Below are 57671 nucleotides of genomic sequence, written 5' to 3' on the forward strand. Positions count from 1 at the left end.
AATTTCGTCTTAAACTGATCGTCAATTTTACTTCTTAAATAACGAATATACACATCGACGATTTTTGTCTCTCCAAAATAATCATAGCCCCAAACTTTATCGAGTATTTGCTCTCTGGAAAGGGCTATATTTCTATTTTCAGCAAGATAATGCAACAAATCAAACTCCGTTTTTGTAAGTTCGATGGTTTTTTCGCTGTATGAAGCGGTATATTGATTATAATCGATTTTAAGATTACCTGAGACAAAAGTATTCGGTGGAACAGCGTTCAAAGCAGGTGCTTTTCTAAAAATTCTTCTGATGCGGGCAAGCAGTTCTTCTATTGCAAAAGGTTTGGTCATATAATCGTCAGCTCCAAAATCAAGCCCCATCACCTTATCCATTGTGTCATCTTTGGCGGTGAGCATGATAATGGGAATTTCAGAGTTGAGTCTAATGCGTCTACAGACTTCCATGCCATTGAGCCCCGGTAACATAATGTCGAGCACAATGAGGTCAAATGAATCCTCAAGCGCACGTTCTAATCCAGTTCGGCCATCATGAACCGTTTGAACTTCAAAGCCTTCATGTTGCAATTCTAATTCTATAAATCTTGCGATTTTAACATCGTCTTCAACAACGAGTATTTTTTGCATATTTTTTCCTCCCTAATTTATGTAAAGCAGAGTCACTTTGTTTTAATATAGCATTATTCAGACTAGATTAAAAGGGGGAGGGCTTTGAATCTTGCTGTTTATAATCATATTTGAGCCATCTTCGATGTCTCAAATCGATTTTCGCTGACACCTTTCGGCTCAAATCTTATGATCTACAATAAAATCCCAGTTCATAAGAGTGTCAACTCATAAGAACTGGGATCAACGCTTCATTATAAAGAGAGTGTGTTTTTAAGAACGTCTGTCCTCAGGCTCTTTTTCCACAACAGTTTCTTCATCGAATTTGAAAGCATCTTCAACTTTAACCTTGCTGCCTTTTGGGTCGAGAATGACGATTTTGTAGCCAAATACGTAAGGTAAAACCAAGAGAATGAGTGAGATTGGTAAAGTCAACAGAATGATAATAGCGGCAACTGTTAATGGAATATCTAATACTTTTTTACCTTTTTTACCGATTACAAAACTTGTTTTGTGCATTTTATCAAAGAACTTTTTCATATCCTCGAAAAAATCATTTTGAGGTCTCTGATGACATTGCTGTCTATGATGTCTATACTCTTGTCTTAGATCTCTATTGCCATTTGAATTTTTTGGACCTGTTTTATGGGCATCTTCTAGGTGAATCAGGGCTTCAACCATATCTCCATCAAATTTTTCAAGTGCCTCTTTAGCTTCTTTATAGCTTATGTTTGCTCTTTCCATGAGCATATCAATTTTTTCTAAACTTACTGACATAATAACGCCTCCTTAGGTGTTTTCGTATGAGTTACATTATAGTGCTTAATCCTTAATGATGTACCAAATTTCGGTTAGAATTTGGATAGAATTCTCATGGGTCTCAAAAGGGTTTTATTCATTTTCCTCAAATTGAGATTTGATAATTTTACCGATATTTTTATCTTTCTTACCACTGGTTTTTAGCAGAACATTAAAACCGAGAAAGAATGGCAAAGCCAATGCGAGTAATGAAAATGGTAAAGTGAACCAAGCCACTAAAATCACAATGATGAGCGGTAATTCTAAATAAATTTTAGAATCCTTCTGCCATGCAATTTTCATGTTAAGCAATTTTTTAAAGATCTTTTTAGCGGTTGCACCCAAAAAACGCATTTGTGTTTTAAAAGCTTCGGATTTCCATTCAAGTTTAATTTCAGCTTCTTTATCGGATTTGGACTTTGAATTTGGAGTCTCGGCATTCGAGTTTTTGGCAGTTTCGGATTTGGAGTTCTGAGCTTCAATTAGGATAATGGCTTCTATCACATCGCCGTTTGAGGCTTGTAGTGCATCACTTGCTTCTTTGTAAGAGCAATGTGTGCGGTTGATAATTTGATCAATTTGATCTAAAGTGTTTGACATTTGAGGACCTCCTTTGTCAACTTTCTAACTTAATTATAGGAAACTTGTATTAATATAAAACCAAGAGAAGGTTAGAAAATAGGAAGAATTCCATGAAATTTTTCACACCAGAGGTTTACAAGATCCAATAAATATTGTATTATAAACATATGCTTATAAAACAAACTATAGTTTACACAAGGAGGTATTGTGACAGATCGTGAACAAGAAATTCTTGAAATTATAAAAGAAAATCCAATGATATCACAGGAATCACTCGCTCAAATTCTCAGTATTCAGCGTTCTTCTGTGGCGGTTCATATTTCTAATCTCATCAAAAAGGGCAAGATCAAAGGAAAAGGTTATATTGTATCTGAAGAACCCTATGTGGTGGTGGTGGGCGGTTGTAACATGGATATTTCAGGTCGCCCAACGCATAAGATGATTCTCCATGACTCCAATATCGGACAAGTTCAAACTTCCACAGGGGGCGTTGGTAGAAATATTGCAGAGAATTTATCACGGCTAGGCGTATCGGTTAAAATGATATCTGCTGTCGGCAATGATGAATTTGGTTCTGTAATCTTATCCGAGCTGAACACACTAAAAGTGGATACCAATGGTATTATGGTACATCAAAGTCAACCGACATCGACCTATTTAGCGGTTTCAGATGAAACGGGTGATATGCATGTGGCGATTTCTCAAATGAACATTGTAGATGAAATCTCGGTGGCCTATATTAATGAATTTCACCATGTGATTGAAAATGCAGGGTGCCTTGTGATGGACACCAACTTAAAAGAAGATGTTCTACAATTTATACTCAATAAATATGCTCATAAAAAAATATTTGTGGACACCGTGTCCACGGCTAAAGCGATTAAAGTAAAAGGATTGCTCGATAAGATTTATTTTTTAAAGCCCAACTTGCTAGAAGCTGAATTGCTTTCAGGTTATCCGTTAGAACAGTCAGACCTCTCGTTATTCTTAAAGACATTGCCTGTAAAAAAAGTAGCCATAAGTCTTGGCGAACAAGGTGTTTTGGGAAGGGATGAGGTTGAAATTGTGAAGATAGCCACCCCGAAGACAAAGATCGTCAATACAACAGGTGCAGGAGATGCGTTCATGGCAGGGATGGTTTTCTCTGAAATTAAGCAGCTCCCCTTTCAAGAAGCGCTTAGATTTGCCATGAGTTGTGCGACACATAATATAGAGCAAACAGAAACCGTTTCAAAATCACTTAATGAATCTATTATAATGAACCTTATTAAAGAAAGGATGTAAAAACATGTTTGATAACAAAATAGATATTCACCCAGAGGTTGCTAGAGCACTTTCAGAAGGAAAACCAGTGGTCGCACTGGAATCTACGATTATATCCCATGGCATGCCATATCCTCAAAATGTGGAAACCGCACGTGAAGTGGAAAACATCATTCGCGCAAAAGGGGTGGTTCCCGCAACCATCGCGATCCTCAAAGGGCGTATTAAAGTAGGGCTAACGGATGAAGAACTTGAATACTTAGGGCATACAAAAGGGGTTGCAAAAGTTTCCAGAAGAGACATGCCCTTTATAGTTGCTATGGGAAGAGATGGTGCGACAACAGTTGCTGCAACTATGATCTGTGCAGATTTAGCCGGTATCAAAATATTTGTAACAGGGGGCATCGGTGGTGTGCATCGTAATGCACAAGAAACCTTTGATATTTCAGCAGATTTAACAGAACTGGGTCAAACCAGTGTCGCTGTTATTTGTGCTGGGGCCAAATCAATCTTAGATATTGGGTTGACATTAGAGCATCTTGAAACATTAGGGGTACCTGTTATAGGCTATCAAACAGAAGAATTGCCTGCATTTTATACCCGAAAAAGCGGTTTTAATGTGGATTATAGAATTGATGATGCGAAAACAATTGCAGAATCCCTTCACGCAAAATGGACGATGGGTTTAAAAGGTGGCGTAGTGATTGCAAATCCGATTCCAGAAGTCTATCAAATGGATTTTGATGTCATTACAAATGCCATTGAAACGGCGTTAAGAGAAGCAGATGCAAATGGCGTTAAAGGTAAGGAAACAACCCCTTTCTTACTGGCGAAGGTGAAAGAATTGACTGGAGGGGATTCCCTCGACGCCAACATTCAACTGGTCTACAATAACGCAAGAATAGGTGCTGAAATTGCATTTGAATATTCAAAATTACATGGTTAATTATAGTTGATAAGCCTAAAAAGCGCTTTTCAGATTTGATCTGAAAGGCGCTTTTTTTAAGATAAATCATTAGTTCTCGTCCAGCAAAGAGCAGGAGTGTTCAACCTGCGCTTTGCGGTTAGACGAGAACGTGTCGGGTAAAACGAAGTTTTAGCAGACAATGATTATTCATTAGTTCTTGTCCAGCAAAGAGCAGGAGTGTTTAACCTGACAATGATTAAACCGTATGATTGTCAACTTGAAATTCAAATAGGTTGACAAACGTGCGATTATCCTTTACAATCATTTTAGCATTAGAATCCCTTTCAGTGCCACTCTATAAGCACATCGACTAGATTCGCGCTTATAAATAGCTGAAAGCATTTAAGTGGATGAGTTGCGTAAAGTCAATTTAATCTCCATGGATTGTCAACTAAATTAAGGTGAGGGATAATATGAAAACGAGAGATATGATTTTAATTTCTTTATTTGCAGCTTTAACTGCAATTGGTGCTTTTTTAAAAATTAATATTGGTGCAGTACCGTTTACCTTTCAATTTTTCTTCTGTGCCTATGCGGGTGTTTTTTTAGGCTCAAAAAAGGGCGGGTTATCACAGATCATCTATATCGTCATGGGGTTGATTGGAATTCCAATCTTTGCAAATGGGGGTGGCATTACTTATATTTTCAATCCGACATTTGGGTACTTGATTGGTTACTTTGTCTGTACTTTCACGATTGGCTATATAACTGAACGGATGACAAAGATTACCTTTCCAAAGATATTAGGGGCTGTTCTTTTGGGGCTATTCTTTACTTATCTCATTGGAGTGCCTTATCTTTACATGATTATCAAGCTTTATCTTGGGAAGGGTGATTATACAGTTTACAGTGCGCTTGCAGCAGGATTTTTACCTTTTATCATACCCGATGTGATCAAGTCTGTGATCATAGCATCTTCTTCTTTATTGGTATTGCCAAGACTTAGACAGGCAGGTTACACAGCGCATGTCGAAAAGGCATAAAAAATGATAAAAAAAATAGAACGTAGAATTTTACAGGGGGATTCCATTGACCGAAGCGAAGCTGTGTCACTTCTGGATGATGCAGTTTCACTGAGTGCTCTTATGGCATCGGCCAATAGAATAAGAATTGAACGTGCAGGCAATAAGCTGGCATTGTGCTCGATAATCAATGGCAAAAGTGGTCAGTGTTCAGAAGATTGTAAGTTCTGTGCGCAATCTGTTCACTATGAGACAGGTGTTGATACTTATGAGAAAATGTCGATTGAAAGCATTGTTGAAACTGCAAAAACACTAGAGCATGAAGGCGTGCATCGCTTTTCTATCGTAACGAGCGGCAGGGCACTGCATGAACGCGATTTGAATTGGCTCTTAGAAGCTTATCGAATCCTTAGACAAGTAACGGCTTTAGAGCTCTGTGCTTCGCATGGCATGTTAACACCCCAGCAAGCTGAAAAACTAAAGCAAGCCGGCGTTAGCACATATCATCATAATCTTGAGACTTCAAGAGCACATTATAAAGCGGTATGTACGACACATTCATACGAAGAGCGTATTGAGACCATTAAAAGCTGTCAAAACGTGGGGTTAAAAGTGTGCTCAGGCGGTATATTTGGTATTGATGAAACCGATGAGGATCGTATTGAAATGGCTTTTGAACTCAAGAAACTGGAGATCAAGTCAGTACCCGTTAATTTCTTGATGCCAATCCCTGGAACGCCAATGGCATTAAATCAGTTGCCTTCACCAGAGTGCATTTTGAGAATGCTGGCGATTTACAGAATGATTTTACCAGAGGCTGAGATTAGATTTGCAGGCGGGAGAGCTTATTTAGGTGAACTTGCGAAAAACGGTTTTCAAGGTGGGGTCAATGGAGCGTTATCTGGAAACTATTTGACCACCGTTGGCAACACCATAGCGCAAGATATTGAACTGGTTAAATCGCTTGGCTTCTATTTATAGAAGACAAGTGATACATAATGATTTAACTGCTTGTATAAAGGATGATAGCTTATGGGGTGCAATCTTTCTAGAATCTCTGAGTAGTACCACTTTTGAGCTTCAAATCCAGCATTAAAGCGATCCCAAAGGTCATCTCCTAAAACATCAAGATTACGAAAAATACTCATGATATTGGTGAGTTTATCAACACATACAATGAACAGCACATCAAGCGGCGCCTCTTGGATCTGAGCGAGATATTGCACTTTGCGCTCATGCCAAGTAAGACTCTTGTCATTTTCAGAACAAAAACCAACATAAGTTCTGACAAGCTTTCCAAATTTAGCTTCGATCATATCAAGTGTCATATCCGTATCTTCCACGGTATCATGTAAAATCCCTGCACAAATGACCTCATCGGACATCCCGTATTTTGCCAAGATCATACCCACTTCAAGAGGATGTGCCACATAGATGTCCAAATCCAACTTTCTAATTTGATTTTCATGCGCTAAGATAGCGGTGTGAATTGCATCGTATATTGTCATAAAAACCTCCTAACGGTGATTTGTTGCCAAGTGTTCTATTCTGATTAAATAGATCATAAGATTTGAGCCGAAAGACTTGAAGCGGAATGTGTGGCCGCTGAAAGGTATCAGCGAAAATCGGTTTGAGACATCGAAGATGTCTCAAATATGATTTTAGCATAGTTTTAGCAGAATGACTATTCCCAAAATACGTGATAAGTCAAGTAAAATATAAAAAATCCATCTAAAGTCTCATTTTTAAAAAAACATCAAAAAAACGTTAATTTCACCTATATATTGTGTATAATAGAGTGAGTGGACACAGCATATAGTTTTGTAAATGTGCTCAAAACCTTAGTATTGCTTGTTAAGGGGGCGATTTTTTGTATTCGATGATTGAAAAGAGAAATGGGGCGTTAAAGTCGTTTGATCGACATAAAATAGAAGCGGCAATTTTTAAATCTTTAGTGGTGACGAAGCCCTCAAGATTGAGAAAAGATTTGCTAAAACTCTCAGAAGTGGTGACGGATTATGTTTTGCTCTATTTAGAAGAAAAACAAATAAAAACATATCCTAAAGTAGAAATAATTCAAGATGCGGTTGAAAATATCTTGATGAAGATGGGCGAATATGAAACGGCAAAAAGTTATATTAAATACCGTTTTGAACATAAAAAGCAACGTGAAAACAAGAAAACGGCAATGGATATATTAGCGCTATTTGGGGATTATATAGGCCAAAATGACTGGCTTGTCAGAGAAAATTCAAACATGAGTTATTCGTTACAAGGCCTTAACAATCATATCATTTCCAAGGCATCGAAAGCGTTTTGGCTACACAATGTCTACTCGGAAACGGTCAAAATATCCCATGAAGAGGGTGCCATTCACATTCATGATTTGGGTCTTTTGTCGACTTATTGTTGTGGTTGGAGTCTTGAAGATTTATTGCTCAAAGGTTTTGGTGGTGTTCCTGGGAAAGTAGAATCTGCTGCAGCAAAGCATTTTGACACCGCTTTACTTCAACTGGTGAATTTTATCTATACAGTTCAGGGCGAAGCGGCAGGTGCACAAGCGGTGTCTAATTTTGACACGCTTTTAGCGCCATTTGTCAGAGTGGATCAGTTATCCTATAACGCTGTTAAACATGCTATGAAAACTTTTGTATTCAATATGAACATCGCAACGAGAGTGGGGTTTCAAACGCCGTTCTTCAATATTACGATGGATAAAGAAGTGCCCTCAACACATAGAGAAATGCCTATTATCATTGGTGGAAAACATCTATATGAGCAAGTATACGGAGATTATCAACACGAAATGGATTTGATCAACAAAGCATTTTGCGAAGTGATGATGGAAGGTGATGCGAAAGGTAGAATCTTTACCTTCCCGATTCCAACCTATAACATTACAGATGACTGGGAATGGAACAATGACGTAACAGATAAGATTATGGAGATGACTGCTAAGTATGGAACCCCTTACTTTAGTAATTTTGTTAACTCAGATTTAAATCCAGAAGATGTACGCAGCATGTGCTGTCGCCTTAGACTGGATAACAAAGCCCTTATTAAACGCGGTGGAGGGCTATTTGGAGCCAATCCTAAAACAGGGTCCATAGGTGTTGTCACAGTAAATATGGGACGGATCGGATATCTTTCAAAGACCTATGAAGAACTTTTAAATCGTGTGGAACGCTTGATGGAGATTGCAAAGGATTCACTTGAAGCAAAAAGGAAAGTTCTGGAAGAGAATATGCTTAGAGGGCTCTATCCCTATTCAAGATATTATTTAGAAGAAGTCTATCAAAATTATGGCGAATATTGGCATAATCATTTTGCGACTATTGGACCAAACGGCATGAATGAATGCATACAAAATTTCACTGATGGCAGAGATAATATTGTGACCACTCAAGGTCGAGAAATGGCAAAAGCGATTTTAGATCATATGAATGAGGTACTTATAAGGTTCCAACAGGAAACAGGCCATCTTTATAATCTTGAAGCGAGTCCTGCTGAAGGTGCTGCTTATCGCTTTGCAAAAGCAGATAAAGCATTGTATCCCAACATTATAACGGCTGGGGGCGATGTGCCCTATTATACGAATTCGACTCAACTCCCCGTTGGGTTTTCGACGGATTTATTTGAAGCCCTTGACTATCAAGATGATTTGCAAACCAAGTACACTGGTGGTACAGTTTTTCATGGTTTTATTCCAGAGAAGATTCACTCGATAGAAACGGTAAAATGTATTCTTCAAAAGGTCACTCGAAATTATAAACTTCCTTATTTCACCATTACACCGACCTTCAGCATATGTGAAGATCATAAGTATATCGCAGGTGAAGAACACACTTGCCCAACTTGTGGAAAACCAACAGAGGTTTGGTCTCGTGTAGTGGGATATCACCGCCCAATTAGTTCTTGGAACGATGGGAAACAATCCGAATTCGATGAACGCGTCGCTTTTTCAAATTTTTAGAGAAAATATGGAATTTTATGTGGCAACTCATAGAAAAATATTATCTATAAATCAAAGCGTATACTCAGTCCGCTTCGCTACCTTCGTAACACTTGCACAATCCTATCGGATTGCATTCAGTGGGCGTTTGGACTCCCACTGAATTAGGCATATGAACCCCCACTTTGAGAAGTGGGGGACATCTCCTCAAGGGTTATAATAAGACATATGATTTAGACTGAACATCGATTAGAAGGAGTCGTTATGGCATTAAAACACATAAAATTCGAAAGCTTTTTAAAAACTTCATTTATTGATTATCCAGATTTGATTTCTAGCGTTGCCTATTTTGGCAAGTGCAACTTCAAATGTCCCTATTGTCATAACGGGGACTTAGTTATGAGATCCAGTGAAAGGGTCAATTCCGAAGACTGGCTTTTACATTTGCAAAAAAGAAAAGGTTTAATTGACGGAGTCGTTATATCCGGTGGTGAACCTTCAATGAATAATGACATTTTACCTTTGTTAGAAGCACTCAGAAAGCTGTCCATGAAGATTAAGATCGATACAAATGGCAGTAATCCAGAATGGCTTGAAAATATCATTGAACATCAGTTGGTGGATTATATTGCCATGGACCTTAAGAATACACCTTCTAAATATGAGGCGACTGCAGGCATAGCACATTTTGACAATCAAGGACTCTTTAAAAGCATTCACACGATCATCCAAAGTGGTGTAAATCATGAATTTAGAACAACACTTATGAAGGAATTCCACGAATTAAGTGATTTAATAGAAATGGCAACACTTATAAACGGGAGTGAGCGCTACACTTTACAACAATACGAGTATAATGAGAAACAAATTATAGATCACCCCTTTACTGCGTATTCAGCAGATGAGATGAATCATATGAAAGCTCAAATTCAACCTTTGCTTAAAGGGACACACATAAATGTCATCAGTAAATATTGATTTTATAGTCAGCACTTTGTGGGTAAACTTTAAACCGCCAACTGCTGATTTTTTATTTTAGAGATATTGACGGCTAAAAGTGAAAAGCGTATAATGATACATTGTTAGAAAACTAGGAATGAGTGTGGAACATGATAATTAAGGGTAACGGTGTAGACATCGTTGAAATTGAAAGATTCAAAAAAATTATAGAAGAGAAACCAAAGTTTTTGAAACGTTTCTTTACGGCTTCCGAAAATGAGTTTTTTGAGAAAAAACAGATGAAAGCAGAGACGATTTCTGGAAATTTTGCAGCTAAGGAAGCTGTTTCAAAGGCGTTTGGTACAGGTGTAAGGGGATTTAATCTTGTGGATATTGAAGTGCTTAGGGATGAATTGGGTCAGCCTTATGTGAATTTATACAATGGTGCCAAGGCGATTGCGCATCAAAAAGGGATTGAGACATTGATGGTTTCAATTTCACATTCAAATGAAAATGCGATTGCATTTGTCATCGCTGTTGGGGAGGCGTGAAGTCATGAAAATCGCAACGGAAAAGGACATTAGAGCCATTGATTTGAAAGCGGTAGAAAAGTATCAAATACCGCAAATGGTTTTAATGGAAAATGCAGGTATTGCACTTGCGGAAGAAGTAAAAAAACATGTCAATAAGCATAGTAAAATCATTATTGTGGTAGGCATGGGAAACAATGGTGGTGATGGCTTGGTCTGTGCGAGGCATTTACACAACGAATCGTATGGGGTTAAAATATTCATGATTGGCAATCTTAAAAAGTTGTCAGAGCACGCCAATCGCAATTTTGAAATAATTAAACATTTAAGCATAACCGTGGAAATGATCAATGACATCGGAGGCGTTAAAAAACTGGGTAAAACGATCGCCTATGATGATGTTGTGGTAGATTGCATATTTGGAATTGGCATCACGAAAGATGTGGAAGGGGTTTATGAACTTGCGATAGATGAAATAAATGAATCCAAGGGCTATATCATTTCGTGTGATATTCCAAGTGGTATACATGCCAGTGAAGGGCTCGTCATGAAAACTGCAGTTCGTGCGCATAAAACAGTTGCACTTTGCCTTCCAAAAGTAGGAAATATAATGTACCCAGCTGCGGAATACAATGGCGAACTGGTTGTAAAAAAAATAGCGATTCCAAAAGAACTCATTGCGGAGATGATTATACCGCTTGAAACCATATCGCATGAAATGGTCAAACAGATGATTCCAAAGAGACCTAAAAATTCTCATAAGGGCCTTTATGGCAAGGCAAGCATAATTGCTGGATCTTTTGGAATGACAGGGGCTGCAATCTTGTGTGGTAAGAGTGCGCTTAGATCAGGCGTAGGTTTATTAAAACTGATCATCCCTGAATCGCTTCATGCGATCATCACTACAAGTGTTCCAGAAGCAGTGACAGTACCGCTTGCGGAGACGCGTAAGGGTGTTTTTGGGATAAATCAAGTGGAAAAATTAGTTCAAACCTGCGATACGGCAGATGTAATCGCGATTGGACCGGGTTGTGGTCAAAATGCTGAACTGAATGAAATATTGAGGCACTTGGTTACTTTAGTAGATAAACCTGTTATTATTGATGCAGATGGCTTGAATACGCTTGCCAGAAATGTCGATGTGCTCGGTCATAAGAAAAATGAAGTTGTGTTGACGCCGCATCCAGGTGAAATGAGTCGATTGACAAATTTACCACTTGAGGTGATTAATCTACACCCTATTACAACAGCGAGAGATTTTGCTAAAAAATGGAAAGTTATTGTGGTGTTAAAAGGCGCAAGGACTGTGATTGCGTTGCCATCTGGGCAGACTTATATCAACATCAATGGAAATCCAGGGATGGCAACTGCAGGGAGTGGTGATGTTTTAACAGGCATTATAACGAGTCTAGTGGCTCAAGGACTTAGTCCAGAAAAAGCTGCAGTTGCAGGGGTTTATATTCACGGCTATTCAGGTGATCTCATGGTGAGTCAAAAAGGTGAATATGGGTTGATCGCTGGAGATTTGATCGAAGGGATTACTCAAGCTTTCAAACATCTCGAACTGGATGTTTAGCACACAAAAAATCGTTAAAATTCAATAGTCAAGTTAAAAAAAATGGATTAAAATAGTCTTGGGACTGTTTTAGTCTATTTTTTTAACTTGATATTAGGGGGGCATATGAGTCAAAATACTTTAACGAGACCTGTTTGGGCAGAGATAAACTTAGATGCATTGGCATATAATATGAGAGCGGTCAGAAAGTGTATAAAACCTTCAACTTTGGCAAGTGCAGTCATCAAGGCAGATGGATATGGTCATGGGGCGGTACAAATTGCAGGCGTATTGCTAGATAATGGGGCAGACCGTTTGGCTGTAGCGACACTTTCAGAGGCTGTTCAACTCAGACGCGTTTATGGGGATACAGAAATTATGATATTGGGTTATACACCTAATGAAAATGCTGAAGAAGTCATTGGAAATGGATTGATTCAAACTGTATACCATATCGAACAAGCCGTTTTTTTGAATCAAAAGGCAATGGAAATGAATCGAAAATTAAAAGTACATGTAAAATTAGATACGGGCATGAGACGTATTGGCATGGCGATTACAGAAGAAACTGTGGCTCAAATTATAGAGATGACTACTTTTTCACATCTTATTATAGAAGGCTTATTTACGCATTTTGCAGTGGCTGATGAAACGGATAAAGCTTTTACACATACACAAGTTGAGCGGTTTAAGTGGGTGGCGGATAGGCTTGAAGCGCAGGGCGTAAGCATTCCTATAAAACATGTAGCCAACAGTGCAACCATCATTGACTGTCCAGAGTATCAATTTGATATGGTGAGAGCGGGTATTATGCTATATGGTTTATACCCGTCAAAGGATGTGAATCATAAGGCCGTTTCTTTAAAAGAAGTGATGTCGCTTAGAGCACAAATCTCACATGTGAAATATGTAGAAGCGGGAGAGGGCATCAGCTATGGTTTGATTTATAAAACGTGTGAAAAAGAGCAGATCGCAACTTTGCCGTTGGGCTATGCAGATGGATTTGCTAGAGGTTACACGGGCCTCGCAAAGGCAATTGTCAAAGGTAAAATCAAGCCAGTCATTGGGCGTATTTGCATGGATCAATGTATGTTGAGTGTCACTGGGATCGATGTAAATGTGGGCGATGTTGTGACTTTATTTGGAACTGAAGGGACTCAAGTGATTTCCATTGATGAATACGCGGATATGATTGGTACGATCAATTATGAGGTGGTTTGTATGATCTCTAAACGTGTTTTGAGGGTTTATAAAAAAGAGGACAAAATTGTAGCTGTTATAGATTATTTAAGATAATAAGGTGATTTTTATGGCGATTTCTTAGATTTTATGATAAAATGTTCAGTAGATAGAGACATATAAATGTAAAATGGGTTACGGGAAGCTAAAAAAAAAATATTTTGGGCAATTTTTTTGGGAGAAGAAGGGCTAAATTATACAATGTTTATGGATTCTTAAGACATTAAATTGTTTTATTTAATGTCACAAGTGTAACATAAGCTGAGAGAAATTGTTTAGATACAAAGGGTATCGTTAACAATGGGGGTTTTGTGATGAAAAAAAATGCTCAGTACAATTGTGAATCCTTTGGTGCGTACACCTTTTTTTTGAAAAATGTAGCATTAAAAGCACACAAGAAGAATGCTCTGAAAAATTGTAAAGCCTACGAGGCAATGCGTGTTGGCTACGAAATAATGGCTCAGATTAATTTAGAATTTTGTGAATCTGGGTTGATAGATTACTTATCTGCGTTATCTATCTTTGAATCAAAGTTGAATGGAGATGATAATTAAGGTGAATATTAAAAGAGGCGACGTATTTTTTGCAGATTTATCACCTGTGCGTGGTTCCGAACAAGGTGGGCAGAGACCCGTTTTGATCATTCAAAACGATATCGGTAATAAGTACAGCCCCACAGTGATCATAGCAGCGATTACAGCAAAAATAGCAAAAGCAAAATTACCGACACATGTTGAAGTGCAAGCTTCTCAAGTAGGCTTGTTAAAAGATTCTGTAGTTTTATTAGAACAAGTGAGAACGATTGATAAAACGCGATTGATTCAAAAACTTGGACATCTTGAAGAAGGTGTCATGGTGGATGTTGATAAGGCCTTGGTCATCAGCCTTGGTCTATATGAGGAAGATGCTTAAAATGCCTGTATATTTTTTATATACAGGTTTTTTCCTGTTGTATACATTGTATGGACATTTTGTATACCTTTTTTCTTGTTTTTTGAGGAACATGTTTTGAAATATAGCATGATCCATTCTCGTATGTTAAAATGATTGGTGATAGTGAATAAAATAAAGCGCTCAGGAGGCAGCAATGACATTTAATAAAAATCTGGTTATAGGTTTAACGCTTGGCATTTTTATTGGTATGCTAGGAATCGCCCAAGCAGATGGTACCGCGGGAACCACAACAGATCCTCTTGTTACTGTAAGTTATATGGAAATGAAACTTAAGGCGTTAGACGACAAATACTTAACAGAAGTAAATGCTTTAAAAACTCAAATAGAGCAAATGAATCAAGGTGGTAGTTCTACCACTGGATCGCAAGTGTTTGAAATCATCAGTATTCCAAAAGGCAATGCCGTTTACTTTGCAGATAGTGCTGAGTTTATAGTGCGGGTTGGCAATGCCAATGTGATTGATCCCAACGCAGTGGGCATCCCAGATTTAACAGAAGGTAGCAAAGTGTTAAATGGTAAAAGGGTCCCAATTGACCATCATATGCTTGTACCCAGCAATGATGGTAGAGGTATTTTGACAACTGAGGACTGCTGGATGATGATTAAGGGCAATTATACTATGATTTCAAATAATTAACGTGGAGGCATCATGAACTTAAAAAAGAAAATATACCTTATCTTATTTGTGATAAGTTTAATAGCAACGGGGACTATGCTTTTGAGTCGTATAAATGTTGAGAATCAGGCGAAAACTGTGGATATCGTTGCAGATTATTATGAATTTTCGCTCTTTGCAGATCAATTAGAAATATCTGATGAAGAAATGTTTAAGACGCTTTCTGAATCGGGTATATCCAGTGTTGCGCTTTCAGAAGACTCGCTTTACAGTTTAGTGAATGAACAAAAACCAATAGAGTACGATTTGCTTTCTAACGTGAAAAAAGATTTAGAATGGAAAACGCTTTATGACGGTCGAGCAGCTACTTTTCTCGAAGCCGATGAGAACAAGTATGATGTCGTTGTCAGAACTTATGATCAAGCGCTCTTTGAACGATTATCAGAAGCCATAGAAGCACGTTATGATATTGGCTTTTATGAATTTTTTGATGAAGAAGTGAATACGATTGTATTGAAAGGGACTATAGAGGATCTATACTATACAGAAGACAGCCGATATAAAGACATACTTGCAAAAGGTGTAAAACTCCCAAGAGTTGAAGTTTCATCTGCACTTGAGGACATTGGATTGGGATTCGATCCAGAAAAGATCGAAATTATAAAAGCGAGTGGATTGCCCATTAATTTGAGACCTATAAACTTTGGGAGATCAAATACAAATATCGCTAAAGCTTATTTTGATGATGTTGAAAAATATGGGGAAGAACCCATGGAAATCATATTTGGCGGTAAGTCGGTTTTGGGTTTTGAAGAAGATGTTAAAAATTACGATCCACTTTTATACGAAACACTCGTTGCTAAAAATGTGCCAATTGCTTTAATTGAGTCCTCGCTCCAAAGAGGTCATTCTGAACAATATGGGTTAACTCAACTGGCACAAGATCTCAATTACAATGTGGTGCGCGTTTTTCCTGTGATTGAGTATATTCAGCAGAGATATGATTATTTAGGCTATTACAAGGGTTCAATTGAGATTGAGAATACCCTTTATAGAGCCATTACAGAACGTAATATTAGAGCGGTCTATTTTAGACCTCATAAAGAGACTAATTTTACTTATTACGAAGTGTTAGACGATTACAAAACGATGTTTGCTCAATTGGAGGCGCGTCTTGAACCCCATGGTATAACACTTGGCAAACCCAGCGTCATGCCTTATCATACGGTTTCGCCATTTTTATTGATGTTGTCAGCTTTTGGCCTTTTAATTCTAGGATTGATTGCGCTTAAATTGATCTTTGATATCAATGAACGATTTGAATGGGTCTTGTTTGTTTTGGGAATGCTTTTTATTCCTGCCAGTGTATTCGTCATTCCAAATCTCAGTGTGGAGCTTTATGCTTTTGCAGCGGCCAATATATACCCAACAATAGCCATTATTTTCTTTATAGAGTATATCAAAGATATTTTGCTGAGTACAAAATATTATACTTTTAAAGGTATTATCGTGAAGGCAACCGTTGGCTTGACAGCAATTGTAATGCTGTGTTTGATTGGGGGGCTCACAGTAGGCGCAATTATGTCTAGATCAGACTACTTGGTGGAAATGAGTTTTTACAGAGGCGTTAAAGCGAGTCTGCTTCTACCGATGTTCCTTTTTGTAGCGGTGTACATCATTAAATTGGGTTATAGACGCAATGTGCATGATCTAGAGGAAAATACTTTCTTTATACAAGATCTCAAAGGCTTTTTACTTGAAAATGTGAAAGTGTATTACCTTGCAATTGCAGCGCTACTTGGCATTATTGTCTACATCTACATTGCGAGATCAGGCCATGAAACTAATGTTGAAGCCTTAAACATAGAAATTATTTTTAGAAACTTTTTAGAAAATGTTATGTTGGCAAGACCGAGGACGAAAGAAATTTTAATGGCATTTCCAGCATTTACAGCAACTGTATATTTAGCGTGTAGAGGCTATCAGCGCATTTTATTTCCGTTTGCCTTGACCGCTATGATTGGCTTTACCTCCGTGGTAAATACGTTCTGTCACTCAAGAGCGCCAATTTATTTATCCACAGTAAGGGAACTCTTATCTTTAACAATGGGTATTGGTATTGGTATAATTGTACTTGTGGTATTAGAAATTATCAATCGCATCTATGTTGCGTATTTTGGGAGCAAAAATTATGAATAAAGTCGTGATCTCGGGCTTTTATGGATTTCACAATATTGGTGATGAAGCTATTTTATTAACCTTGACAAAAAAGTTGAAAGAGATAAATCCTAATGTTCAAATCACTGTATTATCTAACAATCCAGTAGAGACCATGCAGAAATTTGATGTTAAAGCTATTAATAGAAGTGATGCTTTAAAAGTGGCAAAGGTCATTATGCAATGTGATGTGCTTTTAAGTGGTGGCGGAAGTCTTTTACAAGATGTAACCAGTGCAAGGAGTATCCATTATTATCTCAGTATCATTAGAATGGGTTTGATTTTCAGAAAGAAAGTTTTTCTCATAAGTCATGGGGTTGGTCCTCTAATCAGAGCATCCAATAAAAGACGTGTAAAACGTGTGCTCAATAAAGTGTATTGTATTACCGTAAGAGATATCAAATCCTATGAACTCTTGATGTCCATAGGGGTAAAACCTGAAAAAGCAAAAGTGACAACAGACCCTGTTATGGCATTAGATTGCCAGACCCTTGATGAAGGCAAGCACATCATCGATAATCTCAATCTAAAGGACCCCAGTCGTAAAAAATTGGCGATTGCCATTAGACAAAAGGATTTTAGAGATGATGCACATCGTGATTTGCTCGTTCAAATGGCAAATCGCCTCGCCAAGAGATATAATGTGATCTTTGTGCCATTCTACTATAAAAATGATACAAAGATTTTTCAAGACATCCATGATAAAACCGATGAACATGTTTATTTTATCATTGATAAGTATAATTCTTTGGCTTTCTTGAGTCTTATTCAAAATATGGATATACTCGTGGGTTCAAGATTACATTCGCTTATATTTTCGCTTGTTGCAGAAGTTCCCTTTGTGGGCATCAGTTATGATCCGAAAATTGAGAACTTCCTTGAAACCATTCAAATGGCACCAATATGCAGTATACATGATTTTAGGCCTGATGCCATAGAATCGGAAATTACAAGATACGAGCAAAATTACGAAACGGTTAAAGCACAGGTTATTCGTTCAAAAGCAAGCTTGATTAAGCTACTTGAGGTAAACGATGAAATATTAAAAACATTGATATAACCCTTGGGGAGATGAAACCCCACTTTAAAAAGTGGGGTTTCATCTCCCTAATTCAGTGGGAGTCCAAACTCCCACTGAATGCAATCCGATAGGATTGCGCAAGGGTTACGAAGGCAGCGAAGCGGACTGAGTATATATTAGGATTGCAAGGGTTACGAAGGCAGCGAAGCGGACAGAGTATACATTAGGATTGCAAGGGTTACGAAGGCAGCGAAGCGGACAGAGTATACATTAGGATTGCAAGGGTTACGAAGGCAGCGAAGCGGACAGAGTATGAACTTGTGAACCCGTAAGAATTGAAGGCGCAAGGGTTACGAAGGCAGCGAAGCGGACTGAGTATACATTAGGATTGCGCAAGGGTTACGAAGGCAGCGAAGCGGACAGAGTATACGCTTTGATTGGGGGATTAATGGAAATTTTTAAAGGCACAAACTATGTGAAAATATTCGGGGTTAGGATAGACAAGGTAACGATGGAAGAAGCGAATAAACGCCTTGTGAGCTATATGCAAGGTGAGGAGCTTAAAATGATCTTTACACCTAATCCAGAGTTTATTATGAAGGCACAAGATGATCCTGAATTCAAGACGATTTTATGTGAAGGGGATCTCGTGGTGCCAGATGGTATCGGCATTATTAAAGCTTCTAAAATACATCATTTAGAACTTCCGGAACGCGTTCCGGGTATAGAACTTATGGAAAAGGCGCTGGAGTATTGTAATCGGTCGAAAAAGAGTATATTTTTATTCGGCGGGAAACCTGGTGTTGCTGAGACCGCTGCAAAAAAAATACTGGAAAAATACCCTAATTTAATTGTCAAAGGAACTCAAGATGGTTACTTCGATGAAAAGGATGAACTGCGAATTCTAGATAAAATCAATGAACTAAAACCCGATATTCTATTCATCGGTCTTGGCGCTCCGAAGCAAGAAAAATGGATATACAAGCACCGAAAAATTATCAATTCAAAAGTAGCGATGGGCATAGGTGGCGCGATAGATGTGTGGGCAGGGGTTTCGAAACGAGCGCCCAAAATTTTTATTAAATTAGGCGTTGAATGGTTATATCGTTTGCTTAAAGAACCCACACGTATTGGTAGAATGATGATACTACCTCAATTTATGATTAAAGTTATTTTTTCTAAAACAATAGACAGTTAGCGTGTTCATGCGAAACTGGTTTTGGACACTCTAACCGTAAGATCACTAAAACAATTTTAATTTTGGAGGGATAAACATGAGCGATTCAATGTCAATGGCCGATTTAATGGCACAATATGAAACCAATAACGATCTTAAAAAGGGTGACGTTATTGAGGGCACAATACTTTCTGTAAATACAGAAGAAGTTATTGTGAATATCAATTACAGTTCAGATGGTGTGTTGCCTAAAGAAGAAATCACAGGAAGTACAACAGAAGGCTTAGAGGTCAACCAAAAAATTTCAGTTTTTGTTTTAAAAGCAGATAATGGCGATGGCAATGTGCTTTTATCTCAAAAAAAAGCAGACCAAATATTGGTATGGGACGAATTTGAAAAAATAATGAACAGTAAACGCCCTTTTAAAGTAAAGGTAAAAGAAGTGGTTACTGGTGGCTTAGTGGCTGACTACAAAGGGGCTCGTGTTTTTATACCCGCATCTCATGTGGCTTTAGCCTATGTAGAAGATCTCAAACCTTATTTACATCAAACCCTTGAAATTGTACTTATTGATTATAAAAAAGAAGATCAAAAAGTGGTTGGCTCTAGAAAAGTGATAGAACAGGAAGCGCAAGAGCGCTCAAAAGCAGATCGCTTATCAAGAATTTCACCAGATGATCGCATCACTGGAAAAGTGGTGAGAATAGCAGATTATGGTGCTTTCGTTGATTTAGGAGGCGTAGATGGTCTCGTTCACATTTCTCAAATGTCGAATAAGCGCATTAAGCATCCAAGTGAAGTCGTTCAAGAGGGTGCCTTAGTGGAAGTTATCGTGCTTGAAGTCAACAGAGAGAAAGAGCGTATCAGTCTTAAGTTAGCCGATATAAAAGAAAGTCCATGGGAAACCGTTGACGTACATTATCATGTAGACGATGTTGTTGCAGGCAAGGTCACAAGAATTATGAACTTCGGTGCATTTGTTGAAATTGAGGATGGCCTTGAAGGTTTAATTCATATTTCTGAACTTTCAGAACAACATGTTTCTAGAGTTCAAGAAGTGGTTAATGTCGGCGATGAAATTGAAGTGATGATCATTCAAATTGACAGCGAAAACCAAAAGATGGGATTGAGTTTAAAAGCGGCAAAAGAAGCTGAACTATCAGATTTTGAACCCTATGCAGAAGAAGAGCAAACCACAACATTAAGCGATCTCTTTGGGGATAAACTTAAAAATTTAAAATTCTAAATCAATATCAAATACAGCCATGGGGGAAAGTAGAAGTAATTTTTGAAATAACCCTTGAGAATAGGCCTCTTCGCTTTTTAAAGCGGAGAGGCCTATTCTCAAATCAGTGGGCGCCTTTCCGCCCACTGATTGCAAGCCGTGAGGATTGTAAGGGTTACGAAGGAAGCGCAGCGGCCTGAGTATGGGCGCCTTTCCGCCCACTGATTGCAAGCCGTGAGGATTGCATAAGGGTTACGAAGGAAGCGCAGCGGCCTGAGTATGGGCGCCTTTCTGCCCACTGATTGCAATCCGTGAGGATTGTAAGGGTTACGAAGGAAGCGCAGCGGCCTGAGTATGGGCGCCTTTCCGCCCACTGATTGCAATCCGTGAGGATTGCATAAGGGTTACGAAGGAAGCGCAGCGGCCTGAGTATGGGCGCCTTGCGGCCTGAGTATGGCATAAATGATTTTGACACAAAAAAAAGGGTATTAAGGGTTTGTGTAGAAATCTATAAATATAGGGGACAATTAAAATGAACCTTTCTAATCCGAACTCAAATAAACTTACAACATGGAGGCGATTATGGAATATTTAAAGCTAAAACCGGAACAACTCAATAATAAGTGTGAATCCAAAAGGTTTGAGTTTAAAACGACAGAAGATTTACCACCCATTAGAGGTATTATAGGTCAAGAACGTGCTAAAAAAGCACTGCAGTTTGGATTGAACGTCACCAAAAAAGGCTATAACATCTATGTTTCGGGTCAATGGGGCACAGGGCGTAATAGCTTCGTCAATATGCTCACAGAGGAACAGGCTGTTAAGCAACCTGCACCTTCTGATTGGCTCTATGTCAACAATTTTAAAGATCAGTATCATCCAATTGCGATTAAAATAGATAATGGTGAAGGCAAAAACTTTATCAAATATGTAGAGAGATCTATTCGATTTTTGAGAAAGGGCATGGAAGAAATTTTCTCAAGCAGAGATTATGAAAATGCACGTCAAAAACTTGTGGAAGAATATAATGTTCATTCTGCAAATGTCATCGAAAAATTAAATTTTGTAGGCGAAAAATATGGCTTTTTATTCTCTCTAAGCGAAAAGGGCATTGTGAGTATTCCGCTAAAAGATGGCAAACCCATGAATGAAGAAGAATATAAGACCATCACACAAGAAGAATATGATAAAATGATGGGAAATTCTCAAAAGCTAAATCTGGAGACGATCGATTTATTTAATCGGTTGCGATTAGAAGAAGAAAATTTGAGAAATAAACTGAAGAGTTTAGATGAACAAATGGGAAGGCATCTTGTGAAATTCCATTTGGACACGATTAAAGAAAAATTTAAAAACAATGATGATATCAAAAAGTATTTAGAATTTTTAGAAGAGGACATCATTGAAAATTTAGATGAGTTTAAGCAAGAAGAAGCAGAATCAGATGAGCAAAATCCACTTGCTATGTTTGCGATGGGTCAACAAAATCCAGAAGCTTTTTTTGAGCGTTATCGCATTAATCTATTCGTAGATAATTCTGAAACGCAAAGTGCACCCGTGGTATTTGAGTCAAATCCTACTTATTTCAATTTAGCAGGGAGTATTGAATATTTAAATGAAATGGGTGTTATGAAGACAGATTTCACTATGATCAAACCGGGAGCGCTTCACAGAGCTAATGGAGGGTATCTCATCTTGCTGGCAAAAGATATTTTAGCCAATCCATTTGCATGGAAAAGTTTAAAACGATCTCTGCTAGATGAGTCTGTTTCCATTGACAGCCGTATATCATCATCGGGTGCCTTAGTTTCACATACCATTAAACCTCAACCTATTCCAATAGATGTTAAAGTTATCGTCATAGGGGATTACTATACGTATTCGTTGTTGAATGCATATGATGAAGAATTTCAAAAACTGTTTAAGGTGATGGCAGATTTTGATGAGGACATGGAGCGTAACGATGAAAATATCACAAAGTTTGCAAGATTTATTTCAACTAAATGTGAAACGGATCACCTCAATCATTTTATGCCTGATGCAGTGGCTATGCTTGTGGATCATGCCACAAGACTCGCAGATGATCAAACGAAATTAACAGCGCATTTAAAGACTTTGGGTGATATTGTTATTGAAGCAGATGCTTGGGCGAATTATTATAAAGAAGACTTTGTAAAAGTAGAACACGTTAGAAAAGCGTTAGATGAAAGAAAATATAGGGCGAACAAATATGAAGAACAAACCATGTCACTTTTTGAAGAAGGCACGTATCTCATGGATGTGACTGGGTACAAAGTGGGCGAAATCAATGGACTCGCGGTAGTTGGAACGGGCATGTACAGTTTCGGGAAGCCTTCCAAAATAACAGTTTCGACGTATCAGGGGCGTTCTGGCATTATCAATATTGAACGCGAAGCGCGGACAAGTGGTAAAATTCATGACAAAGGGGTTATGATATTAACAGGGTATCTTGGCCGAATGTTTGCACAAGATAGACCGCTTGCACTTACTGCAAGTATCGTATTTGAACAGCTTTATTCAGGGATAGATGGTGACAGTGCGTCTAGTACGGAACTCTATGCGCTGCTATCGGATCTATCTGGGGTGCCTATTAATCAATCCATTGCGGTTACAGGCTCTGTAAATCAAAGAGGTATGATTCAACCCATCGGCGGCGTCAATGAGAAGATCGAAGGCTACTTCAAGGTTTGTAAAATGAAGGGCTTAAATGGTGAACAAGGGGTGATCATTCCGAAACAGAATGTTAAAAACCTCATGCTGGATCAAGAGATCGTCACAGCTGTAAGCAATGGTGAATTTAGCGTATGGGCGATAAATCATGTGGATGAAGGCATTGAAATTTTAACGGGAAAGCCAGCTGGAAAACGCAATATAAATGGTGTCTTCGATAAAAATTCAATCCACGATTTAGTAGATAAAAGATTGAAACATTTGGCGACACCACCAAAATCTCAGACCAAAACAGCAACTCAAACGGCGACAATTGAAGTGGCTCAGCCTAAAGCTGAAAAGAAAGAGCCTGCAATTGAGAATCCGCCAGTATCGAATAAAAAATCTGTGAAGAGAGCACCAAAAAAAGAAAATATGGAATAAATTAAGGCGCTTGGAACAATAAAAAAGTTCCAAGCGTCTTTTTTAGACGATGAGCATCCGTTTGCGGCTATCCTAGAACCAATGAATGCCCTTTTCAGTGATGAGTGCTGTCAAGGGTAAGTCGTGTGATTCTACGGGTATGACATCGAGTTGTTGAAGTGAGAAAGCAACGCCAATTCTAGGGACATCAGGGCTGATTTTTTCAAAAAAACGATCATAAAAACCACCGCCATAACCGAGACGAAACCCTTTCATATCAAACGCAACGCCTGGTGTTAAAACGAGATCGATCGACTTCAAATCAATTTGTGTGTGCCTTTTGGGATCGGGTTCAAGAATGCCGTATGGGCTCAACTTGAGATCAGATATGGCATTGACAGCATGAAAAGTCATGATTTTGTTTTTCATATCAATATAGGGCAGGCATAGCGATTTTTGTGTTTTAAGTATATAATCATTAATAGGCGACATGCAAACCTCATCTCTGAAATCCAGAAAGGATGCCACTTGAGACGCTTTTGTAAATATTTCTGAATGGACCAGATAGGACATAATGAGATCACTGTAAGTTGTGCGTTCTTGTTCTGATAGTGAAGAACGCGCCTTGAGCATTTTTTGACGAATTTGCTTTTTATCCATGGCGTTCACCTCTGTGTAATATTTATTTAATAATTATACACTTAAAATGCGCTCTAAGTATAGGTATAATATAAAGGTAATGGTTTATTATAGCTGAAAAATTAAGTATAATAAGAGAGATAGGTGGTTGGATTTGGACACTCTAACCATAGATGTTGAATTAATAAAGTGTTTACAGGAAAAATGAGAAGGGTTAGGACATTTATGATAGAGTTTAGCAATGTTTCCAAACGTTATGACAACGGCGTAATGGCACTTAATAATGTCAATATAAAAATTGAAAAGGGCGAATTTGTCTTTATAGTAGGTCAAAGTGGCGCTGGTAAATCTACTTTTATCAAAGCTATTTTAAAAGAAGTAGATGCGACAACAGGGAAAATATGGGTAGACGATGTGAATGTTACGAGATTACACCGTAGGCGAGTACCCTATTTAAGGCGCAAGGTGGGGGTTGTATTTCAAGATTTTAGACTGCTTCCCAACAAGACCGTATATGAAAATATTGCGTATGCAATGGAAATATTAGGGACCCCCCAGAGGACGATTCGAAAGCAAGTGCCGATGATCTTATCGTTGGTTGGACTCTCTGGAAAGGGAAATGTTTATCCCAATCAGCTGTCTGGTGGAGAACAACAGAGGGTGTCAATAGCACGTGCGATGATCAACAACCCGCCTATTTTGATTGCGGATGAGCCCACGGGTAACCTAGATCCAGAAACTTCATGGGAAATTATGAAGATACTTCGAACCATTAACAGAAGAGGTACAACCATACTGATGGCAACACATGATAAAGATATCGTGGACATTATGAAAAAACGTGTTATTGCACTTGAACATGGGAGTGTTGCAAGAGACGATAAAATAGGAGTTTATGGCTATGACGATTAAACCAATTTTCACATTGAGAGAAGCCTTAAAGAGTCTGTGGCGAAATAGATTGATGAGTATTGCCTCTGTTTCCTCGGTTTCAGCAACTTTGATTATATTAGGCATTATATTTGCGTTGATTGTCAATGTTAATGCATCGACTCAGGCAGCAAAAGATCAGATTGACAGCATAAAAGTCTACTTATTGGATGAGTTGACTTCAGAAGAGAGTGAAGCGTTGCAAAATGAAATTGAAGCCATAGCAGGTGTAGAAACTGTTTCTTATGAAAATAAGGTCGATGCTTTGGCGAAGATGCAAGCGTCGTGGAAAGAAAATGCATATATGCTAGAAGGCTTAGAAAAAAATCCGTTGCCCAATTCTTTTATTGTCTATTTGACCGATATTTACTATTCAGAGAGCGTACTTGCGTCTTTGGAAAAATTAGAGGGAATAGAGCAAATTAAATCCAATCAAGATACCGTTGCGAAACTGTTATTGTTTACAGATTTGATTAGAAAAGCTGGATTGACGATTATATTTGTTTTAATTGCAATTTCGACTTTTATCATACACAATACGATTAAGCTGGCGGTTAATGCACGACATAGGGAAATTAATATCATGAAGTATGTGGGTGCCACAAACTGGTTTATCAGATGGCCTTTTTTAACAGAAGGGACGATCTTGGGACTTGTAGGCGCAGGGGTTTCAGCTATGATCATGAAGATCGGCTATGAGTATATTTTTAATGTGTTGCATTCTGATTTTTTTGTATTGATTGCAGCTTATATTGTCAAACCAGAAGTGCTCATGAAAGACTTGATATTTTTATTTGTAGTTATTGGTGCTGGGATTGGTGCGCTGGGCAGTATTTGGTCCATGCGTAAATATCTAAATGTGTAGGAGGCTATGATGAACTTAAAAAAATGGCTTCCCTTGATACTCATTTTTATGTTGATCTTTACAACGGCTTCTTGGGCGAATAACGATGAACTTAAAAAGAAAGAGCGGGAGTTAGAAGAACTTAAACAACAAATTGAATCGATGGATGCGTCTATTGATGCCAATAAATCGCTTCAAAATCAAACGGCTTCCAATATAAAGAAAGTCAGTACAAGTATCAAAAATCTTGAAAAAGAGATTGCCGAATTAGACTTAAATATTAATAAGACCGAAGGGGACATTGACGTTAAGACGGTGGAACTTGCTGATGCGGAAGTCAAAATTGGAGAGAAAAATGAACTGTTGAACGATCGGTTGAGGGTCATGTATAAAACTGGGAACATAGGCTATATCGAGGTTCTAATCGGTTCAGAAGATTTTACAGATCTGCTCTCAAGAATTGATATGGTACAGAGAATATTGGATCAAGATCAGAATCTGATCCTCTTTTTAAAAGAGCAAAGAGACATCATCAATCAGAAAAAAACTGAACTTGAAGGCTTTAAAGTTGAACTCTTATCTTTGGTGACATCCAAAAAAGACAAACAAAGTGCGCTTGAAAAAGACTTAAAATCTATGATCTCTTATAAAGAACAACTTCAAAAGGACCAAGCTTCGTTAGAAGAACTCGAAGATGAACTTTTAGGTGAAGCGGATCAATTGACCTCTGCTATCAAAAATCTTCAACTCGCTAAAACTTATGTTGGTGGAGAAATGATGTGGCCTGTTCCAGGAAACTACACCATTACATCGCCTTTTGGCAATCGATTGCATCCTATATTTAAAACGTATAAGATGCATACTGGAATTGATATTTCATGTCCAAGAAATTCGGATGTTTTAGCGGCACAATCTGGATCGGTTATTTACTCTGGATGGTATGGCGGGTATGGTAAAGTAATCATTTTAGACCACGGCGGCGGCTATACCACGCTTTATGGTCATAATGATGGACTTGTAGGTAAGGTTGGACAAAAAGTGAATAAGGGAGACCTTATTGCAAAATCAGGAAGCACAGGATATTCCACGGGACCACATTGTCATTTCGAGGTGCGCGTTAATGGCGATTATGTTGATCCTGAAAAATATGTAAAAGGAAATTGAGGTGCTTAAATTGAAAAAAATTAATGTTGTTATTTTATCATTGTTACTTATAATTGCCAGTAGTGGTATTACCTTTTTTGCAACAACGATCACGCAAGTGGATTTAGGGGATAAAGTGGTCATTTCAAAAAAAGATTTTGACCAGTATCAAGAGACGATTAACAAGTATAAAGAAGTGGAAGTTTTAAAGGACTATATTGAAAAGAATTATTACAAAGAAGTGAGTGATGAACTCATGATCGAAGGTATGAAGAAGGGGATTTTTACTGTTCTTGAAGACCCGTATTCGCTTTTTATGAATAAAGATGAGTACAAGAGTTATATGGAATCTTCGTCAGGTGAATACCCAGGAATAGGGGTCTATTTAGTCGCAAATGAAGACAATGAAATAGAAATCGTTGCACCAATTGAAGATACACCGGGTGAACGTGCAGGGCTTCAAGCAAAAGATCTTATTATTGGCGTCAATGGAGAAACTGTGGATGCATCGGTTATGGACGAGACCATCTCTAAAGTAAAAGGTGAGCCGGGCACATCTGTAACCCTTACGATCTATAGACCTTCACTCAAAGACAAATTTGATGTGGACATCAAAAGAGAATGGATCGATGTAAAAGTTGTAAAATCAAGAATGCTGGACTCTCAATTGGGATATTTGAGAATATCCATGTTTGATGAAAATTCAGCGTTTGAATTTGATAAACATATGAAAGAACTTGTGAACCAAGGGGCTCAAGGTGTCGTTCTTGACCTCAGACAAAATCCAGGCGGCTATTTAACACAATGTGTGAAGATTGCAGACAGCTTACTGGGCAAATCTCTGATCGTATACACGGAAAGTCGAAATGGTGACAACGAGCGGTTTGAGTCAGACTCTAAAAAAATGGATGTGCAGTTGGTGGTTTTAGTGGACCAAGGCTCTGCCAGTGCTTCGGAAATTTTAACAGGTGCATTAAAAGACAATAAAGCAGCAACCATCGTTGGGGTGACCACGTATGGAAAAGGTGTTGTTCAAATTGTAAAACCTTTTTCAGAGGATACAGGCTTTAAGCTCACCACTTCAGAATACTTTACGCCATCTGGTAAAAACATTCATAAAATTGGTATTGAGCCCGATGTGGTAGAACCACTTGATGAAAACTATAGCAAGATTGAAAATCCAACAGATGCAGATGACAATCAACTTCAAAAAGCCATTGAAATTTTAAATGAAAAGCTCAAATAATCAAACCTATGAACTGTGAAGGGAGACCCTTATGGATTTTTCAAAGTATATGGCAACAGGCAATGCAATTAAGGCACTTGGTCTTAAACTTCAGAGTGTGATCGATTCAGAGGCTGTAAATCAGCAGGAGGAAGCGGTTAATAAAGGCTCTAAAAAGATGGACAGGGTTTCTGATGCCTATATAAATCCTGGAATAGCTGTAGCTGGACTCCTATTTATTTTAGTCATAGGCACTTTTATTTTGCTCCACTTTTGGTAAAAATATAAACTGAATTTTACACTCTAACCAAACTTAAATTAAAATGAAGAGCTTATAGATCACAGCGGTTCGTAGAACATCTCGTGAACTATAAGCTCTTTTTAAAATGTCGAAAATGTATTTGACGGGTACGCGTAAAAACTATATAATTGAAATACGAACAAACGTTTGGAGGGTGATATGAATCGCTTTAGAATAGTATCAGATTATAAACCTACAGGTGATCAACCAGAGGCGATTGAGAGTTTGGTCGCCGCTTTAGATCAAAATCAAAAATACAGTACTTTGCTTGGTGTAACCGGTTCTGGAAAGACCTTTACAGTGGCCAATGTAATTGAGCGTGTACAAAAACCAACGCTTGTCATTGCGCACAATAAAACGTTAGCGGCGCAACTTGCTTCAGAGTTTAAAGCTTTTTTTCCAGACAATGCAGTGGAGTACTTTGTCAGTTATTATGATTATTATCAACCAGAAGCCTATGTTGCACATTCAGATACTTATATCGAAAAAGACGCATCTATTAACGAAGAAATAGACAAACTAAGACATTCGGCAACTTCAGCATTATTTGAGCGCAGGGACGTCATTATAGTGGCATCGGTATCTTGCATATATGGATTAGGAGATCCAATTGATTACTCGACCATGACCCTGTCCATAAGACCAGGGATGGATAAATCACGAAATGATATTTTGAGAAGGTTGATTGATATCCAGTACACACGCAATGACATCAACTTCACACGTAATACTTTTAGAGTTCGTGGAGATGTCATTGAAGTGATGCCTTCTTATGAGTTTGAACGCGCTTATCGCATTGAACTCTTTGGAGATGAAATTGACCGGATTGCCGAGGTCAACGCTTTGACAGGCGAAATATTAGGTTATCGCAACCACTTGACGATTTATCCAGCTTCACATTATGTAACACCAAAAGATAAACTTGAGGGTGCGATTGTCAATATTGAAACAGAACTTGAAGAGACCATCAAGTATTTTAAAGATCATAATAAATTGATTGAAGCACAGCGCATTGAACAGAGGACTAAGTATGATATTGAAATGCTCCGAGAAGTAGGGTTTTGTCAGGGCATCGAAAATTATGCAAGAGTCTTATCTGGGAGACCTCCTGGCAGTAGACCCTTCACATTACTGGACTACTTTCCAGATGACTTTTTGATTGTCATTGATGAATCACATGTGACGATTCCTCAAATTAGAGCGATGTATGGGGGTGACCAAACCCGAAAGCAGTCACTTGTAGATTATGGATTCCGCTTGCCTTCTGCAAGGGATAATCGACCGCTTAATTTTGAAGAATTTGAGAAATTGGTGAACCAAGCTTTATTTATTAGTGCAACGCCTGGACCTTACGAGTATGAGCACAGTAATAAAGCCATTGAGCAGATTATTAGACCGACGGGTTTGATTGACCCAGAAGTAGAAGTAAGACCTATAAAGGGACAGATTGACGATTTGTATTCAGAAATTATGAAGAGAATAGAAAAAAATGAACGCGTTTTAGTGACCACTTTAACGAAAAAAATGTCTGAGGATTTAACCGATTACTTTAAAAAGATGGATATTAAAGTGAGATATTTACATTCAGACATTAAGACCATAGAGCGCATGAGCATTTTACATGACCTCAGAAAAGGGATTTTCGATGTGCTGGTGGGTATCAATCTTTTGAGAGAAGGGCTTGATATTCCTGAGGTCTCTCTAGTGGTTATTTTAGATGCCGACAAAGAAGGATTTTTGAGATCTGAAACGTCGCTGGTACAAACGATTGGTCGTGCAGCCCGAAATATTAACGGGAAGGTCATTCTTTATGCAGATAAAGAAACCCGATCGATGAAACTTGCACTGGATGAGACCAATAGAAGAAGGCAGATTCAAACAGAGTATAATGAAGCACATAACATAACACCAACAGGTATCGTCAAAAGTATTAGAGATGTTATTGAAGCCACTGTTGCAGCAGAAGAAGTCGCTGCTTATGAAGTCGAAAAAATCCAAAAAATGACGAAAAAGGAACTCAGAGATTATGTTGACACATTGGAGGGCGAAATGATGGAAGCCTCTAGGAAACTTCAATTCGAGCGTGCAGCTGAACTTAGAGATATGATTGTCGAAATTAGAGAGACGAAATTGAGGAAGTCATGATGAGTAAAAATAGTATTTATGTAAAAGGTGCTAAAGAGCATAATTTAAAGAATATTGATGTGAGAATCCCAAGAGATCAACTGGTTGTTATTACAGGTCTCAGTGGTTCAGGAAAATCTTCGCTTGCCTTCGATACGATTTATGCAGAAGGTCAAAGAAGATATGTGGAGAGTTTATCATCGTATGCAAGGCAGTTTTTAGGTCAAATGGAAAAACCAAATGTAGAATACATTGAAGGACTTTCGCCTGCTATTTCCATAGATCAGAAGACGACCAATAGAAACCCACGATCTACGGTGGGAACGGTCACTGAAATCTATGATTATTTGAGATTGTTGTATGCAAGAATTGGTATCCCACATTGTCCAGTCTGTGGGATGGAAATTGCGCCTCAATCGGTAGATCAAATTGTGGATCAAGTGATGCTCCTTGAAGAAGGCACTAAAATTCAAGTGCTTGCTCCCCTTATTGTGGGCAAAAAAGGGCAACATACCAAAGTTATCGAAGAATTGAGAAAAGAAGGCTATGTGAGAGCGCGTATAAATGGTGAAGTCGTTGATCTTTCTGAAGAAATCGTTTTGACAAAGACCAAGAAAAACACCATAGAAGTGGTCGTCGATCGATTGGTCATCAAGGACGGGATACAACAAAGGCTAACGGATTCTCTCGAAACGGTTCTAAAATTATCTGAAGGCTTAATTGTTATAAATTGTATTGAGGGAGAGGACCTCACTTTCAATACTCAATTTTCTTGTCCCGATCATGGACAAGGTATCGCGGAAATGGAACCGAGAATGTTTTCTTTCAACGCGCCATATGGTGCTTGTCCTGATTGTAATGGATTGGGCTTCACAAAGAAGGTAGATCCAGAATTGCTTGTACCCGATGTCAAATTATCGGTGAGCGAAGGGGCGTTGCTCCCTATTGCAAACAGCGCAGAAGGTACTTTTTATGTGAATATGATAAATGCTTTGTTAGAATATCACGGTGTTTCAACAGAAGTGCCCTTTAGAGAATTTCCAGAGAAATTGAAGCATGAAATTTTCTATGGCACAGGAAAGCGCGATGTCAAATTTAAATACGATAGCAAATATGTGGGCTTTTCAGAATTCAATCGGCCTTTTGAAGGCCTTGTGAACAATTATGAGAGAAGATATGCAGCGACCACTTCAGAGTACATCAGACAAAAAATTGATGAGTTTATGAGTATGATAGAATGTGAAACTTGTCATGGTAATCGATTAAAAGATGAGGTATTAGCTGTTACAGTGGGTGGTAAGAGTATCATAGAGATCACTGAATTATCGGTGAAGGATGCCATTGTCTTTTTTGACCGTTTGAGCCTTGGTTCTACGCATGCTCAAATAGCCGATCAGATTTTAAAAGAGATTAATGCAAGATTACTTTTTCTAAAAAATGTAGGTCTAGAGTATCTATCATTAGCGCGTGCGGCAAGCACTCTATCAGGCGGTGAATCTCAGCGTATTAGACTTGCAACTCAGATTGGGTCAGGCCTTGTAGGCGTACTTTATATTTTAGATGAACCCAGTATAGGACTTCATCAAAAGGACAATCAAAAGTTATTAAAGACGCTTCGAAACCTCACGGATCTTGGTAATACACTATTAGTCGTTGAACATGATGAAGAAACCATCATGGAAGCGGATTATATCTTGGACTTAGGACCAGGCGCGGGTGAACATGGTGGTGAAATCATTGCAGAAGGGACTATTGAAGATATACTAGCCTCTGAAGCTTCATTGACGGGTCAGTATTTATCGGGCAAGAAAAAGATAGAGGTGCCTGCCGTTAGAAGAGCATCGAATGGCCATAAAATCAGGATAACGGGTGCTGTTGAGAACAATCTCAAAAATATTGACGTGGATATTCCACTGGGCATATTTTGCGCCATAACAGGTGTATCGGGTTCTGGAAAGAGCACTTTGATCAATGAGATCCTTTACAAGTCATGTGCGATAAAGATTAACAGAAGCCGAATAAAGGCGGGGAAGCATGACGATATTATCGGGCTTGAACACATCGATAAAGTCATCGATATTGACCAGTCGCCAATAGGGCGGACGCCGAGATCAAATCCAGCAACTTATACAGGTGTATTCGATCACATTAGAGATATTTTTGCACAAGTTCCCGATGCAAAGATGAGAGGCTATCAAAAAGGTCGATTCAGCTTTAATGTCAGTGGGGGTAGATGTGAGCATTGTAAAGGGGATGGCATTATCAAAATTGAGATGCATTTTCTGCCGGATGTCTATGTTCAATGTGATGTGTGCAAGGGCAAAAGATATAATCGCGAAACGCTTGAAGTTAAATACAAAGGCAAGAACATCGCCGACGTTTTAGAATTGACTGTGGAAGAAGCCCTTGAGTATTTTGCCAATATTCCAAAGATTAAAAGAAAAATTCAAACCCTTTATGATGTCGGTCTTGGCTATATTAGGTTAGGTCAGCCGTCCACACAGCTATCTGGCGGGGAGGCACAACGTATAAAACTCGCTACTGAACTCAGCAAAGTGAGCACAGGGAAGACACTTTATATTTTAGATGAACCAACCACAGGACTTCATACAGCAGACGTTCACAATCTCATTGAAGTGTTACAAAAATTAGTAGATGCAGGCAATACCATTGTCGTTATAGAACATAATCTCGATGTGATTAAATCTTCAGATCATATCATCGATTTAGGACCAGATGGTGGGGATAATGGTGGTACCATACTTGTGACGGGAACACCTGAGCAGGTGGCGAAGCATAAGACCTCGTATACGGGTGAATTTTTAAAAAAAATGTTGTAAAACTGAAAATGCAAACCATTTAGGTCATTATGGTCTATAAAAAATAGGTGCTTCATCATGTGGATAGATGGGGCACCTATTTATCTGTAATTGTACAGCTAAAACTCTAAGATAATGGCTTGAATATGGATTTCAAGTTATTTAGGGTTTGATGGCTTTAACTTTTTGTGCATTTAAATAACTTGCCACATTGGATAAAACAGCATCGGTTGATTCAACTGCAATTTTACCACGATCATTTTCTAATATCAGATAAAGGGTTTGACCTTCAATGTAATAATACTTGAAATCTGAGTAATAGTAAACGCCAGAATGGGAATAAAGAATGGAGCCAAGTGGAAAATCAAGTCTAAAATCATAGCCAGAAATAAGGATATAAGCTTTCCCAAAATAGGCCTTGGTCGTTTTGTAGGTCACAAAAATCCAAATTTCTGAGATAAACACCCAAAATGCAAATGTGAAATAATGAACAGGCAGTAGGGCACTTAGATCAAATCGATTGCCTGTCACAGGTAACAATATGATTAAAAAAGAAATGGCGTAAAAGGTGATGCGATGAACCGCTTTGGCGTCATGAATGTTGAGATGAAATAAAAATTCATCTTTCAGTTGGTATTTTTTGAGGACCCATTTTCGCATGAGCAATTGTACGAGCGGAAAAATCACCAGCACAGAAGCGGCAAGATAATGGATGTAAAAATTGGGTTGTTCCATTGCAAAAGGCAGTAGCGGAATGATTGAGAAATAATAAAAAACAACTGCAGCTAGACCCGCGAAAAAAATCAAAGAACGTGTTGTATTATTCATGAAAAGTCTCCTTGTATAAGTGAAAGTCAAAAGCGGTATTGGCATAAGGCATAGGTACCATTCCCTATTATACTAAAAAAATACGAATACTGAAATACTTTACGTAAAAAATCCGCTATAATAGGATTAGGTTTTATATGAAAGGAATTGTCTAAGATGTCTCATAATTTTATAGTGAAAGACCACATTAAAGAGCAACTCAAAAAATTACCTCATAACCCCGGTGTTTACATCATGAAGGACCATGAGGGCGAAATTATATATGTTGGTAAGTCCAAAAATCTCAAAAATCGTGTGAGTTCGTATTTTAGAGGGTTTAATGCACATATGCCTAAAGTTCAGACTATGGTCATCAATATCGCGGAGTTCGAATACTTTATTACAGACAATGAAGTTGAAGCGCTGATTCTTGAAGCCAATTTGATCAAAAAACATCTCCCGAGATTTAATATCCTTCTAAAAGACGATAAAATGTATCCCTTTATCCTCGTCACTGTGGAAGAAGAGTTTCCAAGAGTACTGATGACGCGCAATTATTCTGGTAAGGGTAAACACTTTGGACCTTACGTGAGTACAGATCAAGTACGCAAAACACTTGAGGTCATTCAAACCATTTTTCCGCTCAGAGAGTGTAGCAAGAAGATCACAAGTAAAATAGACAGACCCTGCCTTAATTTTCATATTGGAAGATGTGCAGGGGCCTGTAATCATGCAATTTCAAAGGAAGATTATAGGATGTATGTCAATCAAGTTCTGAGATTTTTAAATGGTGATAGAGACTGGCTTATGAGTGACTTAAAGCAGCAGATGCTTAAGGCAGCAGAACTTTTGAATTTTGAAATTGCAGCAGAGATTCGCGATAAAATCAACGCATTAGAGGCTTTAAATGAAAAGCAAAAGGCGATTCAAGCGAATGACAAAAATCAAGATTTTATTGCATTTTATAATTTTGAAGAGAGAACATGTGTCATGCTATTCCAAGTTAGAGGTGGAAAAATTGAAGGAAGAGAGTCTCATAATATATCAAATGCTCTAGGCATGAGTGCTTCGGATATTTTAACTTCCTTTATAACGCAGTATTATTCAGGCGCATTGATGATCCCCAAAGAGATCTACTTATCTGATGAAATTGAAATGAAAGAACTCTATTCGGATTGGTTGACAAAGTTACTCGGAACGAAGGTTGAGATCCATATTCCACAAAAGGGTGAAAAGAAAAAACTCATAGACTTGGTGAGTAAGAATGCCAAAGAGTATATCATAAAGTTTCAAGAGAAAATTGATAAGGAGATTAGGTTTAGAGAATCTGCCGAAAGTGAACTTAAGGATTTGTTGGGCATGCCGCAGAATATGAAACTTAGAAGACTTGAAGCGTATGACATCTCTAACACGTCAGGCGTATATTCGGTCGGTAGCATGGTTGTCTTCGAAGCGGGTAAGAAGAAACGCAGTGATTATAGACGTTACAGAATTAAAACCATTGAAGGTGCTAATGATTATGGGTCCATGCAAGAAGTGCTCTATCGCAGATTTAAACGAGGGCTGGAAGAGCAAAATTTTGCTTCTGAGAACGGCATTGGCGAAGGAAAATTCATACATTTTCCAGATGTGATCTTAATTGATGGTGGAAAGGGTCATGTGAATGCGGTCCAAGATGTGCTCACGGCACTGAAAATTGATATTCCCTGTGTGGGGATGGTTAAGGATGATTATCACAAAACTGAAGATTTGTATTATCATGGGGAAATCTGCGGTTTAAAGCAAAAAAACAATGCTTTTAAGCTTATATATGAGATTCAAGAAGAGGTGCATCGATTTGCAATCGAGTATCATAAATCATTGAGATCAAAAGAGATGACTTCATCTATTTTGGATGAGATTGTAGGGATTGGTGATAAACGAAAAATTGCACTGTTGAAGCAATTTCATTCCATAGAAAATATGAGAGCTGCAACCGTGCTGGAACTTGAAAAAGTAGAGGGCATCCATAAAACGGTTGCACAGAGTATTTATGACTATTTTCATACGAAAGACGCTGTTGAAAAGTCTGAAAATTCAGACGAGTAGATAAATCATTCACAAACCACAACACAATACCCCTGCATACGAGGGGTATTGTTATTTTATCAAATCAAAATTTGTACAAAAAGAACACAATAGAAGTGCAAAAAATGCTGCGAAGATTAACAGTAAAACATAATCTTGGTAAATTTTGCGAAAATATTTTCGCCTATAGATGTTTAAATTTCAACAAAAAATGGGCTTAAAATATTACAAAAAATTAGAGAGAGTGAATGCTTACTTTTGTGTATACATTATAATCATTCTATGTTATAATCTATTCGAATATAGGTTAAGAAATTAACAAACAGCTTTAAACCTAGTAAATTACTAGGGATTGGACGGTTCGGGTTATGTTCGAGCTCAGTCGAATGTACGAAGTATAAGGAGGAACAATTAATGGCCAAAGACTTTTTAACAGAAGAAAATTTTGCGAAGCTTGATAGGGTTATTGAAGCGCACAAAGATATGCAAGGCCCTTTAATGCCTATTTTACATGAAGCGCAACACATTTTCGGTGCAATTCCTATGGAAGTACAAAAAGTAATTTCTGAAAAATTACATGTACCTTTAGCTGAAATTTATGGCGTTGTTACATTCTATTCACAATTCACGTTAGAGCCTAAAGGCGAGTACTTAATTGGTATATGCCTTGGAACTGCATGCTATGTTAGAGGTGCACAGAGTATAATTGATAAAGTAGTTGAACTCACAGGTGTAACTGTTGGTAAAACTTCTGCCGATGGAAAATTCTCATTAGAAGCGACAAGATGTATTGGTGCTTGTGGACTTGCTCCGGTATTAACAGTTAATGAAGACGTTTATGGAAGACTCGTACTTGAAGATATTCCAGGCATTATGGCGAAATATCAAGGTTAGACTTAGGAGGAATAAGAATGAAATCTTTAGCTGAACTTGCAAAAATCAGAGAAGAAGCTCTCAAAAGAGTTGACTTAAGAACAGATAGAAAAGGGACAAGAATTGTAGTAGGAATGGCAACTTGCGGTATTTCTGCAGGTGCAAGACCTGTACTTGCAGCATTAATGGATGAAGCTCAAAAAAGAGGCCTTAAAGATATTGAAATTACTCAAACGGGTTGTGTTGGGGTTTGTAGATTAGAGCCAATGATCGATGTGTACAAAGAAGGCGAAGAAAAAGTAACTTATGTTGAATTAACAGAAGAGAAGGCAAGAAGAATCATTGCTGAGCACATTGTTAATGGCAATATTGTTATGGAGTACACTATCGGGGCTGCTGAATAAGAACCAATAATCAATTTGAGGAGGTAAATAAATGGATTTTTATAGATCACACGTACTTGTATGTGGCGGAACTGGATGTACATCTTCAGGTGCAGTGTCAATTGAAGAAATGTTCAATACTCAATTACAAGCAAAAGGGTTAGAAAAAGAAGTTAAAGTTGTAAGAACTGGATGTTTCGGACTTTGTGAAGCAGGTCCAATCTGTATCGTTTATCCAGAGGGTTCATTCTACTCAAGAGTTGAACTTAAAGACGTTGAAAGAATTGTAGATGAACATTTATTAAAAGGTAGAATTGTTAAAGATTTATTATTCGTTGACAAAGCTGCAAATGTGACTGACATAGCAACATCGATCAATGATGTTACTTTCTATAAAAAACAAAAAAGAGTTGTTTTAAGAAACTGTGGTGTTATCAATCCAGAAGTCATCGAAGAGTATATTGCTTTTGATGGTTACAAAGCACTTGGTAAAGCACTTACAGAAATGACGCCAACAGATGTTGTAAACATTATGAAAAAATCAGGTCTTCGTGGCCGTGGTGGTGGTGGATTCCCAACAGGTCTTAAATGGGAGTTCACTCAAAAAGCTGTAGGCGACATCAAGTATGTAGCTTGTAATGCTGATGAGGGAGATCCAGGTGCATTCATGGACAGATCTGTTCTTGAAGGCGATCCACATGCTATTATCGAAGCAATGGCAATTGCAGGTTACGCAATTGGCGCTGAAAAAGGTTATGTATATATCAGAGCTGAATATCCAATCGCTGTTAAGCGTTTAGGTATCGCTATTGGTCAAGCTAAAGAGCTGGGGCTTTTAGGACAAGATATCTTTGGCACAGGTTTCAATTTTGATCTTGAAATCAGACTTGGAGCTGGCGCATTCGTTTGTGGTGAAGAAACTGCATTAATCGCTTCTATTGAAGGCGAAAGAGGCATGCCTAGACCAAAACCACCATTTCCAGCTCAAAAAGGAATCTTTGGCAAACCAACATTGATCAACAACGTTGAGACTTATGCTGTGGTTGCTCAAATCATCTTAAACGGTGCTGAATGGTTTACTGCAATGGGCACTGAAAAATCTCCAGGAACAAAAGTATTTGCACTTGGTGGTAAGATTAACAATACAGGTCTTGTTGAAATTCCAATGGGTACTCCACTTAGAGAAGTTATCTATGATATCGGTGGCGGTATTCCGAACGGTAAAGCTTTCAAAGCGGTTCAAACCGGCGGACCATCAGGTGGCTGTATTACTGCAGAACATTTGGATACTAAAATAGATTTCGACACGTTAACAGCTCTTGGCTCTATGATGGGTTCAGGCGGTATGATCGTTGTTGATGAAGACAACTGTATGGTTGACTTTGCAAGATTCTTCCTCGACTTTACAGTGGATGAGTCTTGTGGGAAATGTGTGCCTTGTCGTGAAGGTACTAAAAGAATGCTTGAAATTTTGAACAAAATCACTTCTGGTACTGGAACACTCAAAGATTTAGATACTTTAGAAGAGTTAGCTTACGCGATTAAAGACTCTGCACTTTGTGGCCTTGGCCAAACCGCTCCAAACCCAGTATTATCGACTATGAAATATTTCAGAGACGAATATCTTGCACATGTTGTGGATAAAAAATGCCCAGCAGGCATGTGTAAAGATTTATTGCAAGTTGTAATTGGTGACGGATGTATTGGCTGTACAGCATGTAAACGTGTTTGTCCAGTTGATGCAATCACAGGAGAAGTTAAGGGTGTCCATGTTATTGATCAAAGCAAATGTATCAAATGTGGTGCTTGTATTCCTAAATGTCCTAAGAAAGTAATTGTTAAACAATAATTCAGACTTTTGACGTTTAATGAGATTATAAGAAAGAGGTGTACAAATCGTGAGTAATGTATCTTTAATTATAAATGGCGCGAACTACGAAGTGCCAAGCAATTTAACTGTTTTAGAAGCAGCTAGAACTGTGGGCATTGACATTCCAACATTATGCTTTTTAAAAGACATCAATGAAGTGGGTGCATGTAGAGTATGTGTGGTTGAGGTAGAAGGTGCAAGAGCACTTCAAGCTTCGTGTGTATTACCTGTTAGAGATGGCATGGTCGTAAACACAAATACAGGTAGAGTTAGAAATGCAAGAAAAAATACGGTTGAGTTACTTTTAGCGAACCACAACAGAGAGTGTACAACTTGCGTCAGAAGCAAGAACTGTGAATTACAATCGGTATCAGAAGAATTAGGCATTAGAGACATTCGTTTCGAAGGCGCTAAAAGAGAGCCAAAATTTGATGACGCTTCGTACTCAATCGTAAGAGATTCAAGCAAATGTATCCTTTGTGGTCGTTGTGTAAGTGCTTGTAAAAATGTTCAAGGCATCGGCATCTTAGATTTCTTAAACAGGGGCTTCGAAACAACTGTAGGACCTGCATTTGAAATGAGCATGAATGATGCGCCATGTATCTACTGCGGACAATGTATGGTCGTTTGTCCAGTAGGCGCATTGACTGAGAAATCAGGCATTGATCGCGTTTGGAATGTACTCGAAGACAAATCTAAGCATGTCATCGTTCAATCTGCTCCAGCAGTAAGAGCGGCACTTGGTGAAGAATTTGGATACGAAATTGGCACTAATGTGACTGGTAAACTTGCAACAGCACTTAGAAAATTAGGCTTTGCTAAAGTATTTGATACCAACTGGGCAGCAGATGTTACAATCATGGAAGAAGGCACTGAATTATTAGGGCGTCTAAAAAATGGTGGTAAATTACCAATGATCACATCTTGTTCACCAGGTTGGGTAAGATATATCGAATTTAACTATCCTGATTTATTAGATCATTTATCTTCTTGTAAGTCACCGCAAAACATGTTCGGTGCACTTGCTAAGAGCTATTATGCGGATAAGCATGGCATCGATGCTAAAGATATCGTGGTTGTATCGGTAATGCCATGTACCTCTAAAAAGTCTGAAATTGAAAGACCAGAGCTTTCAGTTAATGGCTTGCAAGATGTGGATATTTCCATTACAACAAGAGAACTTGCTAGAATGATCAAAGAAGCTAGACTTGAGTTTGATAAACTTGAAGAAGGTACATTTGACGCATTTATGGGCGATTACTCAGGTGCTGGTGTTATCTTCGGTGCAACGGGTGGTGTTATGGAAGCTGCACTTAGAACTGTTGCTGACGTCTTAACTGGCCAAGACCTTGAAAATGTAGATTACACTGCAGTTAGAGGGATTGAAGGGATCAAAGAAGCGACTGTAAATGTGGCTGGAACGGATATTAAGATCGCTGTAGCACACAATACGACAAATGCAGGGATCTTACTCGATAAGATCAGAGCGGGTGAAGCAGATTACCATTTCATCGAAATCATGGCTTGCCCAGGTGGCTGTGTAAATGGTGGTGGACAGCCAATTCAACCTGCTAGCGTAAGAAATGTCATCGATATTAGAGCAGAAAGAGCGAAAGCACTTTACTCTGAAGATGCTTCTAAAGCGGTTAGAAAATCACACAAAAATCCAGAAATTAAGAAATTATACGATGAATACCTTGGTGAGCCTAACAGCCACAGAGCACATGAATTGCTTCATACGCATTATTATGCAAGAGAGCAATATCCAATTAAGAAATAGGTTAAACTCTATACTGAGCGCTGGCGATTATAAAATCGCCAGTGCTTTTTAATGTTCAGAAAATTTAAATTCTTGCACATAGAAATTGAGATTGTTTAGAAAAAAGAAATATAGTATGTTAAAATAAAGTAGTCAGTTTAGATTCTGATAAAAATCATTTAAGGAATGGAGCATTATATGTCAGGAAAGATATTTGTCGTTGATGGCTGTGATTCATCTGGTAAAGAAACACAGGCAAAAATATTGTATAAAAGGCTTTCAGAAGAAGGTTATAAAGTAAGACTGTTGTCTTTTCCAAATTATCAAAGCGATGCATCCGCACTCGTAAAAATGTATCTAAATGGAGAATTTGGTGAAAATGCAGATGATGTGGATTCTTATGTGGCCTCTTCATTTTATGCAGTAGATCGATATGCATCTTATATGACCGATTGGAAATCTTTTTATAAAGAGGAGGGCATACTCATATGTGATCGTTATACAACATCCAATATGGTCCATCAGGCATCTAAAATAGAAGATTTGACTGAAAAAGAAGTTTTTCTAGAGTGGTTATCTAACCTAGAATACGGAATCTATAAACTACCAGTACCAAATGAAATTTTATTTTTGGATATGCCACCTGAAGCGGCTCAAATGTTAATGGCAGATCGAAAAAATAAAATCACGGGTGAAATTAAAAAGGACATTCATGAAAAAGATGCTGAATATTTAAAGAGATCTTATTACAATGCCATTTATGTGGCTCAAAAAATGAATTGGCATACCATAAATTGTATATCAGAAGGTCAAGTTAAATCGATTGAAGCCATATCAGATGAAATATACAAATTGATCAAAGGAAAACTTTAAATCAATTGAAAACACACATAAAATAAAGAATGTCGCAGCAATTTTGAAACAGTTCAAAAGACCTGAATAAAACAAATTGAAGTCTTTTTATAAAGGTGATATAATGTATTTGACAATTGTTAAATAATTAACCCTTTTGATAAAGTGTTAATGAATTGATCCTTAACAGGGAGGCAATCATGCAGTTAAAATATATTATGGAACTCATTGAAGCGGATGTAGTGGCTCATAAGAGTGGCGTTGAATATGATGTTCAAACCGCCTTTGGCTCGGACCTCATGAGTGATGTACTTGCGTATGTTGAAGAAGATACTCTTTTAATTACAGGTCTTACCAATCAACAAGTGATCAGAACTGCAGAAATGCTTGATTTAAAAGCAATATTGTTTGTGCGTGGGAAGATCCCTTGTTCTGAGGTTATTAATTTGGCTGAAGAAAAGCAGATTGTTTTGATGACAACGAAGCAGAGTTTATTTAACGTATCTGGCGTTTTATATCAACATGGTCTAAGCGGCATCAAATTATAAGGGTGATGCTATGAAGAAATATGAAAAAAATGAAAGTAATGTTGCTATGCGATTAAATTATCGTGTGGAAAAAGATGATTTTTCCAGAGCGGGAGAAGCTTCTAGTCAGATTAAAAAAGTTTTAAGACAGCTTGGCATTGACCCCAATATTTTAAGAAGACTCGCCATAGCCACCTATGAAGCAGAAATTAACCTCGTTATTCACTCTGATGGGGGTGGCATAGAGGTTTTTATAAAGCCAGACTGTGTTGAACTTTATGTTGAAGACTGTGGTCCTGGGATTGAAAATGTTCAACTTGCAATGACACAAGGCTATTCTACTGCAGATACAACTGCAAGGGAAATGGGATTTGGTGCAGGTATGGGACTCCCCAATATGGAAAAAGTCGCTGATGATTTTACCATTGAGTCGCAACTTGGTGAAGGCACAAAGATCAAAATGGTGGTTTATTATTAACGAAGGATTAGATGGAGGCATAGATGAGAAACTACTGGCATTCAGTTATTCTCGAAAAGGACTATTGCACTGGCTGTACTCATTGTCTTGATCGCTGTCCAACACAGGCAATTCGTGTTGTTGATGGTAAAGCTAAAATAATAGAATCAAGATGCATCGATTGTGGCGAGTGCTTAAGGGTGTGCCCATATCATGCAAAAGGAGCTCAAGTCAGCAGCATTGATACTTTAAAACAATACAAATATACGGTTGCATTGCCAGCCATATCTTTTTATGGCCAATTTCCGCTTGAATATGATATGAACACTATTTTCAATGGTCTATTGCAACTTGGATTTGATGAGGTTTATGATGTGGCGCATGCAGCAGAGCTCTTGTCCGTATATGAAATCAATATGTTAGATAAAGCACAGGTTAACAAACCATTGATTTCCACATATTGCCCAGTTATTACGCGTCTCATTCAAATTAGATTTCCAGCATTAATTGATAACATCATAAAACTAGAATCCCCTATGGAAATTGCGGCTCGGATTGTTAAAAACAGGCTGATGACTGAAGGTTATAAATTCGAAGATATTGGCGTATTTTATATAACGCCTTGCCCTGCAAAGGTTACAAGTATCAAAAATCCAATTGGACTTGAACGGTCTTTTATTGATGAGGCGATTTCCACAGAAGAGATTTATTATAAACTCATGAAGATTATTGATAAAATCGAAGGCAATGTGCCTATCCAATGCGCCACAGGCAAAGGGATTGGCTGGGGACGTGTTGGTGGACAGAGTTATTCTATGGAAATTGAAGATTATATTGCTGTGGACGGGATTGAAGAAGTCATCAAAGTACTTGAATCTATGGAACTCGGCAAGCTGAATTCACTGGATTTCTTTGAAGGCTATGCCTGTGTAAATGGGTGTGTGGGAGGTCCTTTAAATGTTGAAAACACATTTATTGGCAAGAATAGAATTCGAAAACTCACCAAGACATATGGCATGGAACATCCAGTTAACATCGATATTGAGCTTACCCCTAAAAATTTCGAATGGGATTTGCCCATAGAACCCATGCCTATTTTCAAGCTTGATAATGATTTTAGAAAAGCACTTGAAAAAATGGCCGAGATTGAAGAGATCACGCAGACCTTACCAGGCATAAATTGCGGTGCATGTGGTGCACCAACGTGTAGAGTGCTTGCCGAAGACATTGTCAATGGCACGGCAACAATTGAATCCTGTATTGTTTTGTATAAGCAAAAAAAATGATATGAATGAAGAGGTATAGAGATATGAAAGTTTGTGAATTGATAGATAATCATTCCTTTAAGGTGTTGGCTCAAGGTGATTTAGAAAGAAGTATTTCAAGTGTTTACTCTTGTGATTTACTCAGCTGGGTAATGGCTAAAGGTAAAAATGATACCGCTTGGATTACGGTTCAAACACATAGCAATATATTGGCAGTGGCTTCCCTTTTAGATTTTTCTTGCGTGATTATTCCCGAGGGGATCAAAGTAGAATCTGAAATTATCGATAAGGCGAATGAACAAGAAATTACAATTTTATCGACGGATTTAGAAACGTTTGAAATCTTCAAGATCATGTATGAGGCTGGCATAAAGTAATGGAAATCTACTATGATCTCCATATTCATTCGTGCTTATCACCCTGTGGTGATGCAGATATGACGCCCAATAATATTGTCAATATGGCTTTGATAAAAGGGCTTGATGTGATCGCTATTACAGATCATAACACCAGTAAAAATGCTAGAGTAGTCTGCAAGATTGGCAAGGAACAAGGTTTGCTCGTGATTCCAGGAATGGAAGTTCAAACGAAGGAAGAGGTCCATGTGCTTTGCTATTTCGAAGAGATATCGGACCTTGAAGCTTTCGATAGCGCATTAGAACCGTATAGGCTCAAAATCCCTAATAGACCAGATCATTTTGGAAGGCAACAGATTGTGAATCATGAAGATCAGTGTGTGGGGGAGTATCCATATGCACTGATCGCATCTATAGAGGTTAGTATTGAACAACTCATTGAGCTTTGCAAGGCGCATGGTGGCGTTTGTGTGCCAGCACATGTTAATAAGAGTTCAAACAGTATTTTGGCTAACTTGGGCTTTATGCCACAGGCGTTAAAAGTTAGAACCATAGAAATTCACCCGAAAAGTCCAATAAATGAGACTTTGATTAAAGGCTATCAAAAAATTTACAATTCAGATGCACATTATCTAGAACACATTTCTGAAAGAGCAAACAAGCTTGAAATCGATGAAAAAACAATTTCTAAAATATTGAATTATTTAAGTGGAGAGGAATAGCATGAGGGAATTATCGCTACATATATTGGACATTGCTCAAAATTCAATAAAGGCTGAGGCTGAGGTATTGAGAATTGTTGTGATCGAAGATTTAGAGCAAGATAAGCTGGTTATTAAAATTAAAGATGATGGGACTGGAATGGATTCAGAAACCGTTGCAAAAGTGGTAGATCCATTTTATACGACGCGAACAACGCGCAAAGTAGGTCTCGGGATTCCGCTTTTTAAAAACTGTGCAGAAACATGTGATGGCTATTTTGAAATCAAATCACAACTGGGTGCGGGAACCGAAATTATCGCAGAGTTTAGATATAGCCATATTGATCGGGTGCCCTTAGGCAATATGCCCGAAACGATCGTAACGATTATCAATGCCTGTGATCAAATAGATCTCATTTATACGCATACAATTAATCATAAGACGTTTACGCTCAATACGAGAGAAATCAAAAAGTTGCTGGACGGTGTTCCTATTAGCAATATAGATGTGATCGCGTGGCTAAGAGCGTATATCAGCGAAGGTTTAAATGAACTTACGAGTTTGAACTAAATCATGAGTTTGAATTAGAAAGAGGCTTAAATGAATTTTAGAAAACTGGGCATCAAAATATTATGGATATCCATTTTGGGTGCAGTACTGTTAGGGCAACTTCAGATAAAGGGCGGACTCGTAATGGCATTGACTGTTTTTGGTATTGGTTCTGGGCTTATCTTGATTTTTTTAGGGGATCTTTCAAAGTTTGAAAAATAGCGTTTTCTGATTTTATTAGAATCATTAGTTCAGTGAAAGTTAGACGTTGGTTGACAAATTTTGAGTAAAAGATGTCAATTGACGTCTTTTTATGAATAAAAGATGTTAATTTATTGTTAATTCGAAAAAAGAGATATCTTTTCAGGTCATTTTGATATAAACTATATAAGTTATGTGCTTAAATATGAAGGAAGAGCCTTCAAGATTGAAACGGAGAGTAAGTATGTCAAGTGTAAAAGGCATTATCAATATTGCCGTGATTGCCCATGTCGATGCGGGGAAGTCAACTTTAGTAGATGCATTTTTAGGACAAAATGGTGTTTTTAGAAATAATGAAGTCGTTCCTGATTGTGTTATGGACAGTAATGATTTAGAGAGAGAGCGTGGGATTACGATCTATTCTAAGAACTGTTCTATAATGTATAAGGATTATAAAATAAATATAGTGGACACACCAGGCCATGCCGATTTTTCATCTGAAGTAGAACGGATCATGAAAACGGTAGACACCGTGATTCTTTTAGTAGACTCAAGTGAAGGCCCGATGCCTCAAACGCGATTTGTACTTAAGAAATCACTTGAAAGAGGTTTAAAACCAATTCTATTTATCAATAAAATAGATAAAAAAGATCAACGTGCAGAAGAAGTGGTAAACTTAGCCTTTGATTTATTTGTGGAATTAGATGCGACAAATGATCAATTGGAGTTTCCGATCATATACGGTATTGCAAAACAAGGGATTGCCAAAAGAGAAATGGCAGATGAAAGCGATAGTTTAGCGCCATTGTTTGAAACGATATTGGAGCACGTCAAGCCTTATGGTGAGAGCCATGATGCACCACTTAAAATGCAAGTTTCTTCTCTTGACTACGATGAGTATGTGGGTAGACTGGGTATTGGTAGAATTGTGCAAGGGACGATCAAACAAGGGGATACGATTGCGATTTCCAGGAGAGATGGTACAACTGCAAGAGGTAAAATTGGCAAGTTATATGTTTATGAAGGTTTGGCCAGAGTAGAAGTTAAAGAAGCTTATGCAGGCGATATGGTTGTCCTTTCGGGCATTACCGATATTTCAATTGGCGAGACTATTTGTAATCCCGATCACGTGGATCCAATGCCAATGATCGAGATCGAAGAACCGACACTTGCAATGAACTTCTTGATTAACGATTCACCTTTCTGTGGTAAAAGCGGTAAGTATGTTACCAATAGACATTTAAGAAATCGATTAGACAAAGAGTTAGAAGTTAATGTGGGCTTACGTGTAGACGAGCTTGATAGCGTTCAGGATGGCTTTAAAGTCTCTGGTAGAGGAGAACTTCACCTTTCGATTTTGCTTGAAAATATGAGACGTGAGGGCTATGAAGTCGCTGTATCGAAACCACAAGTACTTATGAGAACGATTGAGGGGGCTTTATGTGAGCCAGTTGAGAAAGTTATCGCAATTGTACCAGATACTTATTCTGGAACAATTATTTCTGAACTCAATCTCAGAAAAGGTCAAATGGAAATGATGTCTTCGGATGAGGGTTACACCAAAATAGAGTTTTTAGTGCCAACCAGAGGGCTCTTAGGCTATAGAAGTGAATTTATCAACATCACTAGAGGTGAAGGTATTCTCCTTAGATCGTTCTATGAATTCCAACCCCATAAGGGTGAAATTCCTAAGCGAGGTAATGGCGTGCTGATCTCTCAACAAGGTGGTACTGCCATGGCTTATTCTCTTTTCAATTTATCGGAGAGAGCAGTAATGCTTATTGAAGCTGGAACAGATGTCTATGAAGGTATGGTGATCGGCATCAACTCAAGAAGAGATGATATGACGGTAAACCCGACTAAAAATAAAAAATTGACCAACACAAGGGCATCTGGATCAGATGATGCGATTAAACTTTTACCCCCTAAAATCTTTAGTATGGAAGAAGCTTTAACGTTTATTGAAGATGATGAACTCTTGGAAATCACACCGGATTCACTCCGAATTAGAAAAAGATATCTCAATGAAACAGAGCGTCTGAGATCTAGAAATAAAGTGAGTAAAGAAACGGTTTAGGCATTTCAATATAGAAATAGAGCTTGAAGGCTATTTAGAAGAGGCTGTTTCAAAATGATTTTTATCATTTTGAAACAGCCTCTTTTTGAATAGAATTCTCATTAGAAAAGCAATAATTTTCACAAAAGAGTTGACATATAATTACATATGTATTAATATGTAAAATAGAATTACAAATAATGTAAGAGAGAGGTTCCGATGGTTACTACTGAAATGGCAATTGTTCTACCCCTTATTCTTGTTTTGTTAGTCAGTTTACTTTTTTTCTTTATCTACATAGTTTATGGCGATCTCATTGAAATAAGCGCCAATACACTACTTTTTCAAAAATTGTATGGGGCTTCGATCAATAATAGTAAACTTCAACCCCCAGACGATCTGATGATTGAGAAGACGCCCGTAAGTCGTAAGTTCTCATTAAGCAGAACTTATTCTGTAGATTTCCCCGATGCTTATCCAGACACGATCACCAAAAGGATCACTTATCGTAGATATAATCCCAGAATATTTTTACTGATGAAAGTGGGCGGCAGTCGTATTATTAACAGAGACATGAAGTGAAGGATGTGATTATGATCAAAAAAGAGTATAAAGGTGCTGAGGGCAATATAACCCTTTTTTTAGTCATTGTGATCCCCCTATTTCTCATCAGTATTTTTCTGGTTTATGATCTTATAGATGTTAAACAAAGTGAAAGTAAAGCACTCAAGGTAGCTATTGCATGTAGTGAAGCAAGGCTTTCTAAGTATAATACATTCCTTTTCGAACGCTATGGGATATTAGCCTATAAAGAAGATGACCCACTTGAGGGGATGATAAGTGCATATTATATAGGCAATCATCTAAAAGCAGCAGAAGATTCAGATATGGAAATCAAAGTTACCAGTATGAGCCTAAATGATCCCATCAATTATCTAAATGCCATTAGATCAGCAGCGCCTTATGTGATTACAGAGGCTCTTATCGATGAGGTGATGCAGTTTTTAGAGCAAAATGAAACGATTTTAAAAGCTCAAAAGTTAATCAATGATAAGATGGATCGCTATCAAGACTTGTCCAAAAAATTTGAGAGGTCAGAAGTTCACGAAGCATTAGGAAATCTCGTTAAAACTAAAGATAGTGTCGATTTACATCAAGCCCTACAAACCTATAGAAATTATATTGATTATGGTGCAAGTGAATTCTATAAATCGTGTACAGAGAATCAGATTATCGATCGTGAAATTGAACTCGAACCTGATGCGGTTAGGCATTATTATGAAAAAGTATGGGATACATCGCAGGTAAACACGTTGAAAAATGCTTATGATGCTCAAACCAATCAGCTGTACACAGGGTACATTAAGTTTTCAAAGCATGAAGCAAGCCTAAAGGTGAACGCGCTCAATATTGAGAATATAGATCTGCAAATGGATTCCTATAAAGACGCAATTTCTAGATTATACAGCATAAGACCTGCACCTGTGGAGGCCATTCAAAATCTCCAAAGTCAAATCATTCAATTGGAATTTTCTAAAAAGGCGTTTCAAAATGAAATTGAGAAAGTGAAAAACGAGATCAAAACGACAAGTGATTTGATGCTTAAAGAACTCGGCAAGCAAGATGATGGCCTCTTGGATAAGCTCAGGGGTATTCAGTCCAAATTAGGATCTTTAACGACAACTGGGATTTCAGTGGAGGACAAATCTTTAGAGCTTGAAACGGATTACGAATATGATTCAAATGACGCCTGTACTCAAAATCAAGCCTTTAAAGAAGCCATTAGAACCGTCACTCTGCCAGAAAAGATCATGATCAACGAGTACTTGATGAGCATCAGTAAGACGCTTGTTGAAAATGAGGTGAGATCTTTTGACCCACTAAATGTGAAAGAGACAAGACACTATAAAATTGAGGGTGAAATAGAGTATTTGATTGGACATAGTCAGTCGGATATCGACAACTTTAACGAGGTGAAAACAGAAATATTAGCAATGCGTACAGGTCTCAATCTTCTTGGCATTGTCATGGACTCCAAAAAACGCAATGGGATTTTAGAAATTGTAACGCCGATTCCATTTCCTTGGAACGCTGTTACCTATGCCGCCATTTTGGCAACGTGGTCAGGCGTTGAAGGATACTATGATTTAACTCTACTGGAGAGGGGTAAGGGCACACATTTTATAAAAGCAGAGGATGAATGGTTAATGAGCTTAGAGACGCTTATAGATTCAAGGGATCTATTAGAAGACATGGACAGCGCAAAAAACCAAAATTTAAAACAGGCGCCTTTAACCTCAAATTCAAATTCAGATTTAGTCAATCACCTCGACCAGAAGCTCTACTATAGAGATTACCTTAGAATCATGATTAATGTTCAAGGCCTAGATAGAACCCTATTGAGACACATGGCGCTTGTAGAGGCACAAATCCAAAAGGACAGCAAAGATGAAGCCAAGCTAGAAGATTTTAAAGTGGGTCATGAAGTGGCTATAAAGGGTCATTTCCCCTATATTTTCAGGTCAGCATTATCATCATTTTCGTTGAACTTTTCAAATGCATATGATATGCATTTTAAGCGCTAAATTGAGGGCTATATTATGTTTAAACACTCTAAAATAAAAAGAAAAAAACGCAACAATGAAATGGGTTCAGTCACAATAGAGGCCACAATTACGTTTTCCATCACACTTTTTTTATTATTGATTGCAGTGGGAACGGTCTTTTCAGTGCATATCAATGAACGTATGCATGAAATCGCCATGGAAATTACAAGCGAAATGCAATTATTCGCATTGTCAGCTCAGGAAAGTGACGATGCTGTTGTAACTGAAGTGAATGAACTGTTCCTTGAAAATTTTGTAATTCAAAGATTTGAAGATATTCTAGAAGAACAAGGTGTAGCACGCTGTGTGGAATTGAATCGGCTGGATACCATAGTGGGTTCGCAGCTGGATACAAGTGGTGTGTTTTCACTCAAACTCTATTATCGCTTCAAAATGCCAACGGTTTTAAAAAGTCAAGTCTTGAATTACCCGATCATAGGGGTCATCCACAGCGATGGTCTCAAATATGAAACGAAAACAGTGTATATCACGAGAACTGGTGAGAAATATCACGAAGGGACATGTCATCATTTAAGTCAAAGCAAGATTGCGATTGATTTAAATGAAGCACAGGCGCGTGGGATTGAGGCTTGTAAAAACTGTCACAAAATATTACCTATTCAAGAGTAAGGGGAAGAAGATGATCGAGATCGACGAAAAGACAAATCGAAAATATTGGCTAAAAAAAGTGTCCTTGGTTGAGGTCAAAAGAGAACTTGAAATGCTCAAGGCAATTGAAGGCAATGGATTTCCAAAATTGATAGATTATCAAGTGGAAGAAGGACAGTTTATCCTAAAATTGGATTTTATAAACGGCAAAACATTAAAAGAAAGTGCACTGAGGCATGACTATGCACCCTACTATTTTAGACAAATGCTCCTACGGCTTAGAGACCTGCATCTCCAGGGTATTTTACACCGGGATATTAGTCCAAGGAACATTCTCATAGATGAAAGTGACTGCATTTATTTCATAGATTTTGGATCTGCTATAAGAAAGGATGAGGTTATGCACGAAAGTGAAATTGTGGGAACGCTTAAATATGCAGCACCTGAAGCCGTTTTTAATCCTAAAATGTACAATGAATTCAGTGAGCTATATGCACTTTCCAAAGTGTTTTTAGAAAAATTTGAAAAGACCAGTTATCGTTTTAAACCTGAATTTTTTAATTGTGTTATGAAATGCCAATCAATTATTCCCAGTGAAAGATATACCGCTTATGCAGATATTTTTCATGATTTAGAAAGCTGCCTTTAATACAATCTTAATCTTCAAATGGTATGATGAGTCTATGCGATTCTAATAAAACATCAAAATACCAAGAGGAGTGCCTTTATGAAGTCTAAAATACGTGTCAGTTTAAATCTTATAGGGATTACAATAATATGTGTCCTCAGTTTTTTCTTATGGCAATACTATAATAAATATCAAGCATTGTCTTTGTCTCTATTAAACCCTGATGAAGAGAAAAATCGGACGGTTTTTAATGATGAATGGTTGGAACCCAATCAATTTATCGTTAAAAATACGCATGTTTATATCAGCTTGTCTACTTTTGAAAAGTATATTGACTCTGATATTACCTTGTCAGGGACGGGTCAGCGCATCTATTTAAAGATCGATAATATCGGGCATCAGTTTGATAAGCCGCTGTTGACCCAATATGTAGACGCAAATATAAAAGAGATCAATGTGCCTTTACTTTATGAAGCAAAGATCGCCTATATTGACATGAGTATCGTTGAGAAGTTGTATCCAGTTGCACATACTTATTTTCAAGAAACCAACAATTTAATCGTATACGAAGATCAAAAGGGTCGGTTTGGGGAGATTAAAGCCAATACCGATAAGTATCAAATGGCCAATTCGGATCTCTTTAAACAGAATGCTTCAGAGTCAACAGAGCCTGTGTGGATTGTGGGTGAACACAAAAATTATTATCATATATTAGATGGCTTGGGGTATTCAGCCTATGTGAAAAAAAGTGCGGTTTCGAAAGTTCAAGTAGAATCCGTTTCAGCTGAAAATTTTATAACGCCAGAGGTATCTTCGCTAAAGAAACCCTTTAGCATGACTTTTGAAGTGATTGATCAGTATTCGGACAATTTCAAAAAACAGGCTACGCCTTTTGAACCTGGAATTGATGTGATTTCACCAACGTGGTTTAATTTAAACATCGATGGTATTATCATCAACAGTGCGGATTTAGCCTATACTGAATTTGTGAAGGATCAGGACGTTGAGCTTTGGGGCCTATTTAAAAATAATTTCAGTCCTAAGTGGACAAAGACGCTTCTAAATTCGGATGCATATCAAAAAAAAGCAGTTGCTCAAATGCTCATGTATGCTGCGATATATGAACTCGATGGCATCAATTTGGACTTTGAAAATATTTATCTAGAAGATCAAGACGCATTGAGCCGTTTTGTTAAAGAACTTGCACAGGTAACCGGTGAGTATAATCAAGTGATCAGTATGGATGTGACAAGACCCAAGGGCAGTGATACTTGGTCAAAAGTATATGATCGGCGGACCTTGAGCCAATTTGTGGATTATATGATCTTGATGGCTTATGATGAACACTGGGGGTCAAGCCCTATAAGTGGCTCTGTGGCCTCTATGGGATGGACAGAAGATTCGATAACCATGTCTCTTGAAGAAATACCTTCTGAGAAATTGGTTTTAGGGATACCCCTTTATATGAGAGTATGGCAGGAAACACCGCTTCAAAATGGTCAATACAAAAAAGTAGGCTCAAGAGCCATTACTCTATCTGGATTTGACAAAATGATGGCAGAACGCAATCTTGAACTTATTTATGATGAACCTTCTGGTCAATACTACACCGAGTACTTTGAAAGTGGTGATCGTTATCGCATTTGGGTTGAAGATGAACACGTCTTGAATAAACGTCTTGGATTAAGTGAACGCTACAGTTTACCGGGAATCGCCACTTGGCGACGCGGTTTTGAAAGAAATAGCACTTTTTCTGTCATTTCCACATGGCAATCACTCATAAAATGAAATTAAACTTTCAAATATGAAATTAAAACATAAAAATATTTCATAAATCAAAAAAAATCACTAAAAAACGGTTGTAATATGCAATTGGATTAGGTATAATTATCACAAGAAGAATAATTGTATACAAAAATACTTAAATGCAAAGGCGATTGCAATAAAATATTATAGTGAGGTGACAGATATGAGAGAAGTCGTAAAGGGAAATCAATTTAAAGTGGACTTTTGTAAAAGATGTGGCGATGAGAAAAAAGTAAATAAGTTTGGTTTATGCAAAACATGTGAACACGATGTGGATTATGAGTATTCACTTATGTATGAAACCAAAACTAAAGAACATTAATAAAGCACCTAATAAAAGCTAAAAGCGAAAGCGTTTTTCAAAGTGAGATTCTCACCATGAAAGGCGCTTTTTTAATCTATAGATATTTTTGAAGTGAAATGACGACCACGTGAACGATTGATTGCACAACCCATTGATTTCAGATTGACACAACGTATGCATTTTGATACAATTTTGATGATTTGAATGAGGAGGCAATATGAGAGAAGTTGTCATAACTGATGTTAGATATAGAATGACTTTGACAGCAATTTGGTCACTGGGTAAAAAAGGGATTGCTATAACTGCTGTGGAATTCGAGGATTCCAACCCGCAGGAGCGATTAGGGTTTTATTCTAAATATGTGAAACATTGCCGCATCGTACCTAATCCTAAAGATAATGAAATGCTTTTTATTAATGGTTTAATGACCATCGGTAAAGATATTTATTCAAGAACAGGTGAAAAGCCTGTTTTAATCGTTACTGGGAGTAAATCCATGGCAGTGGTGACAAAAAACTTTGAAAAATTGTTGCCCTATTATGAATTTAATATAGTAGATGAAGCGACCTACCTGAGTGCAAATAATACTTATGAACTGTCTAAGGTTGCCGATTTGGTGAAGGTTCCCTTTCCAAATACAACTTTTCTACAAGATGATGAAACTATTTTTAAGATGTCAAAGAGGATTCAATACCCAGTGGTGATCAAATATCGAGAAGGTGAAAAGCTGACGCTTAAAGCGCATGAGCGCTATAAGATCGTCCATAGGCAAGAGGAATTCGTCAATGTTTATACGATGATGCATGAAATACAACCTAAGCCTTTAGTGCAAGAATATATCAAAGGCGCTGGTTATGGGGTATCTGTCGTCTTTGATCACAATCAAAAGCCTGTGGAGATATTTTGTCACAAGCGTATTCGGGAATACCCAGTCTCCGGAGGACCGAGTACATTTTGCGAGAGTATTTGGGATGAACGCATGGTGGCTTATGCCATAAGGCTGCTAGAAGCGCTTAAGTGGACTGGATTTGCAATGGTTGAGTTCAAGGGGGATTTAAAGGGTGATCTAAGGTTAATGGAGATTAATCCTAGATTTTGGGGCAGTATGCCACTTTCGCTTATTGCGGGGTGTGATATGCCCTTTGCCTATTATAAGTCCGTTATGAAGCTCAAGACTCAGCATCTTGGCTTTACACAGTTTCGAAATCGGTATCGATTACATGCGAAGATGCGCTATTTGCTGCAAGATATCCTTTCGATTAGAGGGTACTTAAAGCGTAATCGTTATAATCCTATGATTTTACTCGTGTTTATAAAGGATTTATTAAATCCAAATGTCAGGGACGGTCTTTTTAGATGGACTGATAGTCAACCTGGCATCATGTATATCCGAAATGCTGTCTTTGGACATACGAAAAGAGAATAGTATTTACTGGAAAGGAAGTTGTAATGAAAATCGATTTTCATGTGCATTCATTTTATTCTGAAGATTCTTTTCAGAGTTTTGAAAAAATCATACAGAAGGCAGAAAAATGTGGCCTTGATGGCATTGTTATATTAGATCATAATACCATCAAGGGCTCCGATCGCTTGGAGGCCTATCTAGAAGCACGCTATCACAATCTTCCAGTGAACGAGAGGCTCATGGTGATTAGGGCTGGAGAGTACTCCACGGAAGAGGGGCACCTTGTTATCATCGGTCTTAAAACGCCTCTTGAAGAGATTCTGGAAGTGAATCAAAAATGGTATCGATGTGAGGATGTTGTTAAGGAAGCCAAAAAACAAGGCGCAACCATTATTCTGGCACATCCTTTTAGATGGAAACATCGTTCGCCAAGTGAATGGCTTATAAGCCAAGTGGATGCCATAGAAGTATTTAACGGCAGAACTTGTTTTGTAAAAGACAATTATGAGGCGAATGCCAAAGCTGTTGAACTCGCAAAAAAATTAGAACTGCCAATAGTGGGTGGTAGTGATGGTCATTTAACGGTTGAGATCGGTAGAAGTTTTGTAAATTTTGAAGTAGAGAAGGCTTCATTTGATCCGCAGAAGCTGCACTTATATGATTCAAGTGTCCACGGGGAATGGGGACATCCAGCCTACGAGGTGGTGAGCCAAGTTTACAAATTTACCACTCAAAAAAAGTGGGGTTCTATTCCAAAACAGGTGATCAAGTTTTTTTACGGCGTGCTAATTTACGGCATTGCATGTTTGAAACCCCGTTATTTTTTAAAGGGTGATGTCATGACCTATAAAGCGCATCATTAAACCTCTATGAGCAAATACAAAAGGAGTCCATGCTTCATGATTTTATTTGAGATTTTAAGGAAAATAAACCGATTCATAAAACAGCATAACAAAAGAAAAGCGGGCATTTACTTGTCTCCCGTTAGACGTATAGAGCAGGTCTATCCCCTTTTGGACGAACGCGTTTGTGCGATGACCTTTGATGATGGGCCAAGTGCATTGCCCCCTAACCCTGTGCCTCAATTGGATTCAGAGGATGAAATTGTAAAGCGTGCATACGGCCTCACTGAGGTGCTTATGAATACGCTCGAAAGATATGGTGCTGTAGGGACTTTTGACTGCGTTGGGGGCACGCAAGAAAATTATCCAGATCAGCGCGGCAAATTGCATACTGCTAAATGGGGCGGTACGGCTCATGATCATTATCCCGATTTTGAGAAAGATCCATTTGCGGGTATATTGAATCAACCAGAACTTGGCGAACGCATCCTCAAAAGAGGTCATGAAATGGCCAATCATGGTGGCAGACATGTGATTTTTGGACCCATGAGACTTATTTATGACTCGAGAGTATCACTTTCATCGCTAGAGCGTGTCCTTGAAGATTTGACACTTTTCCATAATTTTGCCTATAAAAATTACAAACATACGCCCACGCTGTCCAGACCGCCACATTATATCGATCGGATAAAAGGACGCTTAAATGCCTACGATGTATACGCGATGATGGGCTATCAGTACATGGCAGCAAGTTTTGATGGTGGCGGATGGAAACCCAGTAAAGGGATCTACCGTGAAGATGTAGAGGCAATGGTTTTACCTATGAAACGCGTTCTTGAAAGTGATGACAACGCTCTAAATGGACACATCATTTTCCAAAAGGATGGTTGCAATATGTCACTTCAAACGCCTGTTGCAGATGCCTTAGCGCCACAACTTGAAATTTTAAATGCAAAGGGTTATAAAGTTATAGGTGTAAATGAGCTCATTAACCGTTCTCCTTTTGAGGATTATGGCG

Annotated in this window: 53 protein-coding genes (2 of these 53 cut by a window edge); 47 read left to right on the top strand and 6 right to left on the bottom strand. The window is 38.0% G+C overall.

Features of this window, described 5'->3' with window-relative positions; translation table 11 throughout:
* The 3 genes from F3D3_RS12705 to F3D3_RS12715 form a co-directional block, all read right to left on the bottom strand.
* Positions 1-635: the 5' portion of a response regulator transcription factor gene (locus F3D3_RS12705; protein ID WP_069874451.1), read on the bottom strand. It extends 55 nt beyond the left edge of the window; 635 of the gene's 690 nt are visible here — the first part of the coding sequence; the start codon lies at positions 633-635; its stop codon lies off the left edge, out of view.
* A 252-nt stretch (positions 636-887) separates the two neighbouring features.
* Positions 888-1391: a DUF4342 domain-containing protein gene (locus tag F3D3_RS12710; RefSeq protein ID WP_069874453.1), complete on the bottom strand. Its 504-nt coding sequence runs from the start codon at positions 1389-1391 to the stop codon at positions 888-890.
* A 114-nt stretch (positions 1392-1505) separates the two neighbouring features.
* Positions 1506-2012, bottom strand: a complete 507-nt coding sequence (locus tag F3D3_RS12715; protein WP_069874454.1) for a hypothetical protein — start codon at positions 2010-2012, stop codon at positions 1506-1508.
* Between the two features lie 189 nt (positions 2013-2201).
* Here F3D3_RS12715 and F3D3_RS12720 point away from each other — a divergent pair, with 189 nt between their 5' ends.
* From F3D3_RS12720 to bioB, 4 genes are all read left to right on the top strand, one after another.
* Positions 2202-3278: a carbohydrate kinase gene (locus F3D3_RS12720; RefSeq protein WP_069874456.1), complete on the top strand. Its 1077-nt coding sequence runs from the start codon at positions 2202-2204 to the stop codon at positions 3276-3278.
* Positions 3279-3282: 4 nt separating this feature from the next.
* Entirely contained in the window at positions 3283-4203 is a 921-nt protein-coding gene (locus F3D3_RS12725) for a pseudouridine-5'-phosphate glycosidase (protein ID WP_069874457.1), read from the top strand.
* A gap of 434 nt (positions 4204-4637) precedes the next feature.
* Entirely contained in the window at positions 4638-5207 is a 570-nt protein-coding gene (locus tag F3D3_RS12730; protein ID WP_069874459.1) for a biotin transporter BioY, read from the top strand.
* Between the two features lie 3 nt (positions 5208-5210).
* Positions 5211-6167: a biotin synthase BioB gene (gene bioB / locus F3D3_RS12735; protein WP_069874461.1), complete on the top strand. Its 957-nt coding sequence runs from the start codon at positions 5211-5213 to the stop codon at positions 6165-6167.
* Here the strand turns inward: bioB and F3D3_RS12740 are convergent.
* The gene (locus F3D3_RS12740) at positions 6158-6694 is read right to left on the bottom strand and encodes an HD domain-containing protein (protein WP_069874462.1); all 537 of its coding nucleotides are present in this window, start codon (positions 6692-6694) and stop codon (positions 6158-6160) included. The genes bioB and F3D3_RS12740 overlap by 10 nt on opposite strands.
* Positions 6695-7065: 371 nt before the next feature.
* On the opposite strand from F3D3_RS12740, the gene F3D3_RS12745 reads away from it, so the two are divergent.
* The 13 genes from F3D3_RS12745 to F3D3_RS12805 all read left to right on the top strand — a co-directional run bounded on the left by F3D3_RS12745 (position 7066) and on the right by F3D3_RS12805 (position 23725).
* The gene (locus F3D3_RS12745) at positions 7066-9159 is read left to right on the top strand and encodes a ribonucleoside triphosphate reductase (RefSeq protein WP_175438373.1); all 2094 of its coding nucleotides are present in this window, start codon (positions 7066-7068) and stop codon (positions 9157-9159) included.
* A gap of 243 nt (positions 9160-9402) precedes the next feature.
* Positions 9403-10116, top strand: a complete 714-nt coding sequence (locus tag F3D3_RS12750) for an anaerobic ribonucleoside-triphosphate reductase activating protein (RefSeq protein ID WP_069874466.1) — start codon at positions 9403-9405, stop codon at positions 10114-10116.
* Between the two features lie 134 nt (positions 10117-10250).
* Entirely contained in the window at positions 10251-10628 is a 378-nt protein-coding gene (gene acpS, locus F3D3_RS12755; RefSeq protein WP_069874586.1) for a holo-ACP synthase, read from the top strand.
* 4 nt (positions 10629-10632) lie between these two features.
* Positions 10633-12183 carry a bifunctional ADP-dependent NAD(P)H-hydrate dehydratase/NAD(P)H-hydrate epimerase gene (locus F3D3_RS12760; protein ID WP_069874468.1) on the top strand — a complete coding sequence of 517 codons (1551 nt, stop codon included), beginning with the start codon at positions 10633-10635 and terminating at the stop codon, positions 12181-12183.
* Between the two features lie 105 nt (positions 12184-12288).
* The gene (alr, locus tag F3D3_RS12765) at positions 12289-13458 is read left to right on the top strand and encodes an alanine racemase (RefSeq protein ID WP_069874469.1); all 1170 of its coding nucleotides are present in this window, start codon (positions 12289-12291) and stop codon (positions 13456-13458) included.
* A 257-nt stretch (positions 13459-13715) separates the two neighbouring features.
* Entirely contained in the window at positions 13716-13955 is a 240-nt protein-coding gene (locus tag F3D3_RS12770) for a hypothetical protein (RefSeq protein WP_069874471.1), read from the top strand.
* 1 nt (position 13956) lies between these two features.
* The gene (locus F3D3_RS12775; RefSeq protein ID WP_069874473.1) at positions 13957-14313 is read left to right on the top strand and encodes a type II toxin-antitoxin system PemK/MazF family toxin; all 357 of its coding nucleotides are present in this window, start codon (positions 13957-13959) and stop codon (positions 14311-14313) included.
* A gap of 175 nt (positions 14314-14488) precedes the next feature.
* Positions 14489-14992: a hypothetical protein gene (locus F3D3_RS12780; RefSeq protein WP_069874475.1), complete on the top strand. Its 504-nt coding sequence runs from the start codon at positions 14489-14491 to the stop codon at positions 14990-14992.
* A 12-nt stretch (positions 14993-15004) separates the two neighbouring features.
* On the top strand, positions 15005-17170 hold the full coding sequence (locus F3D3_RS12785; protein ID WP_069874476.1) for a DUF5693 family protein: 2166 nt from the start codon (positions 15005-15007) through the stop codon (positions 17168-17170).
* Complete coding sequence (gene csaB, locus F3D3_RS12790) at positions 17163-18248, top strand: polysaccharide pyruvyl transferase CsaB (RefSeq protein ID WP_069874478.1); 1086 nt, start codon at positions 17163-17165, stop codon at positions 18246-18248. The genes F3D3_RS12785 and csaB overlap by 8 nt, the downstream gene beginning before the upstream one ends.
* A 409-nt stretch (positions 18249-18657) precedes the next feature.
* Positions 18658-19407 (top strand): WecB/TagA/CpsF family glycosyltransferase, encoded by a 750-nt coding sequence (locus F3D3_RS12795; RefSeq protein ID WP_069874480.1) that lies wholly within the window; start codon positions 18658-18660, stop codon positions 19405-19407.
* Positions 19408-19483: 76 nt separating this feature from the next.
* Positions 19484-20632 (top strand): 30S ribosomal protein S1, encoded by a 1149-nt coding sequence (rpsA, locus tag F3D3_RS12800; RefSeq protein WP_069874482.1) that lies wholly within the window; start codon positions 19484-19486, stop codon positions 20630-20632.
* A gap of 561 nt (positions 20633-21193) precedes the next feature.
* Positions 21194-23725 (top strand): Lon protease family protein, encoded by a 2532-nt coding sequence (locus F3D3_RS12805; protein ID WP_069874484.1) that lies wholly within the window; start codon positions 21194-21196, stop codon positions 23723-23725.
* 72 nt (positions 23726-23797) lie between these two features.
* On the opposite strand, the gene F3D3_RS12810 is transcribed toward F3D3_RS12805, so the two are convergent.
* Positions 23798-24364 (bottom strand): 5-formyltetrahydrofolate cyclo-ligase, encoded by a 567-nt coding sequence (locus F3D3_RS12810; protein WP_069874485.1) that lies wholly within the window; start codon positions 24362-24364, stop codon positions 23798-23800.
* 204 nt (positions 24365-24568) lie between these two features.
* Here F3D3_RS12810 and ftsE point away from each other — a divergent pair, with 204 nt between their 5' ends.
* The 7 genes from ftsE (at position 24569) to uvrA (ending at position 33750) form a co-directional block, all read left to right on the top strand.
* The gene (gene ftsE / locus F3D3_RS12815; RefSeq protein ID WP_069874487.1) at positions 24569-25255 is read left to right on the top strand and encodes a cell division ATP-binding protein FtsE; all 687 of its coding nucleotides are present in this window, start codon (positions 24569-24571) and stop codon (positions 25253-25255) included.
* Positions 25245-26138 carry a permease-like cell division protein FtsX gene (gene ftsX / locus F3D3_RS12820; RefSeq protein WP_175438370.1) on the top strand — a complete coding sequence of 298 codons (894 nt, stop codon included), beginning with the start codon at positions 25245-25247 and terminating at the stop codon, positions 26136-26138. Before ftsE ends, ftsX begins: the two co-directional genes overlap by 11 nt.
* 9 nt (positions 26139-26147) lie before the next feature.
* On the top strand, positions 26148-27281 hold the full coding sequence (locus tag F3D3_RS12825; RefSeq protein WP_069874490.1) for a murein hydrolase activator EnvC: 1134 nt from the start codon (positions 26148-26150) through the stop codon (positions 27279-27281).
* A 10-nt stretch (positions 27282-27291) separates the two neighbouring features.
* On the top strand, positions 27292-28506 hold the full coding sequence (locus F3D3_RS12830) for a S41 family peptidase (RefSeq protein ID WP_069874588.1): 1215 nt from the start codon (positions 27292-27294) through the stop codon (positions 28504-28506).
* A gap of 31 nt (positions 28507-28537) precedes the next feature.
* Complete coding sequence (locus F3D3_RS12835) at positions 28538-28765, top strand: hypothetical protein (protein WP_069874492.1); 228 nt, start codon at positions 28538-28540, stop codon at positions 28763-28765.
* Positions 28766-28945: 180 nt separating this feature from the next.
* On the top strand, positions 28946-30931 hold the full coding sequence (gene uvrB, locus F3D3_RS12840) for an excinuclease ABC subunit UvrB (protein ID WP_069874493.1): 1986 nt from the start codon (positions 28946-28948) through the stop codon (positions 30929-30931).
* Positions 30931-33750 (top strand): excinuclease ABC subunit UvrA, encoded by a 2820-nt coding sequence (uvrA, locus tag F3D3_RS12845; protein ID WP_069874589.1) that lies wholly within the window; start codon positions 30931-30933, stop codon positions 33748-33750. The genes uvrB and uvrA overlap by 1 nt, the downstream gene beginning before the upstream one ends.
* Positions 33751-33891: 141 nt before the next feature.
* Here the strand turns inward: uvrA and F3D3_RS12850 are convergent, their stop codons facing one another.
* Entirely contained in the window at positions 33892-34557 is a 666-nt protein-coding gene (locus F3D3_RS12850; protein ID WP_069874495.1) for a hypothetical protein, read from the bottom strand.
* Between the two features lie 156 nt (positions 34558-34713).
* On the opposite strand from F3D3_RS12850, the gene uvrC reads away from it, so the two are divergent.
* The 23 genes from uvrC to F3D3_RS12955 form a co-directional block, all read left to right on the top strand.
* Complete coding sequence (gene uvrC, locus F3D3_RS12855; RefSeq protein ID WP_069874497.1) at positions 34714-36624, top strand: excinuclease ABC subunit UvrC; 1911 nt, start codon at positions 34714-34716, stop codon at positions 36622-36624.
* A 393-nt stretch (positions 36625-37017) separates the two neighbouring features.
* Complete coding sequence (locus tag F3D3_RS12860; protein WP_069874499.1) at positions 37018-37497, top strand: NAD(P)H-dependent oxidoreductase subunit E; 480 nt, start codon at positions 37018-37020, stop codon at positions 37495-37497.
* A gap of 17 nt (positions 37498-37514) precedes the next feature.
* The gene (locus tag F3D3_RS12865) at positions 37515-37880 is read left to right on the top strand and encodes a ferredoxin (protein WP_069874500.1); all 366 of its coding nucleotides are present in this window, start codon (positions 37515-37517) and stop codon (positions 37878-37880) included.
* A gap of 31 nt (positions 37881-37911) precedes the next feature.
* Positions 37912-39708, top strand: a complete 1797-nt coding sequence (nuoF, locus tag F3D3_RS12870) for an NADH-quinone oxidoreductase subunit NuoF (RefSeq protein WP_069874502.1) — start codon at positions 37912-37914, stop codon at positions 39706-39708.
* Between the two features lie 49 nt (positions 39709-39757).
* Positions 39758-41509: an NADH-dependent [FeFe] hydrogenase, group A6 gene (locus tag F3D3_RS12875; RefSeq protein ID WP_069874503.1), complete on the top strand. Its 1752-nt coding sequence runs from the start codon at positions 39758-39760 to the stop codon at positions 41507-41509.
* A 177-nt stretch (positions 41510-41686) separates the two neighbouring features.
* Entirely contained in the window at positions 41687-42361 is a 675-nt protein-coding gene (locus tag F3D3_RS12880; protein ID WP_069874505.1) for a thymidylate kinase, read from the top strand.
* Positions 42362-42540: 179 nt separating this feature from the next.
* Positions 42541-42888: a DRTGG domain-containing protein gene (locus F3D3_RS12885; protein WP_069874507.1), complete on the top strand. Its 348-nt coding sequence runs from the start codon at positions 42541-42543 to the stop codon at positions 42886-42888.
* A 10-nt stretch (positions 42889-42898) separates the two neighbouring features.
* Positions 42899-43345, top strand: a complete 447-nt coding sequence (locus F3D3_RS12890) for an ATP-binding protein (RefSeq protein WP_069874508.1) — start codon at positions 42899-42901, stop codon at positions 43343-43345.
* 23 nt (positions 43346-43368) lie between these two features.
* The gene (locus tag F3D3_RS12895; protein WP_069874510.1) at positions 43369-44610 is read left to right on the top strand and encodes a [Fe-Fe] hydrogenase large subunit C-terminal domain-containing protein; all 1242 of its coding nucleotides are present in this window, start codon (positions 43369-43371) and stop codon (positions 44608-44610) included.
* A 23-nt stretch (positions 44611-44633) separates the two neighbouring features.
* Positions 44634-44966 carry a DRTGG domain-containing protein gene (locus F3D3_RS12900; RefSeq protein ID WP_069874512.1) on the top strand — a complete coding sequence of 111 codons (333 nt, stop codon included), beginning with the start codon at positions 44634-44636 and terminating at the stop codon, positions 44964-44966.
* The gene (locus tag F3D3_RS12905) at positions 44966-45667 is read left to right on the top strand and encodes a PHP domain-containing protein (RefSeq protein WP_069874513.1); all 702 of its coding nucleotides are present in this window, start codon (positions 44966-44968) and stop codon (positions 45665-45667) included. The genes F3D3_RS12900 and F3D3_RS12905 overlap by 1 nt, the downstream gene beginning before the upstream one ends.
* 1 nt (position 45668) lies before the next feature.
* Positions 45669-46217, top strand: a complete 549-nt coding sequence (locus tag F3D3_RS12910) for an ATP-binding protein (RefSeq protein WP_069874515.1) — start codon at positions 45669-45671, stop codon at positions 46215-46217.
* 30 nt (positions 46218-46247) lie between these two features.
* On the top strand, positions 46248-46418 hold the full coding sequence (locus tag F3D3_RS24155; protein WP_175438371.1) for a hypothetical protein: 171 nt from the start codon (positions 46248-46250) through the stop codon (positions 46416-46418).
* Between the two features lie 223 nt (positions 46419-46641).
* Positions 46642-48474 (top strand): translational GTPase TypA, encoded by a 1833-nt coding sequence (gene typA, locus F3D3_RS12915; protein ID WP_069874517.1) that lies wholly within the window; start codon positions 46642-46644, stop codon positions 48472-48474.
* 198 nt (positions 48475-48672) lie between these two features.
* A complete protein-coding gene (locus F3D3_RS12920; RefSeq protein WP_069874518.1) occupies positions 48673-49035 on the top strand; it encodes a hypothetical protein in 363 nt (120 codons plus the stop codon).
* 11 nt (positions 49036-49046) lie between these two features.
* A complete protein-coding gene (locus F3D3_RS12925; protein ID WP_069874520.1) occupies positions 49047-51038 on the top strand; it encodes a DUF5702 domain-containing protein in 1992 nt (663 codons plus the stop codon).
* A 15-nt stretch (positions 51039-51053) separates the two neighbouring features.
* A complete protein-coding gene (locus F3D3_RS12930) occupies positions 51054-51689 on the top strand; it encodes a hypothetical protein (RefSeq protein WP_069874522.1) in 636 nt (211 codons plus the stop codon).
* Between the two features lie 10 nt (positions 51690-51699).
* Positions 51700-52317, top strand: coding sequence for a protein kinase (locus tag F3D3_RS12935; protein WP_069874523.1), 618 nt, complete (start codon positions 51700-51702; stop codon positions 52315-52317).
* A 78-nt stretch (positions 52318-52395) separates the two neighbouring features.
* Positions 52396-54084 (top strand): glycosyl hydrolase family 18 protein, encoded by a 1689-nt coding sequence (locus tag F3D3_RS12940; RefSeq protein WP_069874525.1) that lies wholly within the window; start codon positions 52396-52398, stop codon positions 54082-54084.
* 181 nt (positions 54085-54265) lie between these two features.
* Positions 54266-54424 carry a hypothetical protein gene (locus F3D3_RS24160; RefSeq protein WP_175438372.1) on the top strand — a complete coding sequence of 53 codons (159 nt, stop codon included), beginning with the start codon at positions 54266-54268 and terminating at the stop codon, positions 54422-54424.
* 199 nt (positions 54425-54623) lie between these two features.
* Positions 54624-55832: an ATP-grasp domain-containing protein gene (locus F3D3_RS12945; protein WP_069874526.1), complete on the top strand. Its 1209-nt coding sequence runs from the start codon at positions 54624-54626 to the stop codon at positions 55830-55832.
* A 23-nt stretch (positions 55833-55855) separates the two neighbouring features.
* A complete protein-coding gene (locus F3D3_RS12950; protein WP_069874528.1) occupies positions 55856-56674 on the top strand; it encodes a PHP domain-containing protein in 819 nt (272 codons plus the stop codon).
* Between the two features lie 36 nt (positions 56675-56710).
* Positions 56711-57671: the 5' portion of a polysaccharide deacetylase family protein gene (locus tag F3D3_RS12955; protein WP_069874530.1), read on the top strand. Its footprint extends 521 nt past the window's final position; only the first 961 of its 1482 coding nucleotides appear in the window; its start codon is at positions 56711-56713; the stop codon falls past the right edge of the window.

The sequence above is a fragment of the Fusibacter sp. 3D3 genome (genome assembly GCF_001748365.1).
In the GTDB taxonomy this organism is placed as follows: domain Bacteria; phylum Bacillota; class Clostridia; order Peptostreptococcales; family Acidaminobacteraceae; genus Fusibacter_A.

Bases quoted from the DNA above. Each gene is read 5' to 3' on its own strand.
- F3D3_RS12795 (WP_069874480.1), top strand. From the start codon at position 18,658: ATGGAAATTTTTAAAGGCACAAACTATGTGAAAATATTCGGGGTTAGG.
- alr (WP_069874469.1), top strand. From the start codon at position 12,289: ATGAGTCAAAATACTTTAACGAGACCTGTTTGGGCAGAGATAAACTTA.
- F3D3_RS12910 (WP_069874515.1), top strand. From the start codon at position 45,669: ATGAGGGAATTATCGCTACATATATTGGACATTGCTCAAAATTCAATA.
- F3D3_RS12905 (WP_069874513.1), top strand. From the start codon at position 44,966: ATGGAAATCTACTATGATCTCCATATTCATTCGTGCTTATCACCCTGT.
- F3D3_RS12730 (WP_069874459.1), top strand. From the start codon at position 4,638: ATGAAAACGAGAGATATGATTTTAATTTCTTTATTTGCAGCTTTAACT.
- F3D3_RS12865 (WP_069874500.1), top strand. From the start codon at position 37,515: ATGAAATCTTTAGCTGAACTTGCAAAAATCAGAGAAGAAGCTCTCAAA.
- F3D3_RS12850 (WP_069874495.1), bottom strand. From the start codon at position 34,557: ATGAATAATACAACACGTTCTTTGATTTTTTTCGCGGGTCTAGCTGCA.
- uvrC (WP_069874497.1), top strand. From the start codon at position 34,714: ATGTCTCATAATTTTATAGTGAAAGACCACATTAAAGAGCAACTCAAA.
- F3D3_RS12925 (WP_069874520.1), top strand. From the start codon at position 49,047: ATGATCAAAAAAGAGTATAAAGGTGCTGAGGGCAATATAACCCTTTTT.
- csaB (WP_069874478.1), top strand. From the start codon at position 17,163: ATGAATAAAGTCGTGATCTCGGGCTTTTATGGATTTCACAATATTGGT.
- F3D3_RS12760 (WP_069874468.1), top strand. From the start codon at position 10,633: ATGAAAATCGCAACGGAAAAGGACATTAGAGCCATTGATTTGAAAGCG.
- F3D3_RS12805 (WP_069874484.1), top strand. From the start codon at position 21,194: ATGGAATATTTAAAGCTAAAACCGGAACAACTCAATAATAAGTGTGAA.
- F3D3_RS12825 (WP_069874490.1), top strand. From the start codon at position 26,148: ATGAACTTAAAAAAATGGCTTCCCTTGATACTCATTTTTATGTTGATC.
- F3D3_RS12835 (WP_069874492.1), top strand. From the start codon at position 28,538: ATGGATTTTTCAAAGTATATGGCAACAGGCAATGCAATTAAGGCACTT.
- F3D3_RS12725 (WP_069874457.1), top strand. From the start codon at position 3,283: ATGTTTGATAACAAAATAGATATTCACCCAGAGGTTGCTAGAGCACTT.
- F3D3_RS12930 (WP_069874522.1), top strand. From the start codon at position 51,054: ATGTTTAAACACTCTAAAATAAAAAGAAAAAAACGCAACAATGAAATG.
- F3D3_RS12785 (WP_069874476.1), top strand. From the start codon at position 15,005: ATGAACTTAAAAAAGAAAATATACCTTATCTTATTTGTGATAAGTTTA.
- F3D3_RS24155 (WP_175438371.1), top strand. From the start codon at position 46,248: ATGAATTTTAGAAAACTGGGCATCAAAATATTATGGATATCCATTTTG.
- F3D3_RS12945 (WP_069874526.1), top strand. From the start codon at position 54,624: ATGAGAGAAGTTGTCATAACTGATGTTAGATATAGAATGACTTTGACA.
- F3D3_RS12940 (WP_069874525.1), top strand. From the start codon at position 52,396: ATGAAGTCTAAAATACGTGTCAGTTTAAATCTTATAGGGATTACAATA.
- F3D3_RS12710 (WP_069874453.1), bottom strand. From the start codon at position 1,391: ATGTCAGTAAGTTTAGAAAAAATTGATATGCTCATGGAAAGAGCAAAC.
- F3D3_RS12885 (WP_069874507.1), top strand. From the start codon at position 42,541: ATGCAGTTAAAATATATTATGGAACTCATTGAAGCGGATGTAGTGGCT.
- F3D3_RS12900 (WP_069874512.1), top strand. From the start codon at position 44,634: ATGAAAGTTTGTGAATTGATAGATAATCATTCCTTTAAGGTGTTGGCT.
- nuoF (WP_069874502.1), top strand. From the start codon at position 37,912: ATGGATTTTTATAGATCACACGTACTTGTATGTGGCGGAACTGGATGT.
- F3D3_RS12895 (WP_069874510.1), top strand. From the start codon at position 43,369: ATGAGAAACTACTGGCATTCAGTTATTCTCGAAAAGGACTATTGCACT.
- F3D3_RS12810 (WP_069874485.1), bottom strand. From the start codon at position 24,364: ATGGATAAAAAGCAAATTCGTCAAAAAATGCTCAAGGCGCGTTCTTCA.
- F3D3_RS12880 (WP_069874505.1), top strand. From the start codon at position 41,687: ATGTCAGGAAAGATATTTGTCGTTGATGGCTGTGATTCATCTGGTAAA.
- bioB (WP_069874461.1), top strand. From the start codon at position 5,211: ATGATAAAAAAAATAGAACGTAGAATTTTACAGGGGGATTCCATTGAC.
- F3D3_RS12770 (WP_069874471.1), top strand. From the start codon at position 13,716: ATGAAAAAAAATGCTCAGTACAATTGTGAATCCTTTGGTGCGTACACC.
- F3D3_RS12780 (WP_069874475.1), top strand. From the start codon at position 14,489: ATGACATTTAATAAAAATCTGGTTATAGGTTTAACGCTTGGCATTTTT.
- uvrA (WP_069874589.1), top strand. From the start codon at position 30,931: ATGAGTAAAAATAGTATTTATGTAAAAGGTGCTAAAGAGCATAATTTA.
- ftsX (WP_175438370.1), top strand. From the start codon at position 25,245: ATGACGATTAAACCAATTTTCACATTGAGAGAAGCCTTAAAGAGTCTG.
- rpsA (WP_069874482.1), top strand. From the start codon at position 19,484: ATGAGCGATTCAATGTCAATGGCCGATTTAATGGCACAATATGAAACC.
- F3D3_RS12740 (WP_069874462.1), bottom strand. From the start codon at position 6,694: ATGACAATATACGATGCAATTCACACCGCTATCTTAGCGCATGAAAAT.
- F3D3_RS12890 (WP_069874508.1), top strand. From the start codon at position 42,899: ATGAAGAAATATGAAAAAAATGAAAGTAATGTTGCTATGCGATTAAAT.
- F3D3_RS12715 (WP_069874454.1), bottom strand. From the start codon at position 2,012: ATGTCAAACACTTTAGATCAAATTGATCAAATTATCAACCGCACACAT.
- F3D3_RS12750 (WP_069874466.1), top strand. From the start codon at position 9,403: ATGGCATTAAAACACATAAAATTCGAAAGCTTTTTAAAAACTTCATTT.
- F3D3_RS12920 (WP_069874518.1), top strand. From the start codon at position 48,673: ATGGTTACTACTGAAATGGCAATTGTTCTACCCCTTATTCTTGTTTTG.
- F3D3_RS12935 (WP_069874523.1), top strand. From the start codon at position 51,700: ATGATCGAGATCGACGAAAAGACAAATCGAAAATATTGGCTAAAAAAA.
- F3D3_RS24160 (WP_175438372.1), top strand. From the start codon at position 54,266: ATGAGAGAAGTCGTAAAGGGAAATCAATTTAAAGTGGACTTTTGTAAA.
- F3D3_RS12860 (WP_069874499.1), top strand. From the start codon at position 37,018: ATGGCCAAAGACTTTTTAACAGAAGAAAATTTTGCGAAGCTTGATAGG.
- F3D3_RS12950 (WP_069874528.1), top strand. From the start codon at position 55,856: ATGAAAATCGATTTTCATGTGCATTCATTTTATTCTGAAGATTCTTTT.
- uvrB (WP_069874493.1), top strand. From the start codon at position 28,946: ATGAATCGCTTTAGAATAGTATCAGATTATAAACCTACAGGTGATCAA.
- ftsE (WP_069874487.1), top strand. From the start codon at position 24,569: ATGATAGAGTTTAGCAATGTTTCCAAACGTTATGACAACGGCGTAATG.
- F3D3_RS12745 (WP_175438373.1), top strand. From the start codon at position 7,066: ATGATTGAAAAGAGAAATGGGGCGTTAAAGTCGTTTGATCGACATAAA.
- typA (WP_069874517.1), top strand. From the start codon at position 46,642: ATGTCAAGTGTAAAAGGCATTATCAATATTGCCGTGATTGCCCATGTC.